The organism is Marinomonas dokdonensis, from assembly GCF_052747885.1.
The window spans coordinates 618,382-667,261 of sequence record NZ_JBRAND010000002.1; the positions used below are offsets into that span (position 1 = coordinate 618,382).

Consider the following 48,880-nt stretch of genomic DNA (forward strand, 5'->3'; position numbering starts at 1 on the left):
GAGGTCTAATATTCGCTTGTTCATAGGCCACAGAGCGGCCTGGTAATTCGACAATGATAGGGACACTTTGTTGCTCGACTTCAATAATACCAACAGAGCGTGATTGCGCGGTTGGTGGGCCACCCGCTGGTGGACCGTCGGCCTGTGCACCATGGGAAGCAAGTAGAGCAATAACCAGAAGACTTTGTTTAAACCAGTGTCGATTGTCGTTTTTCATTAATATTTACCCTTGATGTGACAGCGAAGAAAAAGTCCGATGCTGGCATTTGCTGCATGACGTCGGACGGTAGGGGAATAATAGGGAAGCATCAAAGATTGCACAATGCGCAAACTTTGCTTTCAAGGTAAATTAGTGTAAAGTCAAATAAAGGCAAATTGTTTGCACATTTATTACTAAAAATATTATGTAAATCATGGTCTTAATACATACATAAAAGATGCATAATTGAATAAGAAATAGAGGGTGACTTGCTCTATAGAAACCCAAAAGGATGATCAAAATATGCCAAATCTAAGAGAGCGTAGGCGCCTACAGACTGCGCAAGAAATCCAACAAGCCACATTGGCTTTGATCAATGAGAAGGGGTTTGAAAATGTGACCACTCTTGATATCAGCCAACATCTTGGTATTAGCCCGCGCACTTTTTTTAATTATTATGCCAACAAAGAGTCTGCTTTGATGGGGCCGGAAATGTCCATGCCAGAGCAAGAGATCGAAGCCTTTATGAATAATGAAGCGAGCTTTTATGAAAGTATTCGTCAACTTATGCTGGCCAATACGTTAGCGTTAGAACCCCATCGACATGAGCTGTTAGTGGCTCAAGAAGTGATGCAAGATCATCCGCGACTCAGCCAAATTAGGCTGTTGAGAATGGGCAAGATGCGAGACCAATTGAGTAGTGTCTTGGCAGGGAAATACCCAGAACATTCCCCGTTAACGCTAAATATACTTGCGGATGTTTTACTGTCTAGCGGCTGGTCTGGGGTGGAATTATGGCTGGGTTCCGACATTAGCTTAGAAGACGCGTTTCAACAATCTTGGCAGTCTTTAACCAAGATATCGTCGCTGCTAAGTGAAAACGAGTGATGGTATGTCGCTAAATTTGAGTGCTAGATTGTCTTAAATCTAGCACTCAAATATTAGGTAAAGTGATTTATTTCCCCCAAAACCACCAGATAATCGCCACAATTAACAGCACACCAAAAATATTGATCCACATAATTTACTCCTTAACCCTAGCTTGTGGGTTAGCGGGTTGATAAAGCCGTAAGCGGTTTGCGTTGCTTACTACAGTGATGGAGGAAAGTGACATGGCAACACCTGCAATAATGGGGCTTAATAACCAACCTGTGATTGGAAATAACATCCCTGCCGCAATCGGTATACCGAGGGCATTATAAACAAAGGCGCCCCAGAGATTTTGGCGAATGTTTTTAATCGTCGCATGGCTGATATCAATAATGTCTGACACCCCATGCAAAGAGCTTCTCATCAAAGTAATATCGGCACTCTCAATGGCAACATCTGTTCCGCTGCCAATCGCAAAGCCCACATCGGCTTGAGCTAAAGCCGGAGCATCGTTTATGCCGTCTCCTACCATGGCTACTTTTAGTTGTTGTTGCTGAAAATGGCTGAGCCAGTTGAGTTTGTCGGCAGGCATTAGTTCAGCGTAATACTCTTCTATATTCGCGTTTTTAGCGACAGCGGCGGCCGTTTGAGGGTTATCCCCGGTCAACATGACGACACGAATACCACGGCGTTTAAAGCGGCTGATGGCCTCAAGCGAATCATCGCGAATGGGGTCATTAATAGCGAATATGGCTTGCAGCTTTTGGTCCATGGCGAAATACACCAAAGTATTGGCTTGTGCTTGCCAGCTTTGCGCCTGAGTCTCAATTGCAGAGATGTCGATATCAAATTGACGCATCATTTTGTCGTTACCTAACAGCAGCTTTTGCTGTTGGTAAAAGGCGGATACGCCTAAGCCAGTATGAGATTCAAAACCACTCAGTTCCACGGGGGAACTGTTGCTTGCTGTATCTTGTACATAGGCTATCAAGGCATTGGCAAGGGGGTGATTAGCTCCTTGTTCTAGGCTCTTGACGAGGGGCAAGATGAGTGCTTCATCACCCAGAGCCTGAAAATGGCTGACCTGTGGCTTGCCTTGGGTAATGGTGCCCGTTTTATCGAGCAAGATGACATCAAGCTCGCTGGCCTTTTGCAGGGCTTCACCATTGCGTATTAAGCCGCCAAATTCTGCTGCTTTACCCACGCCTATCATGGTGGAAATAGGGGTTGCTAAACCTAGGGCGCAAGGGCAGGCGATGATCAATACGGAGGTCGCGGCAATCAGCATATACACCAAGGTGGGTTGTGGCCCTAAGTTGTGCCAAGCGAGGGCCGTGATAATGGCTATAATCATCACGCTTGGGACGAAGATTGCTGACACACGATCGGCAAGGTGGCTAATGGGCGGCTTAGAGTTTTGCGCTCTGGATACCATGGCAATGATTTGTGAGAGCAGGGTGTCATTGCCAACTTTTTGCGCTTCAAAGATAAAGCTACCTTGGCCATTAATGCTGCCTGCAGAAACCCTACTGCCCGCTTGTTTCTCCACAGGGATAGGCTCACCACTTAACATGGCTTCATCCACACTGGTATGACCACTCATAATTTCACCATCCAACGGGATTTTTTCACCGGCTTTAACGCGAATCTGGTCACCCAGCATGACCTGCTCTACGGGCAGAATTCGTTCTTTACCCTCACGTATCACTGTGGCTGTTTTTACTTTCAGGTTAAGCAGACGTTTGATGGCGTCTGAGGTACGTCCTCGGGCTTTTAACTCAAAGGCTTGCCCTAAATTAATGAGGCCAAGGATCATCGCGGTCGCTTCAAAATACAGGTGTCTGGCTTCAGCGGGTAAATGGCTAGATGCCAAAACCACGACCATGGAATACAGCCAGGCGGTACCTGTGCCTAGGGCGATTAGGGAGTCCATGTTGGCACTACGGTGGACAAATGCTTTCCAAGCACCACGATAAAAGTGTTGGCCCGATAGCCACAGAATCATAAAGGTAATGATCCCCACTAGGAACCAAATACCTTGCTGCAAACTGGAGTCTACAGACATGGGGCCGCCTAAAAGCCCGTAAAGCATCAGCGGTACACCGACCCCTAAGCCCATCACACTGTGTTTAAGCTTTTGTTGGTAAAGAGCGGCTTCGCGGCTGTCTTTTTGGCTGGCTTCTGCCGCTTCATCGATAATTTCGTGACCATCATAACCCACCGCTTGAATGGCTTGAATGAGTTGGCTGGCTGGTAATTGCGTATCCACCGAGGCGGTGCGAGCGGCAAAATTGATGCTTACCTCATCTACACCGGAAAGCTTTGTTAGGGCTTTTTCTATAGTGTTAACACAGCCTGCACAAGTGACATTCAATAACGCAAGCTTGATGTTTGAGCTGGTGTTGCTAGGCCGTGATTGGTTGCTATCGATTATTTGATCAGCATTGTCCTGTTGCGCTGGCTGCTCTGAGGGCACAACAAGGCTTGCCTGATAGCCGCAGGACTCAACGATGGCAATGGCCTCGTCAATACCTAAGTCGGTAGTGAGTGTAAGCAGGGTTTTCTCTGCATTAATATTGAGCTCAATATTCTCGTCACTGGCTTTCAGGGCTGCGGTGAGCTTATTAACACAGTTTTGACAGCGCACGCCAGCAAGCGCTAGAGAATAGTTAGACTTGCTCATCATCCACCTCCTTTATCATTACCCTTGGGTGTTTATCAGACCATTCTTCAATCAAACAGCAGATGGCTTTTCCGTCAGGAATGGTATCTGGCTGACCTTGCCAGCTTTGGTAAGTTGCTTCCATTAGGGCTAAATGTTGCTGGTATTGGGCAATTTTTTGCTTCGTCTGCTGGATCTGTTCTTGCAACAAGCTTCTGACCTTTGGGCAGGGAGAAGTGCCTTGTTCCGACTGCTCAATAATGTCGGTAATTTGCTTTAGGCTAAAACCAATGCTGCGGGCATGGTTGATAAAGCGTAAGCGCTCAACCGCGCTTTGATCATATTCTTTATAGCCATTAGTGGGATTCTTGCTGGCTTGGAGCAGTTTCTTGCGCGTGTAAAAACGCACCGTCTCCGGGGTGACACCCACTAATCTGGCGATTTCTGTGGTTAACATCTTGTACTCCTCTATAAAGTTGAAATCAGCTTTATGGGTCAGGAAAATTTATCCAAACAGATAGGCAAGGGTCAGAATAACGACCAGCATGACCAGTACCATTTTTATAAAAAGGGAGAGGTTCGTAGTGCCGCCCTTAGGTGGCTTATTACAGCAATTCATTTCACTCTCCTTAAGTGATCATAAGTATTGATGACCAAACTGAGTCTACAACATGTGTGTAGGACATACGTCAAGCTTGGTTGGCTATCTTATAGATTGAGCAGGATGGTTAATTAAGATTTTGTGGTGAAACAAGCGGTAATAGCTTGATTATGAGACTTTCAGGAGGGAGGATTAAATACCTATTATTACCGTACCGTCTTAATATAAGAGGGCACTTAAAATACCACTTACTAATGCACTTTGGCGCTTAAAATTTGTTTTTAAAAAGATGCTTTTCAAATAAGAACGTAGGGTCGATTCTGCTTTGTTTTGTTTGCTGGCGATTTCGGACAAGGATAGGCCAAGGATTAAGTCTGCACAAAGTTCTGCTTCTGAGGTGGTGAGGGAGAAGTATTTTCCGATGCCTAATGCATTTGGAAAGGTACGGCTTCCTGCTTCAAGCAGGGTAATCAAGGCTCCTCCTTTAAGAAGGTCAGCTTCTTTAATTGGCCGAATTAACATCACAATTGGGGATTTGTTGTGACGATGTATGAACAGCGCATCAGAATCGTAGATGCTTTGCCCCATGCTCGCTCGTACAACTTGAATCATACTTTGCAGGAACTGCTCTTGAATCTCCGGTTTTTTAAAGGCTAAGTGTTGATCTTGTATTGAGATCAAAGGTTCTGCGCTTAGGGTTTCTTGAGCCGCCTCGTTTGCGTGAACAATTAACGCCATTTCATTAAGTATCAGTGTGGCTTGCGGGATAGCATTCACCACATTAACCAATGTGTTATTAACAATCTCTTGGTAGTCGACTTGTTGATAGAGATGTACGGCCTGTCTAACGAATGGCACTAAGTAGTTTAACCTCACCAATTCATGAGGTTTAAATTCACCCTGTTGAACTGTACGTTGCATGACTAAGAGAGTGCTGTGAGAGTCTGAAGAGGCTACCACTAGCCATGCGCTATCAAGCATATTTTGGTCTTCTTGCCAGCGTTGATAGTCTTCCGTGATGTCTAGCTTATCCATGATGGAAAGAGCGGAGTGAAAAAGCCCAGGTGTTTGGTAGGTAGCATAACGACTGACTAAATCTTGTTCGATCATGTTGTTTTGCAAATACCACTGCATGAAGTCTTCAGGTAAACCCGCATACCAAAGCTGTTCAATCTGCAATGGATGTTTCTTTATGACGACCAGTTCTGCAGCGCAGGCGTTATTTATCTCGATTAGTCGGCTTAAGAACTGCTGAAAACAGTCCCGATTGACCAGAGCATCAAAGAGTGAATGGATAATATTGATATCGTCTGCGTCAGCAAAAAAAGGCGTTAAATCTTTAGATTGCTCTTTATTGAATAGGGGCTTTTTCATAATCGAGTCTCATTTAAATATCAATATAGAGCTATCCATGTATCTAAATTGAAACGACTGTTGAATCCACCTAATTGATTTTAGTGTAATTAAATCGAAAATAATAGATTGAATGATTGCGACAGTGTCCTAGAGCTAATATTACTTTTTGAGGGATATAAGGTGCGCAAAGGCAGAGCTTTACACAGGTTTACACTGGTAGTTATGTAGAAAACTAGGGTAGCAGGTTATACTTTTTCTTATTGTTTTAAACCTCTTTCTTGGAATTATTCTTAATGAAAAATAAGTTACTTTTTAGTGTGACGGCTCTGTCCGTCGTGGTTGCTGTCTCTGCGGTAGAGTTTAAATCTCTATCTAGCCAGGTGGATACGAGTCAGGCGGTGCAACAAGCAAATTGGGCAGAGAATGTAGAAATCACCATTAATCAAGACGACAACAGTTTTCGTTTTCAGTCGAACGGTATTCCTAGCCACGGGTTTGCTGAGAAGTACCTTATTCCTAATGATGTGATGTCCATGCCATTTTCGGATAATGCTGCCGATGAGTTCACGGTTGTTAAATCAGCGGAATATTTTAAAGAAACCCCGATTGATGCCACGATTACGACCCAACCCTCTTACGTAACCGACACGACAGATACTTCCTTAGGCCGTATTGGTGTTGCGATTACTGGGGCACAAATCTTCAATGACTATGAAGATATGGAAAGGTCGGTTACAGCGCTGGATGATAACGTTGTTCATGACCATGTGCCTTTTGTAGATGAATGTAATGGTCATACCCTAGTTAATGGCACGAATTATCATTACCACGGTATTCCTCTTTGTATAACCGACTCCCTTGATGTGGAAGGTGAGCATTCGGTGATGATTGGGGTACTTGAAGATGGCTTCCCTGTTTACGGTAATCAGGGCATTAATGGCGTGACTATCACTAATGATGATCTAGATGAATGCAGCGGGCACTTTGAAGCAACACCAGAGTTCCCTGACGGTATTTATCATTATCATCTCACCGCCGACGAAGCACCTTATATGATCAACTGTTATCACGGTGAAGTGTCAGACAGCATTAAGCGTGGTAGCCATGGTCCAGGAGGTCAGGGGCCTGATTTTTCAGCCGCCGCCGAACAGCTGAATGTTAGCGAAGTGCAGCTAAGGGAGGCGCTTGGTCAAACCATGCCACCTGATTTTGACAAAGTCGCTAAAGCCCTAGGCATTACAGTTCAAGCATTGCGTGATGCTTTGCCACCACCGCCTCAGTAAGTTTTGAATATGCTAGTAGAAAGAATTGCTTATTTAATCATTGGGGCGGCCACAGCGGTCACCCTGATGACGCTGTGGCCTGTAGAAGACAATGTGAATGTTGGTGCTAAGTTAGAAACTTCTCGCCAGCTAGATGCCATGTCTCTCCACCAGCACCCATTACGAGAAATTGCAGAAAATCTGCCCACGCCTGCGGTGAATCATTTGATGTTTCCTGATGTAATGGGCGGTTATAACGTGCAAATCATGACGCGCAACTTCACCTTCACACCCGCTAAAATTAATCAAGCTGTCGAGCAAAATGCCGGCCATGCACATATCTATGTGAATGGGGTGAAATACGCTCGCATTTACAGCAATTGGTTCCATTTACCCAGCAGTGCACTAACACTAGGGGACAACCTTATAAAAGTTACCCTCAACGGCAATGATCACAGTGAATGGGCCAAGGATGGAGAGGCAATCTCATCGACCGTTACCATGGTGAGAATGCAATAGACCCCATGAGTGCTAAACCATAGCAGCACCTTAATGGGCTAGATTAAGCCTCGTTAAGGTGCTGCTTTAGTGTGCTGCCAAGGTAATCCTCTCTAAACCAGCCATTCTTTACTAATTTTGGTATAACCTCTGTAAAAAACAGCATCATAGAGTCCTTGTTGCCCCCAGGAATAGCAATGAAGCCGTCGATGGCTTGCGCTTGTGCTTGAGCAATAATCGCCTGATAAGCCTCTTCTGGTGTGCCAATCACGAGCCAATGGGACGAACCGATGACTTCAGGGCGTTCTAATAACTCAGCAAGGGTAGGTTTTTCCCTCTCAATATAAGTTAGCAATAATTGACTGTGGGTTAGGCTACGAAGATTTTGTCCTGCTAAATTGATGTCCACTTTTTCTATGACTTGATCCATTGGCCAATCACGCAGATCTAAACCAATCGACTCTTTTATATAGGCAAGGCGTTTTTCCCTACTGGGTTGTCGGTGGCTGGTTTTATAGAGGGCTAGAGCTTGCTCTGTTGTAGATGCCAAATACAAGCTTAAGCCAGGCATGACTTGTAGGCAGCTTTCGTCACGACCATGTTGCTTAGCTCTGTGTTCCAAGTCTGTTTTTAGCTCAATGGCGGATTCAATGTCCGGTGCGGCGCTGAATACACCGTCTGCGATTTTTGCCGCGAAATTTCGACCAGCGTCTGATGCCCCAGCTTGAAAGAGCGCTACTTCACCATAAGGGGATTCGGGTAAATTAAGCGGGCCTTTCACACTTAAATATTTACCTTGATGATCTATGGCGTTTACTAAGTCTTTGCTGGCGAAAATGCCATTAGCTTTGTCTTGCTGAAGGGCCTCATGGGGAAAGCTCTTCCACAAAGCCTGTACGACTTCTAGAAACTCGGCCGATTTTTCATAACGCTCGTTTGAACTGAGTAGGTTTTCTTGACCGTAGTTTTGGTGGCCATCAATGGCGGTAACAATATTCCAACCCGCACGTCCTTTACTCATCCATTGTAGGCTTTGTAACTGTTTTGCCACATAGTATGGCGGCAATAAAGTTGTGGAGGCCGTGGCGATCAAGCCAATGGAATGGGTTTTTTCAGCAATAGCGGCCAGCAATAACATGGGGTCTAGGTTACAAAAGCCCGGTTCTTGGCTAAACAGTTCAGGGTGAAGAAACTGAGTATCAGGGCGGAATACGAAGTCGAGTTTATATTGCTCAGCCAATTGCGACATTTCAATATAAGGCTCTGTACTGAACACAGAATCTACTTGGCTATCTTGTCTTTGCCAGCCCTTACCGCTCAGCCAGCCCATCACTAGAGCTAAACCAATGTGCAGTTTTTTCGGTTCCATTTATCCCCTTATTTATCGATTCATCACTGCAATAAATTGTTAAATGATCAAATTGTAATTGTTAATGAGAAGGGTTACTGTTCTCGTTAAATTGTATTCCAAATGTGGCAAGGACAGTGTTGAAAATATGACAAGCTGTATTGAAAACTTGCCAGCCTGTATAGATAGGAGAGGATTTTGTCTCATACTTCTTCCAAGGAAGTGACATTCTCTAAGCTGAGTGAAGGTCTGGTTGGCGCCCCCTGGCATTACCAATTAAAAAGCGGTGTGCAAATTAGAGGGGCTCACATTCATTATGCCCGGGATGTGGATAGAAGCGCTCATACACCGCCGCAAGTGACCTTTGTGTTTTTGCTGGCGGGGCAAATGACCCTCATTTTACGCCGTAGGAAGTATGTTCTCTCTGCGGGAAAATACGGTCGTTGCATCATGATTAGCTCCCAACATGCTGAGGTAATACGACGCTTAGCAAACTCTGGTGACTGTAATCAACACATTGTGGTGAATGGCATGGAGCGCTGGTTAAGCGACTATGTTGGGTCGGATTTAGAGATAAATGGCTTGTATGACGAGCGCTTGAGAAGCTGGCCGATGAGCTTGGAAATGGAAGAACTTTGCCAAAAATGGCAGCAGCAAAGCAATCACCATGACCCTTTGCAAAGGGAAGTGTTGGGCTTGGCCTTGATGAACTCTGCTTGGCAGTTTTTTATAAAACAACAGCACTGTGTTGTGACGGTGAATGGTCATGACGCAAAAGCGTTAGAGCTTGCCCAGTCATTGCAAAGGCAAATGCGACAAGGGGTGTTTGATGGACAAAGCTTAGCCGATGGGTTGAACCTTAGTCTTAGAACCCTACAGCGCCGTATGGGGCAAGTGTTTGGCTGTACCCTAAAAGAATGGATCACTCAGCAGCGTTTAGAACTGGCTAAACAAGCCTTATTAAAACAGGGGGCGTCGCTAACACAAGCCAGCCAGTTGGCGGGTTACCAGCATAACTCAAGTTTTATTGTTGCCTTTCGCAAGGCATTTAATGTCACACCAAAAGTGTTTTTAACTCAACAAAAGCGACTCAGTTAACATTTACATTATGGTCTGAATTTTATGAAACCTATTCTTATTGGGCTACTCAGCTCCTGCTTATTATTGTCCAACTTCAGTGATGCCAAAACCATTCAAACCTTTCGCGGGGAGGCCAATTTTAGTGAGACTCCGCAAAAGGTAGTGGCCTTTCCTGCAGGCGTGATCGACACCCTTGATTCCCTAGGGGTGAGGGTACAAGGTGTGCCAGAAAACCTTTTCCTAGATTATGTGGATACCAACGCGGCGGATACCGTCGGCACCTTGTTTACCGCAGATGTGGAAAAAATTCATCGCATGTCCCCAGATGTGGTGATTATCGGTGAGCGTTCGGCGCTGCAATATGATGCGCTGGTGGATCTTGCACCTGTCATCGACTTGTCGATTCCCAGAGGCAACACCTTCCAAGAAAGCCTTAGTAGAATGCATACGCTCGCCAATTTGTTTGATAAACAAGAGCAAGCAAAGCAAATTGAAACCAAGCTGATGCAATTAAGAGATGAAGCCAGAAGCCTGATCAAACCAGACGAGTCTGTTATGGTTGTCATGCTCATGGGGCGAGCGTTAAACGTACTTAGTCGTCAGACCCGTATTGACTGGTTCCAAGAAGAGCTTGGTATGAACCTAGAAGCCAGCGATGTGAAAAGCTTGAACGAAGTAGCGCCTATTTCTTATGAATATATTTTGGCGAAAGATCCAGACTGGTTAATCGTTATGGACCGAGACGCCTCTGTTGGGCGCAGTGCGAAAGACTTATCTCGAGAGTACATGGACACACCCCTTATACATGGCACCTCCGCTTGGAAAAATGATCGCGTGATTTACCTAAATGGCGTCGGTACGCTGAACTCTGTGGGTGGTGTACAAGGCATTCAACGTACTCTAGAAGAATTGATTGCTAAGTTTTCACAACGAGTCACCCTTGCTGGCAAGTCTGCGACACAATAAATGAAGGTGCCCTTTAAAACCCTAGTGTTGAGTCAGCCAATTTTGTTGTTGTGCTCCGTTTTTCTGTTGCTAGTACTTATGGTGACTAGCTTGTTTATTGGCACCTATAATTTATCGATTTTCAGTGTATTTGATAATGAACAAGCCAGTAGGGTGTTGCTGTTAAGCCGTTTACCCAGAACACTAGCAATCGTCATTGCAGGTGGTGTGTTAGGGTTAATTGGTGGACTCTCGCAAGTGGTACTCAACAATCGATTTGCTGAGCCGACCACCATAGGCACAGTGCAGGGCGTCTCTATTGGCTTGCTCATTGTTCATGCTTTTTGGCCCTCTATGCCGTTGTTTTTTACCATGCTGATCGCCTCTGGTTGTGGCTTGCTTAGCTTGCTTGGTTTCTTCTCTATTATTCGTCAGCTCAAATTGAATGACCCCATGCTATTGCCATTAATCGGCTTAATCTACTCGGCTATTTTAGGCGCTGTGGCGACCTTCTTTGCCTTCGAATTTGACCTTATGCAATTCCTTATGGTTTGGCTTAACGGGGATTTTTCTACCGTGATTGATGGCCGCTATGAGCTGATATGGGGAGCGGCTTTAGTGGCTGTTATCGTCTACTGGTTGGCCAACCAGCTTAACCTAATTAGTTTAGGAGAAACCCTAGGGCGCTCACTGGGGGTGCCATTTAAAGCGCTTGTGTTTATTTCTATGGTGATGATTGCCTTGTCGACGTCCATGATTGTCGCCACCGTTGGCATGATCAGCTTTTTAGGCTTAGTGGTGCCAAATATCGTGCGCTATTACTTGGGGGATAATCTAAAACGTAGCCTGCCGTGGTCTGCCTTAATAGGTGCCTGTCTGTTATTAGCCTGCGATATCGTAGGGCGCTATCTTGCCAACCCCTTTGAAATTCCTGCGAGCTTAGTTTTTGGTGTGCTAGGAGGGAGTATCTTCGTTTGGTCTTTGTATAAAGGAGAAGCGCGTGTTTAAACGGGCTTTCGCCAGCATGCTGATTCTCTGGCTGCTGGCGTCTTTATTATTTTTATTGCTAGGAAGTGGTGGCGATTTAAACTTCGTGCTTCGCTTTCGTTTTGATAAATGGCTGGCGCTCAACCTAGTTGGCGTATCGGTGGCTTTAGCTACCTTCCTGTTTCAAAGCCTTGCCCAAAGTCGCATACTCACGCCCGCTATCATGGGGCTTGATTCTGTTTTTCTGCTGTTCAATATCTTATTGATTGGTTTGGTGGGAGGAGGAGAGTACGCGAAAATCTCCATGTCGTTTAAGTTTTTCATGCAAGTATTGCTCATGATGTTATTCGCCGTGGCAGTTTTTGGGATATTAGTACGGCGCTTTTCAACAGATATTAATCGGCTGCTCTTAATTGGTATCGCTTTGGGTTTATTAATCCAGTCTTTAGTGGAGTTTTTGGCAAGGCTGATCACACCAGAAGACTTCACCTTGTTTCAGAGTATCGCTTTTGCGCAATTCAATCGGGTGCAAACGGAATTATTGGGGGTCATCGCTTTAGTGCTAGTGGTGGTGATTGCTATTTTGTGGCGCATTCATAGAGCCTTAGATGTTTATCGACTAGGGCGCAACAGCGCGATTAATTTGGGAATTCACTATTCCAAAATGACATCCGCATTATTGCTGCTGGTGGCGATTATGGTCAGTGTCTCCACGGCCTTGGTTGGGCCAATTTTTTTCTTTGGTCTGCTGATAACCGCTATTGTCTTTGCCTTGTATCCTTCAGCAAGATCTGGCCCTTTCATGATAATGGCGAGTTTTGTCGGGGCAATTTCGCTAGTCGGCGGACAAGCTATTTTTGAGCACCTATTAGGGCTCGCATCCACTCTAAGCGTGGTTATTGAGTTTGTTGGTGGTCTGGTGTTCTTCGTACTGCTGTTTAAGAGCCAGAAGCTATGATGCAAGTGGCTAGAAAGCTACTCTGACTCTTCTAAAAACATTTCCCTGACCATATCTATAAGTCTGACAAAGACTACTTCCAGCGATATTATCTGTTTTATTTCTCCCAGATCTAGATGCATTGACTTGTGCTAGGTAAATCAGCCCATTAATTAAGGTGTAGGGTTTCTACTTATCTTGAGAATTTTGATGAATAGATGTCAACCTCAATTTAACAATTGTATCCCACTCATTTGCGAAAACGGTTGCTTTATTTTTTGCACAATGAAAGTGCGGTTTTTAAAAAAGCAGGAATGCCACTGGTTCTCATTTACAAGCATCTTAAATAACAGGTAATGATCCATAAGAGGTTGTCTTAATAGGTATCGAGTAAAATAGCAAATAAAATCATTTATAAACAATGACTTAGGTTTAATTTATGGTGCGCCATTCTAGTGCTGGATTATTGTTGTGGGTATTAGTGGTGCACTTGGTTTGAGGGGGAATTGACACAACCCATTGTGTAATTAATCGGGTTCTATCTGGACCTAACAAAACCTGATACTGGATCTATTGCTTATGAAACAGATGGATAACAATCAAATTGTTGCTGAAAAATGACAAATACATTAATCACTGTTTGAAATGCTTTTAAGGATGTTTATATGAGTTTATTTAAATTAAATGTAGGTAAAGCTCTTTTATTAAGTGCATTTTTATCTATGTCTTCACATGCTGAATCAATTGTTATGAATGTTGGGTGGGAGACACCAGAAGATTCAGAGTACGGGATTTTAGCGAAGAAATTTAAGGATTTAACCGAAGAATATAGTAATGGTGAAATAGAAGTTAAGTTAAGATGTTGTGGTCAAACAGGAACAGAGGATACAGCTTTTAATTCATTAAGGTTAGGCATACTTGATGCTTATTTTATAACAAATAATAATGTTTCCCCTCATTGGCCTCTTATGGATGTCTTTTCCCTTCCATATATATTCCAGAGTCCAGAACATGCGTCTAAAGTATTTTATGGCGAAGTTGGTGCTGAAATAAAAGAAAAACTATATGCGGATACAAAAGTTACTATCTTAACCTATGGAGGACTTTCATACAGAGATATGTATAACTCATCTACACCTATTCATAAAATTTCTGATATGGAAGGTTTAAAAATGAGGGTTCCAAAAAATGAAGTGATGATAGAAACCTTTAAGGCTTTTGGAGCGGAGCCGATTCCACTGGCTTGGTCAGAAACTCCTACAGCATTACAAACAAGAACGATTGATGGAGGTGATAATGGAACGGCTGTTATTAAAGACTATAAATTATATCAATTTGCGAAAAACTTGACTATTTTGGACTACTTTATTTCAGTTACCCCGCTTTTGGCAAGTGACAGGTTTATGAAAAAGCTAAATGAAGAGCAAAAAAGTATTGTTTTTAAGGCCGCAGAAGAAGCTGGAATTTATCAAGCAGAAATAAAATCTAAAAATACAAATGTGATAAGAAGTTGGTTGGTAGAAAATGGTGGTATGAATATAACTTATCCAGATAAAAAAGATTTTATCTTAGCCGCCGAGAAGGTTCAAGATAAAATAATGAGTGAAAAAAATAAAGATTTCAAAGATCTAGTTAATAAAATTAGAGAAGAAGCTAAATAAATTGTTTTAGTGGCTTTTAAATAAGCCACTTTATTTTTGGATTTTATTATATGTTTTTGTTTTTATCTAGAAAATTTGACAAACATTTTGAAGAGTATGTTGCTAGTTTCTGTATTGCGGTAATTTCTATTTGTGTTATTTCACAAGTTGTTCTTAGATATGTTTTCGGAACAGGGCTAACTTGGACTGAGGAAGTCTCAAGTATCTCAATGGTTTGGGCTGTATATATGGGAGCTTCATTAGGTATTAGAGAGCGATATCATGTTCGTATATTGGCATTTGTTATGCTTTTTCCCAAAAAAATAAGTTTGATTTTTATAATTTTAGGAGATGTGGTTTTACTTAGCTTTTGTATTTTCATGATTGTTGCTGGTTATGACTATCTATATTTGTTATGGAGTCAGCCGTCTTACACACCTTCATTGAAAATCGACCTTTTTTGGCCTCATAGTATTGTGGTTTTTGGCTATATTCTGATCATATTTAGACTTTTACAATTGTATTGCAAATGGTTTTTTTCTGATAGAAAAATAGCTCCAGGTATGCCTGAAGAGTACTCAAACTAACAATATATTTTAAGGATTTTTTGTGAGTGATATCGGAATTGTTATAACTGCTTTTGTCATTTTTACTCTAATTGGTATACCAATTTTTGCAACCGTAGGTATAGCCACAGCATTAGCAATTTGGCTAATTGATTTACCATTTACACTTTTATCTCAAGTAGGCTATACAGCGTTAGAGCCTTTTCCACTGTTAACGATTCCTTTGTTTATATTTGCAGGAAGGTTAATGGAAGTTAGTGGAATATCAGAACGGATGATTAATGTGGCTAAAGTAATGGTAGGTAGCTACAGAGGAAGTATGGGGATGGTGTCTGTAATTGGATGTACCTTATTCGCCGCTCTTTCTGGTTCCGGACCTGCAACGACAGCTGCAATTGGTAGTATCACGATACCTGCTATGAAAAAAGAAGGCTACTCACCTCGTTTTGCAGCAGCGGTGGTGGCTTCTGCCGGGGCATTGGGGAGCGTTATTCCCCCCAGCAATTTATTGATCGTCTATGGACTTGTCTCAGCTACCTCAATACCAATGCTATTTATGGCTGGATTAATACCTGGGATAGCTATCATGATATTTTTATTGCTGATTGCATATTTTACAGCTCGAAAAAATAATTGGGGGGAAACGTCTGTTAAGTTTGAATGGAAGTATTTTTTTAAGGTTTTCTGGGAGGGTAAGTGGGCTTTAGGTACACCTATAATAATTTTAGGTGGTATTTATGGTGGTGTTTTTACTCCAACTGAAGCTGCAGGTATTGCGGTTTTATATTCCCTTATTGTAGGTAGATTCATTTATAAAGGTCTCTCATTAAAAAATATTTTCGAAAGCTTAAAGTTTACGGCTTTAATATCCGGTCTTCTGTTGTTGATTGCACCAACAATGGGGTTTGGTCAACTTACTGCCTTTTATGATATACCGGACTTAGTTAGGAGTAGTATTACTTCAATTACAGATAACCCTTTTATGGTTATGGTATTGATAGGAATATTTTATATAATCATTGGAACCTTTATGGAGTCTTTAGCTCAAGTTGTTCTATTTACTGGAGTGTTTCTTCCATTAGTTAGTAGCTTAGGAATTGATCCTATAATGTTTGGTATTTTTACTGTTGTTACATGTGAAATTGGTTTTTTAACTCCTCCACTAGGAGCAAATTTAAATATTGCGGCTCGTATTGCGAAGATATCAATTGAAGATGTCTCTATGGGAGCTATCCCATTTATTTTTGCTTATATTCTATGTCTGTTACTGTTAATAATTTTTCCAGAGATGGCTACTTTTTTACCTAATATATTTTATGGTTAATAAAAGTAGAATAAATTAAACAAATATTGAGGATGCACATGTTTGACGTTATTTTGAAGAATGGAACTATTTACGATGGCTTTGGAGGTACTGCATATATTGGTGATGTGGCGATTGAAGGTGAAAAAATAGCTTCTATAGGTAATTTTGATCAAGATCAAGCAAAAGAAGTCATTGATGTTCAAGGCCTAGCCGTATCTCCAGGGTTTATCGATATGCATACCCACTCTGATTTCACTCTCCTTGCTAATAGTAAGGCTGAAAGCCAGGTTCATCAGGGGGTGACTACTGAAGTCATAGGACAATGTGGCTTCAGTTCTGCTCCTGTGTGCTGCGCCGAAGACGCAAAAATTATGTCGATTGGTTATGTTGATAACGCTGTAGATATCAGCTGGAATTCATTTGGAGAATATCTACAAAAGCTAGAAAGTACTCCCTTAGGTGTGAATGTTGCTGCATTTGTTGGCCATGGAACTATTTTTAAAACAGTAATGAAAGAGAAGTCAGGCTCTTTACCAGATGATTCTCAAGTAATTGCAATGGCTGACTTATTAGATAAATGTTTTCAAGAAGGGGCAATTGGTATGTCCTCTGGATTAGAGTACTATCCAGGAAGAATGACATCACCGGAACATTTAGTCCCTTTATGTGAAGTGGTTGCCAAATATGATGGCTTATACGCGACCCATGTAAGGAATAGGGATCAGCATTATGATCTTGGTTTTATGGAGGCACTTTCTACAGCAAGAGTATCTGGTGTAAGGTTGCAAATCTCACATATTCAACCAAAATTTGGTGCGCCAGATTATGCAATGAAGCATACTCTGGAGATGATCTCTAAAGCTCGAGAGCATGGCGTTGACGTTGGATTTGATATTATTCCTCATGATTGGAATCATACTTCGATAAAACAAATTTTGCCTTCATGGGCTCTTGATGGAGGAACTGAAGCACTACGCGAGCGCCTAAAAGATGAAGAGTGCAGGGAGCGAATTAAAAGCAACCGTACTCCTATGTGGAAGATTGTCCTAGCTGACAAGTGGGATAAAATAGCTTTATTATATTCCAAAGACAACCCTGATTTAGTTGGCTTAAACTTTATCGAAATTAGTAAAATTCGAGGAGTACCACCATACGATTGTGCATTAGATCTATTACTCGAAGAAAAGGACATGGACTCATTATTATGGACTTCACAAAGCTTTTCTGAAGAAGATCTGGTGCTGTGCCTTAAGCAACAAGAGTGTGGAGTAATATCAGATACACTTGCGTTAGCACCATATGGTATTTTGAAAAACCATATTGGATCGCTGAGTGGTTATGGTTGGGCTGCTCGCTTCATTCAGATCTATGTTCATCAATTAAAAGTTTTGACCTTAAATGAGGCTGTTAGGCGCTTAACTTACCTCCCTGCACAGCAATTGCATTTGCAAGGTCGAGGGATAATTCGCCCTGGAGCATTTGCAGATATCGTTGTTTTTGATCCCCAAGATATTAGAAGTAACTGTTCTATTGAAGAGCCTCGTAAGTACGCATCAGGGATTGCTCACGTTATGGTGAATGGTCACTTATCTTTCAAAAATGGTCAAAGAATAGATGTAAATAAAGGTAAGGTTCTAAGAAGAGCAACTTTATAAGCATTCAGTATAGGGGCGTCCAAGAATATTAGGTTCGTCCCTATATATGTACTAGTAGCATTCCCCCACATTTTGAAAACTTTTCCTTGTATCGATTTGTTGATAGTTGTTTGGCTAGTTCTGTAAAGGCTTCTTTTCTGAAGCATTTAGTATTACCATATTAATAATTACAAAAAATAACTAAAGAAGATCGCACTATGAAAAGTACCCCTTTTAAGCCCTCATCCAGAGACATTCTGCTCTCTACCTTTTGCAACCCTTAGTACCTTCAAAAATATTTAATGGAGTAAATTATGTGGATTATCTACGCGTTGCTGGCTGCGCTGTTTTTTGGTGCCCGTGGCATCATGTATCAATGGACATCTCAAAAAAATCTAGACCGAAACCTGATGTTGTTTGGGGTGTTTTTTGTGGGCTTTGTGATCAGTACGATCGCTATGATAGTGCTCAATCAGCAATGGTACGCTTGGTCTGATGTGCTGGTAGGGGTTGCCATGGGAGTAGGGTCTTTTTCTTCCAATGCGGCGCTGCACAAAGGTTTTTCTCAAGGTAAAGCTTCACTGATCAGTATTTTGGCAGGCTTACCGCCTTTGTTTGTGGTGTTGCTAGCCTACATTATCTGGAATGAAACCCTGACCACCCAGCAATTGATTGGTTTTGTGATTATCTTCGTGGGTTTGTATACCATTCGTTATTCCAATGATATTTCTTTTAGTAATTTACAAGGGGCGCAATGGGGGTTGTTAGCGGCATTATTCTTTGCCATTAATGACCTGCTTGGTAAGCAATCTACACGTCTTGAGGCGGATATGTTTGCCACGCTGACGCTAATGTTTGGGGTCGGTGGATTATTATTTGCGTTGAGCTGGTGGCAGGGAGCCAGTCGCCGGTCTAAGTCCCAAGCAGAGGACTATCAGTGGTCCAATAGCAAAACCTTTGCTTGTGGTCTAGTGGTTGGTTTAACGAATGTGGCTGGCATGATGGCGATACTGACAGCCTTTGCCATTGGCGCGGCGGGCTTGGTATCGGCAGTAGCGGCGATGAATATCTTATTTATTTTGCTGTACTCTCGAGTGTTTCTAAAAGAGGCGTTCAGTAGACAAGAAGTGATCGGATTAACCGCTGCATTAGTGGGTATTGTGATCTTACGTCTAAGCCAATAGCTTATCTTTATGATATCGATTTAAACTATCACTTTCCTGTTTTAGATTGTTCTTAATAATATAAAAACATCAGCAAGCAGGAGAGATTTATGAAAGTTTTAATCGCAGTGGTCAGTAAATGTTTAGGGGTTCTTGCCAAAGAGTCGCAGAAAGGTAGTCAGATAAATTGCAATTATTGTGATGATTATTATGGCGATCGAACCTGCCATATACACAGAACCTACGAATAAATCGTTGTTTATTGACCTGCCAGTGTTTAACGATGACGCCACTGGTAGGTCAATTTCACACAACAAATTTAAGCAAAGCGTTTTTCAAGATAGCGAATAATATCGCTTGATTCATACATCCATTCTACTTTTCCTTGTTGCTCAATTCGCAGGCAAGGAACCGTCACTTTACCACCATTTTCTAATAGCTCTGCACGATAGTGCGACCCTTGCGACGCATCACGCATTTCAATTGGTAAGTTAAGCTTGTGCATAGCACGGCGGGTTTTAATGCAAAACGGGCAGGCAAAAAACTGATACAAAGACAGTTCACTAACTTGTTCATTGACGAGTTCTTGCTCGCTAGGCGTACGTTGTAACTTACGGCCACGGGTTAGCAAGTCAAGCGCCACCATGATAAGGCCGAGGGTGTTGCGAATAAGACGAATAAATAATTCCATAGTTGAGCCCGATGATGATAAGTGGGGCTGAATTCTAGCGCTTTACGATTTGAAACAAAACCGTCAATTCGATGAATCATCAATGTGAATCGCCATTTAACTATCTTTTCGGTCCTTATTCCATCGGCCTAAATACCAGGCAGGTGATCAGCTAAGTTGAGTCTTGATAGTGTTTAGCCCTTGCTGAATGTTTTGAAAAATAGCATCAATGTTTTTGGTCGCTTCTTGGAAGAAGATGTCTGGATTTCGGTCACTTAATGTTTGTTGATCAACGCTCAATCGCACTTCATCGACGAAGGCTTGAATCGCATGGCAGGTCTGGCTGCCGACTGTGTCCTGTATCTGGCTAATTTCTTTTTCTATCTTGGCAAGGGTAAAAAGCAAATGAAGTTTTTTATCTGGTGTACAGCGGTCGCTGTTAGAAACTTGCATGGTTAAGGCCCTTACTTGGCCGATCGATTCTGCCAGTTCGGGTAGGGTGCGCACTAGCTTATTGGACAGCGCTTTCACATCAAGGCTACGGCTGGTGGTGAGGCCAAAGTCGTCGGCCATGTCCCAAAGGCTATCGAGCAAACGCTTGATCAAACTAGAGTGCAATTGAAAGCTGATATTGGCATTAAGATCGTTACGCTGAATAAGCTTTTGCCATTGTCTCTGTTCCGCCTGCAAGCTTTGAAAGGTGCGCGGGTCAAAATGTTTATGAGCATCCGAAAGGGTTTTAAAGTGACCAGCAAGCTCGCTTTCTAAAGCCTTCAGCTTTGTTTCTAAGGCGTGCTGCCCATTCAGGTAGCCAGAATGCATGCCCCTATGTTGTTGGGTAAGTTTTATGATGCTCATTAAAGTATTAATAAGCTCAAGGCCGATAATGCTCTTTTGGTGTGCTTGTTTTTTGGTTTGCACTAAACGGATTAGACTTAACGCCAGTAGGCCAAAGCAGACCGCAGCGAGCAGTAAAATTTGATTCGTCATAACTTAAACCTCCTCTGGATTTTGTTGTTCTAAACGTGATGATAGCCAGTAAAGGTATTTCACCATGTCTTTGGTATCTTTACTTGATAAGCTGTTTTTTTCGCTCACCTGAGCAATTTCTTGCAGTCGCTGACACATTTCTTCATTGGCGTGGCCAAATTCACTGATCAAGCCCAAAGAGGTATTCACTTCATGGCAAGTGGTTTGGGCGGCTTTCTCTATCTCATCGAGTAGAGTTTCAGTGCTGGAAATTGATTGCACACTCTGTTTGCTGATGGTTTCCATGGCTTGACTGTTGTCTTTTGAGGTCGCGACTTGAGATTGGATGTTGGCCACAAGTGTCGCAATATCCTGTGCAGCACTGCCTGTATTAGAAGCCAGTGATCGAACTTCATCTGCGACAACAGCAAAGCCTCGTCCTGCTTCACCGGCTCGCGCGGCTTCAATGGCCGCGTTCAATGCCAGTAGATTAATCTGTTCGGTTATCTGCGCAATGGTGCCAATAAAGCTGTTAATTTCCTCTGCATTTTGCGTCAGGGTCGCAATGTTTTCTTGGTTGTTTTTAACACTGATATCCAGTTGTTGTTGTGTGCTTTGTAGGGCATGTAGTGACTGTTTACCATCTTTTACTAGGGAGGAGGTGGTTTGTGCCATATCTTGGGTAAGCGTCATACGACTGCCAATATCGCCGACAGTGGCAGTCATTTCTTCAGCGGTAGAAGCAATGGAGTTAAGGGCTTCATGTTCTTTCTCGGCGTCGTCAGAAAGCTGAACAGAAGAACTGTTCAGTTCTGTGGCTGTGTATTGAGTTTCCTGAGCGCAGCTCATAAGCAAGTGGTCTTTCCGTTGCAGCTCTCGAATCAGGTGGTTAAGTTGCCCAGCTAGTGCATTAAAGTCAGTATCGTTGGTTGTTAGGGAAAGGGCAGAAATATTGTCTGAGTCATCCAGTTGTTGGCGAAGCGAATTTAAGCGCTGTTGTGTCAGAAAGATTAGGCAAAGGGCAAAATACCAAGATAAAGCGCATAAGGTGATGAGCAAATAGCTTAGAGTCGAGTCATAAGCCACAAGCAGGATGCTGGCGATTGCTAGGCTACAGATGAGTAAAATTCTAAGGGGTTTGGAAACCGATGAAAGCAGTAAAATTCCGGGGGTAAACAGCATCACGACAAATCACCTCATTAAACTTGATGAATAAAAGAATCCATTCCACATCTAAGCGAATGTTTACGACGTCGTTGCCATAATGTTTTTGATGTATCTGTTTGAGTTATATTCTTCACTACGCCATTGCAGTTAAGACTCAACCAAATACCTTTGTTTATTTGCTGAGCAAGAAAAGTGCCAAAAGTTACAAAACTTTACTTAAGTTTATAAAGCGTTACAGATGCGTGTTTATAAGGCTTTCAGGAGGTTTGTAAAGAGGTGAATAAAGTTAGCAGCTGTATGCTCTAAGTCGTTTGAGTGCTTTATTGGTGCAGAAACAAAGACGGTAACTTTACCGCCTTGTTTTGGGGCGAGTTTAATTCGTTAAGGTTATTAATCAAAATTGTCAGTCTAATTAATGAATCAAATTTAAGAGAGAGCCGCTTAGGCCGTATCACGGTTCCATGGCATTTTCATGAGTAGCTTTGCCATACCACACCAACCGGTGACACCAGCAAAAAAGAGTGCACCACCAAATATTCCGGCTAGGGCAAAACCCACAGACGAAGTGCTAAAACCCAGCATTACGCACAATGCAATCAGTAATCCCACCACGATTTGTACTTGTCGAATGATAGGTAAGGTTTTCTGAGTCTCGCCACCCACTAAAGGCAAACCTGCGGCCTGCCAAGCTGAGATTCCCCCTTCAACATTCATAATCGTATTCGCAGTTTTGCCCATTTTATGGAGGGTTTCACAGGCCATAGCGCCACGAGAACCTTTTAAGCATTGCACCAGAGTGACCGTGTTCTCAGGTAAGGCTAATTGCTTGAAGTCTTTTTCAAGGGAGCTTAGTGGTAGGGAGATGGCATAGGGAATGTGCTGCTCTGCAAATTCATTCGCTTCGCGCACATCGATTAAGATAGCTTGGCCTGCCATTAATAACTCATGGGCGTCTTTTACATTAATTGTCTGGGTCATCGTTTGTTTTCTCTTGGCAAAATTCATTGTACAAAACCGCCATGATTTTCAAGGTGGCTTCATTTTCGATTTGGTAGTAAAGCGTTCTATGCTCCCGTCTAAAGCCGATAATTCCTTCGTCTTTAAGCTTGTTGAGGTGCTGTGACATGGACGATTGCGCAATGTCTGTGGCGGCAATTAATTCGCTGACACTCTTTTCGCCACTGGCCAATTCACACAAAATCAGTAAGCGGTTCGGGCTAGCAAGGCCTTTTAAAAAACTTGCGGCCAAGCCAGAGTTAGATTTCATATTCTTCATGGTTATATTCTTATATCAATTTATGTTTTTATAATATCACAAAAATATAAATTGAAAAGGGCTTTTTAGGAAGAGTAAAAAAATACGCTATTTCGTCTTTAAAATTGCAATGAAAAGGTGAACCAGATTGTGGTGTTTGGCGGCGTGTTGTTAAGAGAGAATAAGCAGAGAGCAGGTAAAGAAAGAGCAGGGCCTAGACTGGAGAATCGTCTTTGGCCCTGCGTTAGGGTTAGTAACCCAATAGCTTTGGTAAGGTTAAGGAAATCGCTGGTACGTAGGCGACAACAATTACCGCAATGGTCGAAACTAGCGCGAATGGTAACGCCTTAGCTGTGACTTCTTCCAAAGGTGTTTTTGAAATACCCGAGGCTACGAACAGGTTCTCACCCAAAGGTGGTGTAGAAAAGCCGATAGATAAGCTACAGACCATGACAATACCAAAGTGTACTGGGTCGATACCTAGGGAGTAGGTGACTGGCAGCAGCACAGGCGTCAAAATCATGATGGCGGCTAAGGTTTCCATAAACATGCCAACAAACAGCAAGAAGGCAATGAGCAATAGCCAAATCAAGTAAAGGTTATCTGTCACGCCCAGCATGGCATCCGCAATAATGGCTGGAATTTGATTTTCCAACAAAATACGACCAAAAGCCGTGGCAGTAAATAGGATCAAGAGTACACGGCCAGAAATCCAAGTAGTGGTTTCTAGGGAGTGAGCGAGATGTTTCCATTTAAGCTCTTTATGTACAAAGACACCAATCACCAAGGTATAGAAGATGGCAACAATGGCGGACTCAGTTGGGGTAAATAAACCAGAGTAGATTCCCCCAAGAATGACCAGCGGTGCCAGAATTGACCAAATACCTGAACGTGCGGCTTTACGAATCTGTCCTGCCGACCAACCTTCACCACTGCCTTTGTAGCCAAAGCGACGACATTGGATGTAGTTCAAGGTCATCAAACTAATGGCCATCACCACGCCGGGTAAAAAGCCAGCGATGAAGAGTTTCGGAATGGAGATACTTTGAAACTCTCCGTGCTTAGCAATTGCATCCAGAGGGACTGTCATGCCTAGAGCGGAAATACCAAAAATCACCATAGGGATAGAAGGCGGAATAACAATACCCAGTCCACCAGAAGAGGCTGTCACGGCGGATGCATAGCCTTTATCGTAACCACGTTTAACCATGGCTGGAATCATCAACATACCAACGGCAGCGGTAGTGGCAGGGCCAGAGCCTGAAATCGCACCAAAGAACATACAGGCTAAAATAGCGGCTGCAGAGATGCCTCCTGTCACTGGGCCTGCAAAACTTTCTGCCAGTGTGACCAGTCGTTTTGATATGCCTGATGCTTCCATTAAGGCACCAGCGAGAATAAACGCAGGCAAGGCCATTAATGGGAAAGAGCCAACAGAGTTGAAGGCGATTTGTACCAGTTTAATAGGGTTGTCACCCAAGAACAAAAACGACGCCAGTGCGGCCACACCTAGTGAGGCCATAACTGGGGCACCTAGTACCAATAGCAGTAAAAAGGAGCCAAATAGGGTTAAAACGATTGAAGACTCATTCATGATCCTTTCTCCGCGCTGGTTTCAGGGGCTGTTTCTGCACTGGCTTTCATCAGCTCGTTCACTTCTTGAGCTTCTGGGTCAACAATGTCTTGCCCTTTGACAAATTTTAAATAGTTCACTTGGAGAATGCGGATGGTCATCAGAGTAAAAGCAATTGGTAAAATTAGGTAGATGTACTTCATTGGCACACCAAGGGTTTGTGATTTCCAAAATAGGTTCATGCGGTTAAAGACAAAGTCGTAGCTGATGTAAATGAAGTAGCTATTAAAACCGACCCATGCAAGATCTGAAGTGATCTCAAACGTGGTTTTGAGTTTTTTAGGCAACCATTTGTATTGGAACGTGACGCGGTTATGGGCAGACAGCTTAGCGGCATAGCTGGAGCCAAGAAAGACGAACCAGACAAACATGTAAACGGATAATTCTTCACTCCAAGTTATTGAGTAGCCAAACACCTCACGAGAGATAATTTGCGCAAACAATAGAGTGACGAAGGCGGATAACAAGGCTCTACATAAGTAGCTTTCCAAGTTATTGAATATTTTTAACAATAATCTCATGATGCTTTTGTTGTTTCCTTGGTAGAGAACAATTTGGCCATGGTGGAGCAAAACTGGGCGATTGCTCGCCCAGTTTTTATTTTTTAGATTTCGTCACGACCTAGGGTACGTAGTAGGTCATTGATTTTGTCTTTACCACCTACTTGTTCGTAGAATTCAGGCCATACACCTTCTTGTGCACGTTTCACCCACTCTTTTTCATCTTCCAACTGGTCGATTTGCAAACCGTATTTTGCAACCAATTCTTTTTTGATGCCTTCTTCTTTCTCTTGAATCCATTGTAGGCTGAATTCAGTCGCTTCTTGGCCAGCTGCTAAGATGGCTTCTTGAACGTCTTTAGACTGATCTTGGAACAAGTACTCAGACATAATCAGTGGCTCCAATTGGAACATGTAGTGTGTCTCTGTTAGGTACTTTTGGATTTCCGCAAATTTCATTGAGTAGATAGCGGCATAAGGTGTTTCTTGACCGTGTACAACTTTTTGCTGAAGCGCGGTGAAGGTTTCTGACCAAGCGACAGGCGTTGGGTTAATGCCAAGTGCTTGGTAAGTTTTAATGATCAAGTCACTCTTTGGAACACGAACAAACAAGCCCTGAAGGTCATCTATCGTTGTAACAGGGTGCTTAGAGTTCGTCAGCATACGAAAGCCAGAGTAGCTCCAAGCAACAATACGAACATTTGCTTGATTTAGTGCGTCTTGTTCTAGGCGCTTGGTCACATCACTGTTAATGATGGTTTCAGCCTGATCGATATTTTCGAAAATGTAAGGAAGAGAGAAAATACCTAAAGATGGGCTAAATGGCGCTAGGTTGTTACTACCTAGAATGGATAAGTCTAGTGTGCCTAAGGCAACGTCATTAACTGTCGCTTGTTCGGAGCCAAGTTGACCGTTTACAAAAAGATCAGCACTGTATTTGCCGCCCGTTTTTTCAGATAAAAGCTCAGAAAACTTTAAACCAACAGCTTCTTGTGCACTGTTACCGCCGTCACCTACTGCCATTTTCCATGTGGCAGAAAGAGCATTTGCTGAAAGTACAAGCCCTGCTGTTAATGAAAGCGTTTTAATGAACATATTCTTACTCATGGTTCTTTCCTCTTATATAGTTTGATTGTGTCTAGATTTAAATTCCGTAAATTCTATATTGTCCTTTGTATTTGGTTAGCATTTATTGTGCCAAATTTGTTTATTTTTATATTTTGTATATTTGTTGCTTTTTTATAGGCTATTTACTGTGTATTCCTTATATTTCGATAATTTTTTGGGTTTATTATCTTTTAAATAAGAAATCGTTATTTCTGTGCTTTTAAAATTATTTATTGGTGCTTTATTTTGGTTCTTTTTTGGGTTGTTATGCACCAAGATGATCCAAAGTTATTTTTTGTGTTGTTTTTAAAGGGTTTTTTTGTGTGTTTTTTTAGGGCGAAAGGGGGCCTATGAGGTTGTTTTTAAAAAAACAACCTCATTTTAACTTTTTATTGAAAGTTATTTTTTTATTTAAATGTTTTCTTTTTGAAACTTAATCATAAACTCAGACAGTTTCTCTGTGTCTTTAATTGAAATGCCGTTATATAAACTTGCTCTTAAATAATCACCTACACCAAAAGGTGTTAATGTTCTTAGGCCGATTATGCCAAGCTCCCAGCTTTCAATTAAGAATTTATTAGTAAGTTCTTCGTTTCCTGATTTAATATTGAATGGAACGTTCATTCTGCTTCGTAAATCTTTATTGGTGACTGGTGTGCCATAGAAACCATTTGAATTATCAATAACATCGTAAAGTAATTGAGACTTTTCAATGGAACGGCGTTCGTTTTCCATTACGCCGCCTTCTTGCTCTAGCCAATTCATCACATGACCGACAACTTCAATATTGAAGGTGGCAGGGGTGTTCCATAAATTGCCAGCGTCACTATTGGTTGTGTAATTGAACACACCCGGACAAAGTGGTGAGGCTTTGTCTTCACCTAATAAGTCTTTGCGAATGACGGTCATTGTTAGGCCTGGGTGACCAATGTTTTTTGAGGCACAAGCGAAAAGAACACCAACACCGGCTTCTAGCCATTCGATAGGTTTCGTTGTGAAATCTGAGCTTGCATCCACAATTAATGGAATGTGCTGACGGGAGGCAGGCAACTTAGGCAGCCTGTGCAGTTCAATACCATTAACGGTTTCGTTGGAACACAAATATACGAACTTACTATCAGGGTGAATGGCCTCTTCGGTCAGTTCAGGAAAGTGGGTATACAAGCCCGTTACAGGGTCTTTGCCATCAATGGTTTGCGCAGAACAATATTTGTCGCCTTCGTTGCGAGCTCGTTCCGACCAAGTGCCATTAACCACATAGGAAGCGATATCCGTTAGGTTTTTGCACAGATTTAACGGCAGAGCGGCAAATTGTCCGTGGCCACCACCATGGGTGAAGAGGATTTCATAGTTATCAGGGATCGCCATGACCTGACGTGCGGTGTTAACAGCGTGATCAAGAATGGCTTGGAATTCTGGTGTACGGTGTGACATGGCTAAAGAAGTAAGGCCTGGCTTTTGAAAGCCTTCGGCGATCTTTTTCTCAACTGCTTTAGGTAGAGAGGTTGGGCCAGGGCTAAAGTTAACGACTTCTTCGCTAGGGGCCGTTGAACTTAATGAACCTACCAGAGCAGGGTGAGAATTTGTATTCATTAGCTTGATCCTTTCAAATTAACATTTAACGGGTTAAAGAGTTGCCTTTATCGAAAGCCTGTAGCGGCCTTTAAAAATTCATTTCACCGATGGAGGCGCTAATGCCGAGCAAGGCCACCATGATCAGAATAGGGATAGCAAAGTGCTTTAGAGACTTTGGCGGCTGCTTGTTAAATAGCCACTGACCTAGGCGTACAGAAATTAAGGTCGGGATGAGCAGAATGCCCGTCAGCTTGAGGACTTCCAGTCCCACTAGCCCACTGAAAAATAACGCCCCTAGTGCGAGAGATTCACTGATGACAAAAAACATAATCATGGTGGCTCGTTGGCTGCTTGCGCTCAGTGCGCTGGAAAGCATGTAACACACCACCATAGGGCCACCGACTGAAGCGCCAGATGTCCCAGTACCGGCAAGCATGCCAAAACCGAACTTGGCAATGGTCTTGTCGGTGCCGCGCACTCGAAAATCCATGAGCAGTAAAAACGAGAACACCAAGATGGCAAGACATATCGCCAGCTTAAGCGTAACGCTTGGCACTAAGAACAATAGGCTCAGGCCAACAGGAATACCTGCCATTGAGCCTAGTGTGAGAAATTTGAAGGTGTGCATATCCCCTTGGCGTACCGCTTGGCGTAGTAGCGGAGCGCTACAGATAATGTCGAGAGCCAAAACTACGGGGATACTTTGTTGTGGGACCAAGAAAATATTCATGCCGACAACAGCGATTGCAGCAAAGCCGAACCCAGTAAAACCACGTACCAGACCTGCTAAAGCGACCACTGGGGCTAAAATCCAAATACTTTCTAATGACACTCACACACCTCATTACATAGCCAAATGTTGACCAATTCAGTATGCCTTCAATGTCTTGACGGTAATTAGTGCCAATTTCCAGTTTCTATAGAGCCAAGCAAAGTGATTGGGCACTCTTTGGGGGCAGGGGTGTGAATTGGTACTCTGCGGTGAGGTGGGTAATGGTACTGGTTTCTTGTCTTAAACTATTCATTTGAAACCTTTTTGCCGCTGCCTTAGAGTGTTGGTCATTTATTATTTATTGAGCGGCGTATTATGTTTTCTATCTTTAAAACCTTCTTTCTATTAGGGTGCTACAGCTTTGGTGGACCCGCAGCACACATAGGGTATTTTAGAGAGCACTTTGTGACCAAAAAATCTTGGCTAAGTGATCAAGAGTTTGCCCAATATGTGGCTCTAAGTCAGTTTTTGCCGGGGCCGGGCTCCAGCCAAGTAGGCTTTGCTATTGGTTATAAACGTGGGGGATTAGCGGGTGCTTGCGCGGCATTTTTAGGCTTCACCTTGCCTTCTGTTTTAGCCTTATTAGTGTTTGCCAGCTTAGGTGCTCAATTCGTCGGGACAGATAGCTATCAAGCCATTATTCACGGCTTAAAATTACTGGCTGTAGTGGTAGTGGCGGATGCAGCTTTGGGAATGTATCGCAACTTTTGCCAATCCAAATTAACGGCTGGGCTGTGTGTGTTAACCGCTTTGGTCTTATTATGCGTGCCCAGTGTGACCAGCCAAATACTGGTACTAGTCTTCGCGGCCCTTATTGGTGCATTCACTCTTAGTGAACCTCAAAAAATTGTTGAGGGACGTTTTAAAGCAAGTACTTTTCCCCTAGTACTATTTCTCGTGTTGTTACTAGCATTGCCGATTTTGCCAGTGCAATGGCCTTTATTGCACATATTTAATGACTTCTTTCAGGCCGGCAGTTTGGTTTTTGGTGGCGGGCATGTGGTGTTACCACTTTTACAAAGCCTAGTGGGTGAGCAATTAGGGCAAGATGCTTTCCTCGCAGGTTATGCAGCTGCTCAGGCGGTTCCGGGGCCAATGTTTACCCTTGCCACCTATTTTGGCTATGTGATCTCGGATACACCTGTGTTGGGCGCTTTGGTTGCTACTTTGGCAGTTTTTTTACCGGGCTTCTTATTGCTTTTAGGGGTGTTGAAAAACTGGCAGTCACTTGCAAATAAACCCAAAGTGGCTGGGGCTTTGCGAGGAGTGAATGCGGCGGTGGTCGGGTTGCTGATTGCGGCGCTTTACCAACCTGTGTTTAGCAGTGCTGTGATCAGTGCCATGGATATGGCGTTAGTATTAGTTGGCTTGTTCCTACTGAAGCAAATGAAGCTGTCTGTCCTCTGGGTCATTCTATTCTTTGTACTTTTCTCGTTATTTCTCTAAATCATCGAATGTTTGGAAGCCGTGCTGTACTGGCGCAGCTTCCAGTACCTTTCTTTCAGCTTATGTTGCTGTGTAAGTACCACGTTGCTTGCTTACAAAAAACTTACTAATGAAGGGATACCTTTTAAGCCAGATGTTATAGCATCATGTTTTTCGACTTTAGTGTGCTTTGCTTAGGTTTATGTTCCTAAATTAGGACTTTTTAACCTTTTATTACCATTTTTATCATTATTGTATTGAACTGGAAATACTTATTGGTAATATCACCTTATGGTCTTTTATGATTGAAATGCATAATAGAACTGATTAAAGTAAAGATATTGCTAATAAAAATAACAATGGAGCTAAACATGACTACTTCTTCTCAATCACGCCAAGTATTCTTCAAAGCCAGCTTGGTCGCTGTATCGGTTGCAACCGCATCGATAGCACACTCAGCTGGTTTTTCCCTAAATGATCACAGTGCGACTGCTTCAGGTACTGCCCTTGCAGGCGCCGCTTCCTCTGGTGCGGACATCTCATTCAGTTATTGGAACCCTGCGCTCTTCACAAATGCCACAGAAACTAGTTTTTATGGTTCGGCGGCTTATGTGTCTCCAAGTATGGAAACAACCGTGAACTCCGCCAGCGGAGCGAGAGGTGGCTCACTGGGGACAACTAGCACAGACGACTCAGTAAGCAGTGCTGTTATTCCATCTTTATACTTTGCCAAACCAATTAACGACAAAACGGTAGCAGGTATTTCTTTAAATGCACCTTATGGTTTGTCAGGTGATTATGGGGAAGATTGGGCGGGGCGTTTTCATGCCACAGAAACCTCAATCGAAGACATAGCGTTAAGTTTTTCTTTAGCCCATAAAGTTAATAATAAAGTATCGTTAGGTGCCAGTGTTCAGTATCACCAAGCGGAAGTAGTATTAGCCTCAGCTGTTGGTTCAAGTGCTGCGGAAGGTGATGGTCGTATCGAGGCTGATGCAGACGCAATTGGTTACAGCCTAGGGGTTTTGTTTGAACCAGTGAAAGGCACTCGTATTGGTTTAGGTTACCGCAGTGAAGTAGATTTCGATTTTGAAGGTGATGTTACCTATACTGATGTCGGAACTGTAAACTTTGGTTTAACCAGCTTAAATCTTCCTAACCTCGTTAATACAACTGTTTCTGATTCACTGACTTTCCCTGACATCATTACCCTAAGTTTGGATCAAGAGCTAACTAAAAAACTAACCTTGGGTTTAACCGCGATGCGCACAGGTTGGAGTTCGCTGGATGAGTTGCGTATTGATTTTGATAGTACCCAATCGGACTCTGTGCTTACCTTTAATTTTGAAGATCAATGGTTCTACTCAGCGGGTTTAACCTATGAGCATTCCGATAAGCTAACTTTGCGTACCGGTATCGCTATGGATAATTCGCCAGTTACGGATGAATATCGTTCGGCGCGTACGCCAGATGGCGACCGCAAGTGGTTGTCTTTCGGTGGTACTTACAGCTTTAACGACATGACTTCGGCAACCTTCGCTTACACTCGCGTTTCTATAGATGATGTAACCGTGAATCGTTCAGGTAACTCGGACGATACTTCGCGCGGTAATTTAAACGCGGATTACAAAACCTCTGCAGATGTATTCTCTCTTGCAGTGAATACAACCTTCTAAGCGTTTGTAGGGACAAGCAAGAAAGCCCAAGCATGAGTGCTTGGGCTTTCTTTTGCTACCAATATATTGGTTAGTAGAGCCCAGATTTTTTAAGGTAAGCCTGTATTTCATCTTCTGGCACCATACCGCCCCCTGTGGCCCAAACTATGTGTGTTGCGTTCTTCATGGTGCCTTCATCAAACTGCATCCGCTGACGATAACCAGTGTCTTGAGTCAATAAAATTGGCCCTAACATGCCAGCCAACGCGGAAGGCTCCAGTTGTATGTTCTCGGTTAAGCTTAACTGTCCTAAAAGCTGGTACATGCGATCATCCGAAAGGGTGTAATAACCATCCAGCAAGCGTTCCATCGCTCGTCCCACAAAGCCAGACGCTCGACCAACGGCTAGTCCATCGGCAGCGGTAATGTTATCAATGCCCAAATCTTGAACACAAATCTCGTCGTGTAATCCCGTATGGACTCCTAACAACATGCAAGGGGAGTGAGTGGGTTCTGCAAATAGGCAATGAACATGGTCACCAAAGGCCATTTTTAGGCCAAATGCTACCCCACCGGGTCCACCGCCCACGCCACAGGGTAAATAGACAAACAGAGGGTGATGAGCATCGACGAGTATATTTTGTGCATCCAGTTGTGCTTTGAGGCGCTCTCCCGCAACCGCATAACCCAGAAACAAAGCTTGAGAGTTTTCATCATCAATAAAAAAGCAGTTAGGATCACTTTGAGCTTCTTGGCGCCCCTGTGCCACGGCCACCCCATAATCCTGCTGGTACTCCACTACATTGACACCAGAGGCGCGCAGCTTGGCTTTTTTCCATTCTCTCGCGTCCGCCGACATATGCACAGACACGGAAAAGCCAAGTTTGGCACTGATGATCCCAATGGATAATCCAAGGTTACCTGTTGAGCCAACGGCAATGCTAAATTGCTTAAAGAAGTCTTGGTATTGCTGATTGAACAATTGGCTGTAATCGTCCGTTTCAGTGAGCAGCCCTGCGTTGATCGCGAGCTTTTCGGCATGAGCCAGTACTTCATATATGCCGCCGCGGGCTTTGATAGAGCCTGAGATAGGTAAGTGACTGTCTTTTTTCAGTAGCAGTCGCCCTGATATAGATGTGCCGTATTCCTTTTCAAGCTGTGCTTGCATGTGAGGAATAGAAACGAGTTCGGATTCTATGATGCCTGAATGGGCTGCCGTTTCTGGAAAGGCTTTGGCGAGATAGGGGGCAAACCTTGAGAGCCGTTCGCTGGCATCTGCAATATCGCTTTGGTCGAGGCCCACATAGGGCAATGCGTCGTTAAGCGATGTGATGTGGGGGTTAAACCAAGAGACTTCCTCAAGAGCTATCAGCTGCTTAACAAGAGGGTACTGTGCAATCAATTGTTCTACTGTGCTTGTCATAGGCTTCCTACTGTCAAGACGGTCTGCTAAATGGATTTTGTCCATAGTAAAGCATTTGGCCGCTTTGAGCTTGGTTTTAGCCAGTGAGAGTAGAGACGATGAGTTTAGCTGGACGTTTAATAAACCATTCTATGAGCTTTGGCTTTTTTGTTATCTTCCTCTGTCCATTCCACGATAGGAGAGGGCTTGCCAAAATAGTAGCCTTGTAGCGTATGACAACCTAGGGAAATAAGCATGTCGGCCTGCTCTCGTGTCTCAATACCTTCTGCAATCACCTTCATGTTCAAGGAGTTTGCTAACTGAATGGTCGATTTAACAATATCAGTATGGCGTTGGTCTTCCGGTAATGGAGACACGAAGCGACGGTCAATTTTCAAGATGTTCGCAGGAATGTCTATCAGCTGGCCAAGGGATGCCTGACCCGTACCAAAGTCATCAATGGCAATGGAGAAACCGTATTGAGACAGCGCTCTAAGGCGCTTGTGTATGAGTGGATGGGTCATTACCGCACTGGTTTCGGTAATCTCCAGTTCCAGCATTTTATGCAGCCATGGGTGCTCGGTGATTAAGGACATAAGTAGGGCAAAGAACATATCGTTCATAAGCTCCTGCCCTGCCAAGTTAAAGGCAATGGGGGTATTGATATGATCTTTGTGCCAGCTTTCTAATACCACTACTAACTCTTTTATGAGGTTTTCTGCTAGCTGTGGCAATAAGCCAAGTTCTTCCGCGATGCGGATAAAAACAAAAGGCGACACAAAGCTGCCGTCTTTTTGAGGCCATCGTGCCAAGGCTTCGAATGAGCAAATGTCGCCATTAGGGGAAACCTGAGGCTGTAGCCAAAGAGTGATCTCTTTACGCTTAATGGCGGCGCTAAGTTTCAATCCTAAGCGGTGTTCTTCAACTAATTGAGTTTCTAGCTTATCGTTAAAGTAAGAGAATCTGTCTGCACTGGTGGAGTATTCCAGCGCCATTTCACATTGCTCGATCATTTCCTCTGCTGAATTCCCTTCACCTTGATGATAGGCAATGCCAACCTGATAGTTCATGTTCAATGTGTTGCCATTAATGGTGATGTGGTTAGGCAATAAAGATTGAATCAGGGTTGAGAGGTTTTTTTGGATCAAATACGTCTGGTTCAGAGGAATGAAACAGGCGAATTTTACACCACGTAGGCGTCCAATCACTGCTTGCTGGCTGAGTTTCTTCTGGAGGATTTTAGCAAAACTCAAGATGATCTTATTCGAATTATCTTTGCCATACTGCTTATTCAATAACTTAAACTGGCTGATGCGAATGATGAACATGGCGCCCGTTAGGTGCTCATTGCGGGAGCGAATAAGCTGATTCGTCTGTCGGCAGAAGTATTGATGATTCGGCAGTTTAGTCAGTGGATCAAAGTAGGTTAGGCGGTTGTTGGTCAGCTGAGTACTTTGTAACTCTTGCTGCATGGCTTTCAAGTGCGTAATGACCTGTAAATGCAAGACATAGTAGCCATGATTGGTCAGAGTTGCTCGGTGAACTTCGATCTCAATGTTTTCATCGAGTTTTAACGTGCACTCCGTGGTGTTGACTTGCCAGAAGTACTTTTCCGAGGTGTTTTTATTCTTAATGGGCACCAGCCAATCGAGGATCTTGGTATTTTCAATTTTTTTGCTTTTGCCATTGGTTAGTAACTTTTGTGCCAGTTTGTTGGCTTTTAATACCTTGCCACGGTGGTCACAAAGAATAGAAGGGGAGCCTGTGTGCTCAAAAAACTCTTGGTAAAGGGCGTGATTTTTATAGAGCTTTTTATAGAGTAAATTAATGTGAGACGTGTTGTCTTCTAGGGTCAGAATAATTCTTGAAACGGCAATGGGTAGACCAATGTTCAAGGTGAAAAAGGTTAATAACTGAAAGTAAAAAGGCGACATGGAATCAGGCATTGCTGAATAAGCGCTGTCAGCCACTAAATAAAAAGGCAAGATATTGACGATGATGGCGACCAGTGAGGCCTTAAAGCTAAACAGTAAGCGGGTCACCAAAGGAATCGAATAAAGAGCAATCAGAGCGTATTTCTGTGCGTAGAAGCTATCGCTGCTGAGCAGTAGAAACATGCCGGTAAAGGCGAGGAAAGCTAAAAAGACTTTTGCAATCAGCTTGGTATATTGCTGGCTAAAGTAGAGTAATCCGCATAATACGAAAATGAATGCAGTGTTAACCGCTAAATTGGCAAAATCACCTGTTTGTATGGCAAACGTCGTGTGGTAGATCTCGATGCCGATAAAGATGGCCAAAGAGAGCGCGATAAAAATTCTTAGAGCACTCTGCTGGAAGGCCTGCTCGTTCTGTTTACTCAAATGATCTTGTCTAATAAAGAAGAACTTTTTGAGAAGGTCAATAAACATCGATTAACGTTCTTTCATAAAAGGTAAAATAAGCTGTTATGTTTCAGCGTCTTAACACTACATTACATAAAAATAAGACAAATAACTACTTTTGTTTTAAAAAATAAATATGGTCATATTCGCTGTTTGGCAATGAGATTTAAGTGATTATCCCAATGATAGCCAGCATGCTTTTTCACCAAGGATGCAGTGTTAACCACAGGGTTACAAAGTAACTGTTTGCCACTACCACTTGTTAAGAAAAATTCATGGTTGTTTTCAGTGGCAGCGATACCGCATACGTCTGTGCAGTTATCTATCCCCAAAAACTTTTTACTGGCCACATGCCAATAGGCCACTAAACCGCCTCTTGGAGTACTGATCGCCAAGACTTCACCGCTCTTATCAAATCGCACGCTGCCACAATACTGCTTAAAACGCATGCGCACGTTTTCTGGCAGTGCCAGTGGTTCAATCGTTGAGCTATTGATATTGGATAAGCCAACCAGTGGTACGTTCTCCCACGGTTCACCTTGGTATTGGAAACCTAACGCAACTATGCCCTTAGGGTTTACATCAAGGTGGCGGATGCTTAATTGATGCAGATCTTGTGTGAAATTGGCTTGCTGCAAAACAGCGCCATCCTCTAAAGATACATAGGTTGCATTGGGCGCCATGGTATCGAGATTCAGTATGTCTCTGTCATGGTCTGGGTGGGTTTTAAGACCACCGTTAGCGATCACCAGTGTTTGCTCGTTGAGTAAAACGGATTCATGGGGGCCTATGCCGTTACTACTAAAGCTTTGTAATACTTCGCCACTGGGCCAAGCTCTAATGAACACCTTACCTTGTCCTGTCGGGTAATGGTTTTCTTGGGTGATCAGCTTTTGGCCATCGCGTGTGAAAATCGCATGCCCATAGAAATGGTGCTCTGGGCTTGGTTCAATGCGCTTCACTAGGGCTTGCTGGTGGATGTCATAAAAGTCTATGTAGAAGCCTGGACGGCGAGCCACGATGCCGACAATGGCCTCATTGGGATGCAACACGGGGCCGTGTGCTCGTGCAGGTAGGTCTGCAGACCATAATATGTTGCCTTGTTCATCAAATAGACCAAAACTATGTCGGCTGTCTTTGGTGAACGCGGATGCATATAAGCTAGAGGCGGAATGCCCTGTCAAAGCCGCCCACGAAGGAGCGGTCTGGATAAGCCCCGTACCCGCAAGGCTGGCTGTTAAAAAATCTCTTCTGTTCATCATGATTAGTCACCATCTCGGCTGTTAAAACCGATTTGGAAGCCTAATTGTGTCATCAGGCTAACTAGGGCACTCTGACTTTGTGAGATAGAAGAAACCAGCGGACGGGCTAATTCAATGCGTTGCTCTTTTGTCAGCCCTTCCCCAAAGAAGTTATCTGGCAATTGTAGAGCAATGGTAACGTTCTCTTTGAGTTGCTCTTCAAGCTGTTCAGCAATTTCTGGTTGGCTTTCTAGGGCAATATCATACAAGGATGGGGAACCGGTGTGATAAATTTCACGATAGGTCTGTAGGTTCTTTTGTATGGTCTTTAGAGACATATCGCTGCGGTAGAATTCAGCGAGCTTAAGATTACCGTGGCTGTTATAGCCAATCGGGGTTTCCAGTTTAGAGTCTTTGACGGCAGACATGTGCTCGACCCATTGCTGTAGGTATTGCTCGAAAGCAACCTGATTAGCATCGAAGCTTTCGCCTTCTTCACTATACACCCAGCTTTGTGGTTGTGTATTAGACCATTCGGTGCTCACCGCTTTGGCGCTTTCGTAATGATGCAAGGAGACTTTTTCGAGCAAGTGGCAATGTTCTTGCGAGGTCATTGGTGAGAAATCAGGGTGGAAGAGTAGGGATTCAATGGCGGTTAAACCACGCACAGCGATACTGGCGGAGTTCCAAAACTTAGGGGCTTCCATGGTTTCTGGATTTTGCGATAAAACTCTTAGTTGTCTTTGCGTTACGCCTTTTTTATCTGGCCAATACTGGAACGCGTAATAGCGCATAAAGTAGGTTACTGGGCCAAAGTTAAGCCACTGTACTTCTTGCCAGTCTAATACGTTGGCTTTGAAGTCTTGCTGAGCAAGCTCAAGTGCGGCTTCAGATGGTTGGCCACATAAGGCCGTTACATCTTGGCGAAGTTTGTCGGCAGAGCTTGCGTAGGCCTGATAACCCTGCACAATCACTTTGTCGGTAATGCTGTTAAGCGGTTGTTGCCAATCCGCAGCGGTAACAAAAAGAGGTAAATAAGCGCCGAGTGTTAAGGCGAGTTTTTTCATAGAGAGATTCATTTATAGAGACTCCAAAAAACGTTGTAAAAGTAAGCGTTGTTGCGCATTAAGTTGTGTGTATTTCTCTTTACTAGGAAGGGCCTCTCCGCCATGCCATAAAATGGCTTCTTCGAGGCTTTGTGCTCTACCATCGTGTAAAAAACCGATGCGACCTGAAATCTTTTCAGACAAACCTAGCCCCCATAAAGGAGCCGTCCGCCATTCTCTGGGTTCAGCTGAGGCTTCAGGAAACTCGCTGGCCAGTTCATCACCCATATCATGTAATAACATGTCGGTGAAAGGGAAGAAGGTACGGTTGTGCAACACGCTAAATTCAGAGCTGTCGTCGGTGACCATTTTCGGAGTATGACAAGCGCCGCAGTTAAGGTCATCAAAGATAGCTTTGCCATCCAAAAACCATGGTTGTTTTAGGTTTCTCATGGCTGGAGGTGCAGACAAGGCAACAAAACTATTTACCAGATGAATCTGGCTGCTGTCGACTTCTAAATTTTCTAGATGTGGGCTATTGCCGTTTGGCGCGTTGCGGCAGTTAGATTGTGCTTCAGTGCAGTCGCCAAATGCAGCGGGAAAGTCTGGTGTAGATAAGCCCAAATCGGTATTAAACGCATTTTGGTTCTGGGCTGAAACACTTGGCATGCTGGCTTTAAAACCAAAACGGCCAAGTTGAGTTTGGCCCTTATATTTGACCCAGCTTGCTTTACCACTAATGCCGTCTCTATCTATGTCATTAGGGTCCGCTTTGCTGAGAATGTTTTGTTGGGGGATATTATCTAATAATCCCATGCCCACCAAGGGTGGGGAGACTCGCATGGATAAGCCAGTGTTGCTGTTCATTGGCCCGTAATGCAGTGTGTCCCAAGTTAAGATGGGTTTTCTCAAGGTGACTTTTGTACCATCCGCTAACACTTCCGTTTTGTATTGGTAGTCAAGATGGTAGTCCCCCTCCGACAGTACGCCCGCAGTATGGGCAATTTGAAATTGTTGGCCGTATACGGGGTCGCCTGTGTGCTGGTAAATATCCGTATCCGCAAACTGCGTGGTAAGTTTAGGGCCGAGTCTTACGAGAAAAGAGGGTATCTGACCGCCTGCAATGCCATCTTCTGGGGCATGGCCTCGGCCATTATTGATATGACAATTATTACAGGAGCGAGCGTTAAAAATCGGGCCGAGTCCGTCGCTTGCGGTCGTCGAAGAAGGTGCCGGTATCCAAAACTTTTGGAAAATGGCTTCCCCTAAATAAAAGTCTAACTTTTGCTCAGCACTGATGCCGGGTAGGGGATCTGCATAGCTGGCATCGCCATAGGCGTGATTGGTTGTGAAAAAACCGACGCATAGGCTGGCCGTTGCAAAGAGTTGGATAGGTTTTATGGGGCTCATGAGGGCGATATTATCATGTACAAGAAGCCGTAATATAGGCTTAAACAAACAAAAACGCGGTACTTTACGAAAGTAAAGTACCGCGTTGGCAAGCGAGTTGCGTATTATTCGAATACAGCGCTTGGGTTATCTAAGCTGTCTGAACCTTCAAGAGTGATGTCTTGTAGGCCTAGCTGACGGATAATGTCTTCTGTAACACGAGTCTCATCAACCAAAGAGTCAACGAAAGTTTGTACTAGCTTGTTGCCAGCCGTGTTGTTCATTGCAATTAGCACGTCAAAAGTTTGACCTTCTGCGGCAGCGTCAACCATGGCTTGACCAGCGGCTTCAGTTAGTTGCAATTGGAACTTCATTTTTGCATCAAGCTCAGGAGCATCGCTTGCTACTAATGCGGATAAAGAAGCACCTTTCACCCAGCTACCGTCTACACGTTGGTATTCACCAAGGTAAACGTTTTTGATGCCTTTCGCATCGTAGTAGTGTGACCAGTGAGTGTTATCAGAGAAACAATCGTGCTCTTCTTCTGGATCGTGAAGCATAAGGCCTAGCTTAGTACGTTCACCACCAAGTTCACCGTAAGCAAGGCTACCCATACCCGTCAAGATAGTAGATAGACCACCTTCTGTGCCTTTCGCCATTAGCTCGCTGCGTGCTTCGCCGCCTTCTTGCCAGCTAGCAGCCATCTCTTCTAGGTCAGAGATTAATAAGTCTGTTACCGCACTTAGGTACTCACGACGACGCTCACAGTTGTCGTTTGTACAATCTGTTAGGCTGTAGTCGCTTGCAGGACGCTCACCCGCACCAGGGTTAGTGCCGTGTAAATCTTGGCCCCATAGTAGGAATTCGATCGCGTGGTAGCCACTTGCAACGTTTGCTTCTACGCCGTCAGCTTCTTGAAGCTGTTCAGCAATGAATTCTGGTGTGATAGTTGTTGCGTCTACAGTTTCGCCACCAATGGTAAGCGTTTTGTTTGCAATAACATTTGCTGTGTAAAGCGGGTTGATATCAGACTCAGAGCCGTAGCTATCAGTCGCAACATAGTCGATTAGACCTTCATCTAGTGGCCATGCGTTTACTTTACCTTCCCAATCATCAACAGCAGCGTTACCGAAACGGTAAACTTCACTTTGCTGATATGGAACACGAGCCGCAATCCAAGCTTCTTTTGCTAGTGCTAGGTTTGCTTCTGTAGGAGCGGCCAAGAAAGCATCGATCGCTACTTTAAGATCTTGTGCAGTGGTTAGGGAATCTGCATAAATGGCCTGTGCAATATTCGCGTAGTTCACAACTACGGCACTTGAGGTAACGCTTGTTGATGTGTCGTTTACAGATTGACTACCACAAGCAGTTAGTAATGCGCCAGCTACGCAAGCAGCAACAGGTGTTAGAAACTTTTTCATTTTTTGCAGCTCCAAAATTTAGTTTGTGCAAGCATAGTATTAGAAATGAAAACGGTTATCAATAGTGTTTTTTGTGACAAATTTACTCTTTCCATAAAAAAAGCCTAACGCGAAATGGTTAGGCTTAATTAAACAGAAACAGGATTGTTAAAGGGGGGAGGTTTTTAACCCTTGCACTGGTAATTAAAGTAGCTTTGTGAAGACACTTTAAGGTTGTAGTCACATGCGTGCTCACGCATTAGGTCTTCTCCTTCCCAAGACACACTCATGCTGACAGGCGCTTCGTTATGGTAGCTCGGAATAAAGCGATAAGCTGCAATCACATCGACGCTGCTATCGGCACCTAGCTGAACTGTTTGTCCAATTAAACGCTGGTTCGTTTTTGGGTCATATAAAGTGTAATCCGTTGTGTATTCTTCTGCGCCATTTTTGTGGTCAAAACTCAACCAAATTTTACGGTAGGCTTGTGGCTTATTGGTTGGGTTCGTGAGCTTTAGTCGGGTATAGATAACCTGTGGGTGAGAAAGGCTACCTTGAGCATTCTGGCTTACTTTGACAAAGGAGTAGCCTGTGGTTTTTTGCCAAGGGGTTTTACCACCAAAGGATGCATCTACGATCTCAATGGTTTGCTTGGCAAAAAACTTGTTCCCATAGTCTATTACATCTTTCGCAGGTGCATATAGAGCAAGGGATAGAAAGCCAAAAAGGAAAAGTTTATTGATATTGCGAATAGGGTTTTTAATTTTCATGGTTAAAACGTCCTTACAATCAAATATACTGTTTGTTTATACAGTACTGTATATATAATCAGTACTGTTGTAAAGCTTGTGTCAGTAATTAATTTCACTTTTAGCTTGCATTTAGTTGAGAATTCTCGCCTGAAAATTATTTTAAAAAGCTCTGAATAAATGTTTGATTTTATGTAAGTTGCTGATAATAAAGGGTTAAAATGTGATGCCCACAGCCTTCTTCACGGTTTCTGTGGACAACATTGGTCGCGATGAAAAGCCTATGAAAATCAATAATTTTTCGTATGTTTTGCGTAGGCGTAGCAATAAAAAGCGTAAGCCTTATAATGCGGCTATTAATAATTTATGAGGTTTTTCGTGCAAAAAGTTGATGTGGTAGTGGTGGGTGCTGGAGCATCGGGTTTGATGTGTGCTGCAACGGCTGCTTACCGAGGGCGACGGGTTTTAGTCATAGATCATGCTAGAAAAGCAGGTAAGAAGATTCTAATGTCTGGAGGCGGGCGCTGTAATTTTACCAACCTAGATGCGGAACCTAAGCATTACATATCGGATAACCCACACTTCTGTATTTCCGCGTTACGTCGTTTTTCCCCTTATAACTTTGTCGAGCTGGTTGATCGCCATGGCCTAGAGTATGTTGAAAAAGCGCCAGGGCAATTTTTTTGTGAGCACAGCGCGAAAGATCTATTAGACATTCTATTAACCGAATTAGAATGGTCTGGTGCTGAGCTACAGCTGGAGACCAAGATAGACGACATTGTTTATCAAGACGCTGGCGGCATTCTTATCCAAACCAATAAAGGTGAGGTGAAGTGCGACTCGTTAGTTATTGCCACGGGGGGATTATCCATTCCGACCATGGGCGCGACTGGGTTTGGTTATGAAGTGGCCAAGGCAGTAGGACATCATGTGTTTGATACCCGAGCCAGCTTGGTGCCGATCACCTTACAGCCGAGTCGTAAGGCGGAGCTAGCTGAATTGTCCGGTGTTGCGTGTGACATTAAAGCCACTGCCAAAGGCATGAGTTTTCAAGAGCCTATGTTGTTCACGCACCGCGGTGTCAGTGGCCCCGCTATTTTGCAAATTACTAACTTTTGGCAACCGGGTGAGCCGCTATCCATTAACATTGCGCCATCGCTAACGCTGGAAGAGCTGACGAGTATTCGCCAGAAGCAACCGAAGAAAACCTTTGAGAATGTACTAAACAGCTTATTGCCAAAACGTTTGGTGGAGCTGATGGCGCTTAGCTTGCCTTGGCTGACAGAAAAAACCGCTCAGGTGTCGAATGAGCAGCTCCAAGCTCTACACGAATATCTTAGTAACTTTGATATTGCCCCCAATGGCACGGAAGGGTATCGCACGGCTGAAGTCACTCTTGGTGGTGTGGATACTAAAGAAGTCTCTTCTAAAACCTTCGAATCACAAAAGCAGGCGGGGCTATATTTTATCGGTGAGGTGCTGGATGTAACAGGCTTCCTTGGGGGCTATAACTTTCAATTCGCCTGGAGCAGCGGCTATTGTGCTGGGCAATATGTGTAGTTTATTAGTTCTATTCCGTTCCTATTAATAGCACTGTTAAATGAAGCGTTAAAGCCAGCTCTGATTCAGGGCTGGCTTTTTTGTGACGCTGTTTTATCGGGCTAAATTTCGAGGATTGGTTGCGAATACAGTGGAAATCTAATTATACTGTATGAATATACAGTATTGGTTGGATTTATCATGAAAGTCACATATATGGGCTCTGTCGAGTCCGCTGCATACTGGGCGATGAGCCCACTAAAAATCCCGCTTTATGTGGAATCTGTGTCGGCTGGATTCCCTTCACCCGCTCAAGATTTTGTGGAAAAAACGTTAGATCTAAATGAGTTTTGTGTGGCGCACCCTGCGGCAACTTTTTATGTTCGGGCGCAAGGGGACTCCATGGTCGATGTGGGCATATACACGGGAGATGTGCTGGTGGTTGACCGGTCTTTAAGTGCTCGCCATGGGGATATTGTGATTGCCTGCATTCATGGGGAGATGACGGTAAAAACACTAGAGCTTAAACCTAATGTTTTGCTGCGTCCCAAAAATAAAGCTTATAAGGCCATTACGATTACAGAGGAATCTGAATTGGAAATCTTTGGGGTGGTGACAGGTGTTGTGCGCAAGTACGGTCGTGCTTGATGGAAAAAGTCTTCGCCTTGGTTGACTGCAATAACTTCTACGCAAGTTGTGAAAAGCTGTTTCGCCCTGATCTTAAGCAAGTGCCTATTGTGGTGTTATCGAATAATGACGGCTGTATTATCGCGCGCTCCAAAGAAGCGAAAGCCCTAGGTGTGAAAATGGGTGTGCCTATGTATCAAGTGCAAGGAGACCTGCAAAAACACGGGATTGTGTGTTTTTCGTCGAATTATGCCTTGTACGCTGATTTATCCAGTCGAGTGATGAGTATTTTGGAGGAAGAAGCGCCTCAGGTTGAAATATACTCCATTGATGAAGCCTTTATGGATTTGACTGGCATAGCGCCTTTGGAGTCCTTGTTGGCTTTTGGGCAAAGGGTTAAGGCTAAGGTCGATAAATGGACGGGGATTAGTGTGGGAGTGGGGATTGCTCCGACAAAAACCTTGGCGAAATTGGCTAATCACGGAGCTAAAAAGTACCCCGCAACCGGGTCAGTGGTGGATCTCATGGATCCCGAGCGTCAACGACGATTATTGGCTTTGGTGGATGTTGATCAGATTTGGGGTGTTGGTCGTCGTACAGCCAAGAAACTTCATGAAAGAGGTATTCATACGGGCTTGCAGCTTGCTGACGCTGACCCTAAAAGTATCCGCAGTGAGTTTTCTGTGGTGCTAGAGCGAACTGTGCGCGAACTCAATGGTGTGTCTTGCTTGAACCTTGAGCTCATGCGACCGGTAAAGCAGCAGATTATTTGCAGTCGGTCTTTTGGCTATAAAGTCACAGAGGCTCAACAGCTTCGAGAAGCCATTGCCAAATACACGAGCCGAGCAGCTGAAAAGCTGAGGGAAGAGCAGCGCTTTTGCCGTTTGGTTTGTGTCTTTATTCGCACCAGTCCTTATATTCCTAATGAGCCTCAGTATGCACAAACCTTATCCACAGAGTTGCCTTTTCCAACGAACGACACGCGGGAGTTGCTCGATGCAACAGAGAAATTGTTTAACCGTATTTGGCGGGCAGGCTTTCGTTATGCGAAAGCAGGGGTGATGTTGACGGATTTCTATGAGTCTAGAAACTTACAGCAAGACTTATTTCGTGAAGATAAGGGCAAACGAAACTCAGCAAGCCTAATGCAGGTCGTCGATAAAATTAACCTTAGTGGTCTTGGCTATGTGTATTTTGCTTCTCAAGGTGTGTCTCCTCAATGGTCGATGAAGCGTGAATTTTTATCGCCAGCGTATACGACCAGATGGCAAGAGTTGCCCGTTGTGTTTTAAGTTAATGGCTTTGTAAAGCTAGAGAAAAAGCGTAAATGAGACTGTAAATACGCGTGCACTAATAAAAAATGTCATGAAAAGGTACTTCTTCTCCCTGAGGTTTGGTTACAAATTATTAACATTTGGTTACTGAAATGGTGAGTAAGCGGAGAGTTTTCTCTTAATTACCACCAAAAAATAGCTGTTTTATCCTTGTGATCTTCTCGTTGTGGGGCAAATCAGCAAGACAGGCTAAGGGTTGGCCTATTCCATTCTTTAATCCTATAACAAAACACAGTATCCCTTGAGAATAGAGGCTTGTATTGGCATGCCTGCTTTAGGAAAGGCTAGTGCCTAATCGCTAAATTCACCTGATTCTAAGTGTGATTGCCTAAAAAACAGTAAGTCAGAGATCATTCTCTTTTCCAAAAATTACTAAATTTATAAAAAATCGACTCACAAAAACGGATGTACATTTTTATATTTCTGTGTGTGTCTAAATGTTAAGAATTGTCATGGATGTACCAAGGTACAATGGAGCAGCAACTATTCTTTCTGTAAGGTTAATTACTATATAAAACATTTACTTACAGATTATGAGGGTGTGCCCTATGAGTGATAATCAAGCATTGACCGTTGATATTTTAGTTAAGCCAATAGGTTACCTAGCGATAAACCAAGGGACGGTTGATCTTCACTCGGGTGATGGTGAAGTACACACCCTAGCTGATGACATCATGGTGTTTTATGAAGACACAGTCGTGGTGAATAATGCCGCCAGTGGCAAAATCGTTTTCTTTAATGGTTTGTCGGAAGATATCGTTTTCGGCCCAGGAGATGTTGTTCGTATCAAAGACGAGGTTTTCGTTTCCAGTGAGCAAGATGATTTAGCAGCATTAGCACAGAATGCCGAAGCAGAAATTGCAGCATTACAAAATGCCATTCTAGCTGGCGAAGACCCCAGTGAAATACAGGAAGCACCTGCCGCTGGAGAGCAGTTTTTTCAATACAGCTTGGGGCAAAGCTACTCCGTTAATATCGACCGAAATGCAATCTACTCATTAGCAAATTATGGTTTCGATACGCAAGGAAACCCTTTAGATCACTTGTCTCTGCCAAACTTTGGTTACCTAACACAAGGTGTGCTACGTAACATCAATCCAGTAGATGAAACCCAGAATGAAGGTAGCATTAACAATGCTGTTGAAGAAACGCTAACCTACTCAATAGAAGGTGCTGCGCCAACGGGCTTTATCCTAGATACCGTGACGGGCGCATGGACATTTGACACGGATAATGCTGCTTACCGCTACTTAGCTGCAGGCGAGGTGGAGAATCTAGAGGTAATCATTAGCATATCGGATGCGAGTGGTAACATCGTTGAACAGATCATTAATATTGCAGTAACTGGAACGAATGATGTACCGACTGCAACGGCAAATATCACAACTCAAGCGGCTGCAGGGGATGGCCTTGTTACGGGTAGCGTAGATGCCATTGATGTGGATGGTGACACGCTTTCTTATTCGTTAGTTGAAGACGTCGCGGGTTTTGTCCTTGATGCTGAAACCGGTGAGTGGAGTTTTGATCCAACCGATGAAGCTTATGTAGAGCTTGCCCTAGGCGAAGAAGCTGAAGTTGTCGTGTCGGTTGTCGTATCAGACGGCAACGGCGGCACCACGCAACAAGACATTACCCTAAACCTTGTGGGTACGAACGATGCCCCAGTGGTAGATGCAACGAATACAGTAGATGCCAGCGATATTGCTGAGGTTGTAACTGGTAGTGTCGATGCAACCGATGTAGATGGCGACACGCTTTCATACGAGTTGGTTGAAGAAGTTGCAGGTTTTACCCTTGATGCTGAGACTGGCGAATGGAGCTTCGACCCAAGCGATGAAGCCTATGCAGAGCTTGCCTTAGCTGAAACCGCAGAAGTCGTTGCTTCAGTTGTCGTATCAGACGGCAACGGCGGCACCACACAACAAGACATTACCCTAAATCTAGTAGGCACAAACGATGCACCTGTAGCCGATGCCACCAATAATGTGGATGCATCCGGTCATGTATCAACAAGAAGCATTCCTCGATTGGTTGTCGGCAGTGTGGGGGCTACCGATGCAGATGGTGACACCCTTTCTTATGCAGTTGTTGAGGATGTAGATGGCTTCGACATTAATCCAGATACAGGCGTTTGGACGTTTGACCCAAGCGATGAAGCTTATGCAGAGCTTGCAGAAGGTGAAACCGCTGAAGTTGTGGTTTCTGTTGTGGTATCTGACGGCAACGGTGGTACGACGCAACAAGACATTACCCTAAACCTTGTTGGTACAAACGATGCCCCAGTGGCCGATGCAACGAATACAATAGATGCCAGCAATATCGCTGAAGTGGTAACTGGCAGCGTAGATGCCACCGATGTAGATGGCGATACGCTAGCTTATGCCTTGGTTGAAGCCGTTGCAGGCTTCACTCTAAACCCAGAAACGGGCGAGTGGAGCTTCGACCCAAGCGATGACGCTTATGCTGAACTTGCGGTCGGTGAAGAAGCAGAAGTTGTCGTATCGGTTGTGGTATCTGACGGCAACGGTGGTACGACGCAACAAGACATTACCCTAAACCTTGTGGGTACAAACGATGCCCCAGTAGCTGATGCGACGAAAACTGTTGATGCCAGCGATATTGCTGAGATTGTTTCCGGCAGTGTGGATGCGACCGATGTGGATGGCGATACCCTTGCATACGAGTTGGTTGAAGCCGTTGCAGGCTTTACCCTTGATTCTGAAACAGGTGAGTGGAGCTTCGATCCAAGCAATGAGGCTTATGCTGAACTTGCGGTCGGCGAAGAGGCTGAAGTTGTCGTGTCGGTTGTGGTATCAGACGGCAACGGCACCACCACGCAACAAGACATCACCCTAAACCTTGTCGGTACAAACGATGCCCCAGTGGCGGATGCAACCAATACGGTAGATGCCAGTGATATTGCTGAAGTGGTAACTGGCAGTGTGGATGCCACCGATGTAGACGGTGACACATTAACTTATGCTTTGGTTGAAGAAATCGACGGTTTCACTCTAAACACAGAAACGGGAGAGTGGAGCTTCGACCCAAGCGATGAAGCCTATGCAGAGCTTGCCTTAGCTGAAACCGCAGAAGTCGTTGCTTCAGTTGTCGTATCAGACGGCAACGGCGGCACCACACAACAAGACATTACCCTAAATCTAGTAGGCACAAACGATGCACCTGTAGCCGATGCCACCAATAATGTGGATGCATCCGGTCATGTATCAACAAGAAGCATTCCTCGATTGGTTGTCGGCAGTGTGGGGGCTACCGATGCAGATGGTGACACCCTTTCTTATGCAGTTGTTGAGGATGTAGATGGCTTCGACATTAATCCAGATACAGGCGTTTGGACGTTTGACCCAAGCGATGAAGCTTATGCAGAGCTTGCAGAAGGTGAAACCGCTGAAGTTGTCGTATCGGTTGTGGTATCTGACGGCAACGGTGGTACGACGCAACAAGACATTACCCTAAACCTTGTGGGTACGAACGACGCGCCAGTGGCCGATGCGACGAATACAGTAGATGCCAGCGATATTGCTGAAGTGGTAACTGGCAGCGTAGATGCCACCGATGTAGACGGTGACACATTAACTTATGCCTTGGTTGAAGAGGTTGCAGGTTTTACCCTTGATGCTGAAACGGGCGAGTGGAGCTTTGATCCAAGCGATGAGGCTTACGCTGAACTTGCGGTCGGCGAAGAAGCAGAAGTTGTCGTGTCGGTTGTGGTATCAGACGGCAACGGTGGCACCACGCAACAAGACATTACCCTAAACCTAGTAGGCACAAACGATGCTCCAGTGGCGGATGCAACGAATACAGTAGATGCCAGTGATATTGCTACAGTGGTAACCGGCAGTGTGGATGTCACCGATGTAGATGGAGACACGCTTTCATACGAATTGGTTGAAGAAATCGATGGTTTCACTCTAAACCCTGAAACAGGCGAATGGAGCTTCGATCCAAGCGATGAGGCTTACGCTGAACTTGC

At 43.9% G+C, this 48,880-nt stretch carries 40 protein-coding genes (1 of these 40 cut by a window edge); 18 read left to right on the forward strand and 22 right to left on the reverse strand.

The window, feature by feature from the left end; translation table 11 throughout:
- Positions 1-217, reverse strand: the 5' end (the start) of a protein-coding gene (locus tag ACUM5Y_RS07395) for an efflux RND transporter periplasmic adaptor subunit (protein ID WP_445976219.1). Its footprint begins 1,007 nt before the window's first position; only the first 217 of its 1,224 coding nucleotides appear in the window; it begins with the start codon at positions 215-217; the stop codon falls past the left edge of the window.
- 285 nt (positions 218-502) lie between these two features.
- On the opposite strand from ACUM5Y_RS07395, the gene ACUM5Y_RS07400 reads away from it, so the two are divergent.
- The gene (locus ACUM5Y_RS07400) at positions 503-1,087 is read left to right on the forward strand and encodes a TetR/AcrR family transcriptional regulator (protein ID WP_445976220.1); all 585 of its coding nucleotides are present in this window, start codon (positions 503-505) and stop codon (positions 1,085-1,087) included.
- A 136-nt stretch (positions 1,088-1,223) separates the two neighbouring features.
- Here ACUM5Y_RS07400 and ACUM5Y_RS07405 read toward each other — a convergent pair whose 3' ends face one another.
- The 3 genes from ACUM5Y_RS07405 to ACUM5Y_RS07415 form a co-directional block, all read right to left on the reverse strand.
- Positions 1,224-3,755, reverse strand: coding sequence for a heavy metal translocating P-type ATPase (locus ACUM5Y_RS07405; RefSeq protein WP_445976221.1), 2,532 nt, complete (start codon positions 3,753-3,755; stop codon positions 1,224-1,226).
- Positions 3,739-4,188: a MerR family transcriptional regulator gene (locus ACUM5Y_RS07410; RefSeq protein ID WP_445976222.1), complete on the reverse strand. Its 450-nt coding sequence runs from the start codon at positions 4,186-4,188 to the stop codon at positions 3,739-3,741. The genes ACUM5Y_RS07405 and ACUM5Y_RS07410 overlap by 17 nt, the downstream gene beginning before the upstream one ends.
- 363 nt (positions 4,189-4,551) lie before the next feature.
- The gene (locus tag ACUM5Y_RS07415; RefSeq protein WP_445976223.1) at positions 4,552-5,706 is read right to left on the reverse strand and encodes a helix-turn-helix transcriptional regulator; all 1,155 of its coding nucleotides are present in this window, start codon (positions 5,704-5,706) and stop codon (positions 4,552-4,554) included.
- 275 nt (positions 5,707-5,981) lie between these two features.
- Here ACUM5Y_RS07415 and ACUM5Y_RS07420 point away from each other — a divergent pair, with 275 nt between their 5' ends.
- The gene (locus ACUM5Y_RS07420; RefSeq protein ID WP_445976224.1) at positions 5,982-6,971 is read left to right on the forward strand and encodes a YHYH protein; all 990 of its coding nucleotides are present in this window, start codon (positions 5,982-5,984) and stop codon (positions 6,969-6,971) included.
- 9 nt (positions 6,972-6,980) lie between these two features.
- Positions 6,981-7,469, forward strand: a complete 489-nt coding sequence (locus tag ACUM5Y_RS07425; protein WP_445976225.1) for a hypothetical protein — start codon at positions 6,981-6,983, stop codon at positions 7,467-7,469.
- Between the two features lie 43 nt (positions 7,470-7,512).
- On the opposite strand, the gene ACUM5Y_RS07430 is transcribed toward ACUM5Y_RS07425, so the two are convergent.
- Complete coding sequence (locus tag ACUM5Y_RS07430; RefSeq protein WP_445976226.1) at positions 7,513-8,817, reverse strand: NtaA/DmoA family FMN-dependent monooxygenase; 1,305 nt, start codon at positions 8,815-8,817, stop codon at positions 7,513-7,515.
- Positions 8,818-8,994: 177 nt separating this feature from the next.
- Here ACUM5Y_RS07430 and ACUM5Y_RS07435 point away from each other — a divergent pair, with 177 nt between their 5' ends.
- The 9 genes from ACUM5Y_RS07435 (at position 8,995) to ACUM5Y_RS07475 (ending at position 19,075) form a co-directional block, all read left to right on the forward strand.
- Entirely contained in the window at positions 8,995-9,894 is a 900-nt protein-coding gene (locus tag ACUM5Y_RS07435; RefSeq protein WP_445976227.1) for an AraC family transcriptional regulator, read from the forward strand.
- Between the two features lie 24 nt (positions 9,895-9,918).
- Positions 9,919-10,842, forward strand: coding sequence for an ABC transporter substrate-binding protein (locus tag ACUM5Y_RS07440; protein ID WP_445976228.1), 924 nt, complete (start codon positions 9,919-9,921; stop codon positions 10,840-10,842).
- Positions 10,843-11,829 (forward strand): iron chelate uptake ABC transporter family permease subunit, encoded by a 987-nt coding sequence (locus tag ACUM5Y_RS07445; RefSeq protein ID WP_445976229.1) that lies wholly within the window; start codon positions 10,843-10,845, stop codon positions 11,827-11,829. It begins immediately after the preceding gene.
- Positions 11,822-12,766 carry an iron chelate uptake ABC transporter family permease subunit gene (locus ACUM5Y_RS07450; protein WP_445976230.1) on the forward strand — a complete coding sequence of 315 codons (945 nt, stop codon included), beginning with the start codon at positions 11,822-11,824 and terminating at the stop codon, positions 12,764-12,766. The genes ACUM5Y_RS07445 and ACUM5Y_RS07450 overlap by 8 nt, the downstream gene beginning before the upstream one ends.
- 644 nt (positions 12,767-13,410) lie before the next feature.
- On the forward strand, positions 13,411-14,406 hold the full coding sequence (locus ACUM5Y_RS07455) for a TRAP transporter substrate-binding protein (protein ID WP_445976231.1): 996 nt from the start codon (positions 13,411-13,413) through the stop codon (positions 14,404-14,406).
- A gap of 50 nt (positions 14,407-14,456) precedes the next feature.
- Complete coding sequence (locus tag ACUM5Y_RS07460) at positions 14,457-14,972, forward strand: TRAP transporter small permease (protein ID WP_445976232.1); 516 nt, start codon at positions 14,457-14,459, stop codon at positions 14,970-14,972.
- Between the two features lie 22 nt (positions 14,973-14,994).
- Positions 14,995-16,275, forward strand: coding sequence for a TRAP transporter large permease (locus tag ACUM5Y_RS07465; RefSeq protein WP_445976233.1), 1,281 nt, complete (start codon positions 14,995-14,997; stop codon positions 16,273-16,275).
- A 38-nt stretch (positions 16,276-16,313) separates the two neighbouring features.
- Complete coding sequence (locus tag ACUM5Y_RS07470; RefSeq protein WP_445976234.1) at positions 16,314-17,912, forward strand: N-acyl-D-amino-acid deacylase family protein; 1,599 nt, start codon at positions 16,314-16,316, stop codon at positions 17,910-17,912.
- 293 nt (positions 17,913-18,205) lie between these two features.
- Entirely contained in the window at positions 18,206-19,075 is an 870-nt protein-coding gene (locus ACUM5Y_RS07475) for a DMT family transporter (protein WP_445976235.1), read from the forward strand.
- Positions 19,076-19,373: 298 nt separating this feature from the next.
- On the opposite strand, the gene ACUM5Y_RS07480 is transcribed toward ACUM5Y_RS07475, so the two are convergent.
- The 10 genes from ACUM5Y_RS07480 to ACUM5Y_RS07525 form a co-directional block, all read right to left on the reverse strand.
- On the reverse strand, positions 19,374-19,745 hold the full coding sequence (locus ACUM5Y_RS07480) for a glutathione S-transferase N-terminal domain-containing protein (RefSeq protein ID WP_445976236.1): 372 nt from the start codon (positions 19,743-19,745) through the stop codon (positions 19,374-19,376).
- A 147-nt stretch (positions 19,746-19,892) separates the two neighbouring features.
- Positions 19,893-20,714 carry a hypothetical protein gene (locus ACUM5Y_RS07485; RefSeq protein ID WP_445976237.1) on the reverse strand — a complete coding sequence of 274 codons (822 nt, stop codon included), beginning with the start codon at positions 20,712-20,714 and terminating at the stop codon, positions 19,893-19,895.
- A gap of 3 nt (positions 20,715-20,717) precedes the next feature.
- Positions 20,718-21,875 (reverse strand): methyl-accepting chemotaxis protein, encoded by a 1,158-nt coding sequence (locus ACUM5Y_RS07490; RefSeq protein ID WP_445976308.1) that lies wholly within the window; start codon positions 21,873-21,875, stop codon positions 20,718-20,720.
- Positions 21,876-22,301: 426 nt separating this feature from the next.
- Complete coding sequence (locus tag ACUM5Y_RS07495) at positions 22,302-22,838, reverse strand: rhodanese-like domain-containing protein (RefSeq protein ID WP_445976238.1); 537 nt, start codon at positions 22,836-22,838, stop codon at positions 22,302-22,304.
- Positions 22,822-23,136 carry an ArsR/SmtB family transcription factor gene (locus ACUM5Y_RS07500; protein WP_445976239.1) on the reverse strand — a complete coding sequence of 105 codons (315 nt, stop codon included), beginning with the start codon at positions 23,134-23,136 and terminating at the stop codon, positions 22,822-22,824. The genes ACUM5Y_RS07495 and ACUM5Y_RS07500 overlap by 17 nt, the downstream gene beginning before the upstream one ends.
- A 229-nt stretch (positions 23,137-23,365) precedes the next feature.
- Positions 23,366-24,709, reverse strand: coding sequence for a TRAP transporter large permease (locus ACUM5Y_RS07505; protein ID WP_445976240.1), 1,344 nt, complete (start codon positions 24,707-24,709; stop codon positions 23,366-23,368).
- Positions 24,706-25,269 (reverse strand): TRAP transporter small permease, encoded by a 564-nt coding sequence (locus ACUM5Y_RS07510; protein ID WP_445976241.1) that lies wholly within the window; start codon positions 25,267-25,269, stop codon positions 24,706-24,708. Before ACUM5Y_RS07510 ends, ACUM5Y_RS07505 begins: the two co-directional genes overlap by 4 nt.
- 83 nt (positions 25,270-25,352) lie before the next feature.
- Positions 25,353-26,354, reverse strand: a complete 1,002-nt coding sequence (locus ACUM5Y_RS07515; RefSeq protein ID WP_445976242.1) for a TRAP transporter substrate-binding protein — start codon at positions 26,352-26,354, stop codon at positions 25,353-25,355.
- A gap of 411 nt (positions 26,355-26,765) precedes the next feature.
- A complete protein-coding gene (gene serC, locus ACUM5Y_RS07520) occupies positions 26,766-27,947 on the reverse strand; it encodes a 3-phosphoserine/phosphohydroxythreonine transaminase (protein WP_445976243.1) in 1,182 nt (393 codons plus the stop codon).
- Between the two features lie 70 nt (positions 27,948-28,017).
- Positions 28,018-28,761: a sulfite exporter TauE/SafE family protein gene (locus ACUM5Y_RS07525; protein WP_445976244.1), complete on the reverse strand. Its 744-nt coding sequence runs from the start codon at positions 28,759-28,761 to the stop codon at positions 28,018-28,020.
- A gap of 255 nt (positions 28,762-29,016) precedes the next feature.
- Between ACUM5Y_RS07525 and chrA the strand changes: the two genes are divergently transcribed.
- Complete coding sequence (gene chrA, locus ACUM5Y_RS07530; protein WP_445976245.1) at positions 29,017-30,147, forward strand: chromate efflux transporter; 1,131 nt, start codon at positions 29,017-29,019, stop codon at positions 30,145-30,147.
- A 350-nt stretch (positions 30,148-30,497) separates the two neighbouring features.
- Positions 30,498-31,802 (forward strand): OmpP1/FadL family transporter, encoded by a 1,305-nt coding sequence (locus tag ACUM5Y_RS07535; RefSeq protein ID WP_445976246.1) that lies wholly within the window; start codon positions 30,498-30,500, stop codon positions 31,800-31,802.
- Between the two features lie 70 nt (positions 31,803-31,872).
- Here the strand turns inward: ACUM5Y_RS07535 and dsdA are convergent, their stop codons facing one another.
- From dsdA to ACUM5Y_RS07570, 7 genes are all read right to left on the reverse strand, one after another.
- The gene (gene dsdA / locus ACUM5Y_RS07540) at positions 31,873-33,204 is read right to left on the reverse strand and encodes a D-serine ammonia-lyase (protein ID WP_445976247.1); all 1,332 of its coding nucleotides are present in this window, start codon (positions 33,202-33,204) and stop codon (positions 31,873-31,875) included.
- A 116-nt stretch (positions 33,205-33,320) separates the two neighbouring features.
- Entirely contained in the window at positions 33,321-35,591 is a 2,271-nt protein-coding gene (locus ACUM5Y_RS07545) for a putative bifunctional diguanylate cyclase/phosphodiesterase (protein WP_445976248.1), read from the reverse strand.
- A gap of 113 nt (positions 35,592-35,704) precedes the next feature.
- Positions 35,705-36,826, reverse strand: a complete 1,122-nt coding sequence (locus ACUM5Y_RS07550; RefSeq protein ID WP_445976249.1) for a DUF1513 domain-containing protein — start codon at positions 36,824-36,826, stop codon at positions 35,705-35,707.
- 2 nt (positions 36,827-36,828) lie between these two features.
- Complete coding sequence (locus ACUM5Y_RS07555; RefSeq protein WP_445976250.1) at positions 36,829-37,872, reverse strand: imelysin family protein; 1,044 nt, start codon at positions 37,870-37,872, stop codon at positions 36,829-36,831.
- Positions 37,873-37,884: 12 nt separating this feature from the next.
- Positions 37,885-39,261, reverse strand: coding sequence for a di-heme oxidoreductase family protein (locus tag ACUM5Y_RS07560; RefSeq protein WP_445976251.1), 1,377 nt, complete (start codon positions 39,259-39,261; stop codon positions 37,885-37,887).
- A gap of 104 nt (positions 39,262-39,365) precedes the next feature.
- Positions 39,366-40,661: an imelysin family protein gene (locus ACUM5Y_RS07565; protein WP_445976252.1), complete on the reverse strand. Its 1,296-nt coding sequence runs from the start codon at positions 40,659-40,661 to the stop codon at positions 39,366-39,368.
- 164 nt (positions 40,662-40,825) lie between these two features.
- Complete coding sequence (locus tag ACUM5Y_RS07570) at positions 40,826-41,410, reverse strand: hypothetical protein (RefSeq protein ID WP_445976253.1); 585 nt, start codon at positions 41,408-41,410, stop codon at positions 40,826-40,828.
- A 345-nt stretch (positions 41,411-41,755) separates the two neighbouring features.
- Here ACUM5Y_RS07570 and ACUM5Y_RS07575 point away from each other — a divergent pair, with 345 nt between their 5' ends.
- From ACUM5Y_RS07575 to ACUM5Y_RS07590, 4 genes are all read left to right on the forward strand, one after another.
- The gene (locus tag ACUM5Y_RS07575; RefSeq protein WP_445976254.1) at positions 41,756-42,949 is read left to right on the forward strand and encodes a BaiN/RdsA family NAD(P)/FAD-dependent oxidoreductase; all 1,194 of its coding nucleotides are present in this window, start codon (positions 41,756-41,758) and stop codon (positions 42,947-42,949) included.
- A 180-nt stretch (positions 42,950-43,129) separates the two neighbouring features.
- Positions 43,130-43,576: a translesion error-prone DNA polymerase V autoproteolytic subunit gene (umuD, locus tag ACUM5Y_RS07580; RefSeq protein WP_445976255.1), complete on the forward strand. Its 447-nt coding sequence runs from the start codon at positions 43,130-43,132 to the stop codon at positions 43,574-43,576.
- On the forward strand, positions 43,576-44,847 hold the full coding sequence (gene umuC / locus ACUM5Y_RS07585) for a translesion error-prone DNA polymerase V subunit UmuC (protein ID WP_445976256.1): 1,272 nt from the start codon (positions 43,576-43,578) through the stop codon (positions 44,845-44,847). The genes umuD and umuC overlap by 1 nt, the downstream gene beginning before the upstream one ends.
- Positions 44,848-45,437: 590 nt before the next feature.
- Positions 45,438-48,880, forward strand: a 3,443-nt coding sequence (locus tag ACUM5Y_RS07590) for a retention module-containing protein (protein WP_445976257.1), incomplete at its 3' end; no start/stop codon positions are given.

Bases quoted from the DNA above. Each gene is read 5' to 3' on its own strand.
- ACUM5Y_RS07475 (WP_445976235.1), top strand. From the start codon at position 18,206: ATGTGGATTATCTACGCGTTGCTGGCTGCGCTGTTTTTTGGTGCCCGT.
- dsdA (WP_445976247.1), bottom strand. From the start codon at position 33,204: ATGACAAGCACAGTAGAACAATTGATTGCACAGTACCCTCTTGTTAAG.
- serC (WP_445976243.1), bottom strand. From the start codon at position 27,947: ATGAATACAAATTCTCACCCTGCTCTGGTAGGTTCATTAAGTTCAACG.
- ACUM5Y_RS07500 (WP_445976239.1), bottom strand. From the start codon at position 23,136: ATGAAGAATATGAAATCTAACTCTGGCTTGGCCGCAAGTTTTTTAAAA.
- ACUM5Y_RS07575 (WP_445976254.1), top strand. From the start codon at position 41,756: ATGAGGTTTTTCGTGCAAAAAGTTGATGTGGTAGTGGTGGGTGCTGGA.
- ACUM5Y_RS07485 (WP_445976237.1), bottom strand. From the start codon at position 20,714: ATGACGAATCAAATTTTACTGCTCGCTGCGGTCTGCTTTGGCCTACTG.
- ACUM5Y_RS07495 (WP_445976238.1), bottom strand. From the start codon at position 22,838: ATGACCCAGACAATTAATGTAAAAGACGCCCATGAGTTATTAATGGCA.
- ACUM5Y_RS07505 (WP_445976240.1), bottom strand. From the start codon at position 24,709: ATGAATGAGTCTTCAATCGTTTTAACCCTATTTGGCTCCTTTTTACTG.
- ACUM5Y_RS07460 (WP_445976232.1), top strand. From the start codon at position 14,457: ATGTTTTTGTTTTTATCTAGAAAATTTGACAAACATTTTGAAGAGTAT.
- chrA (WP_445976245.1), top strand. From the start codon at position 29,017: ATGTTTTCTATCTTTAAAACCTTCTTTCTATTAGGGTGCTACAGCTTT.
- ACUM5Y_RS07455 (WP_445976231.1), top strand. From the start codon at position 13,411: ATGAGTTTATTTAAATTAAATGTAGGTAAAGCTCTTTTATTAAGTGCA.
- ACUM5Y_RS07510 (WP_445976241.1), bottom strand. From the start codon at position 25,269: ATGAGATTATTGTTAAAAATATTCAATAACTTGGAAAGCTACTTATGT.
- ACUM5Y_RS07565 (WP_445976252.1), bottom strand. From the start codon at position 40,661: ATGAAAAAGTTTCTAACACCTGTTGCTGCTTGCGTAGCTGGCGCATTA.
- ACUM5Y_RS07415 (WP_445976223.1), bottom strand. From the start codon at position 5,706: ATGAAAAAGCCCCTATTCAATAAAGAGCAATCTAAAGATTTAACGCCT.
- ACUM5Y_RS07425 (WP_445976225.1), top strand. From the start codon at position 6,981: ATGCTAGTAGAAAGAATTGCTTATTTAATCATTGGGGCGGCCACAGCG.
- umuC (WP_445976256.1), top strand. From the start codon at position 43,576: ATGGAAAAAGTCTTCGCCTTGGTTGACTGCAATAACTTCTACGCAAGT.
- ACUM5Y_RS07545 (WP_445976248.1), bottom strand. From the start codon at position 35,591: ATGTTTATTGACCTTCTCAAAAAGTTCTTCTTTATTAGACAAGATCAT.
- ACUM5Y_RS07535 (WP_445976246.1), top strand. From the start codon at position 30,498: ATGACTACTTCTTCTCAATCACGCCAAGTATTCTTCAAAGCCAGCTTG.
- ACUM5Y_RS07470 (WP_445976234.1), top strand. From the start codon at position 16,314: ATGTTTGACGTTATTTTGAAGAATGGAACTATTTACGATGGCTTTGGA.
- ACUM5Y_RS07560 (WP_445976251.1), bottom strand. From the start codon at position 39,261: ATGAGCCCCATAAAACCTATCCAACTCTTTGCAACGGCCAGCCTATGC.
- umuD (WP_445976255.1), top strand. From the start codon at position 43,130: ATGAAAGTCACATATATGGGCTCTGTCGAGTCCGCTGCATACTGGGCG.
- ACUM5Y_RS07440 (WP_445976228.1), top strand. From the start codon at position 9,919: ATGAAACCTATTCTTATTGGGCTACTCAGCTCCTGCTTATTATTGTCC.
- ACUM5Y_RS07410 (WP_445976222.1), bottom strand. From the start codon at position 4,188: ATGTTAACCACAGAAATCGCCAGATTAGTGGGTGTCACCCCGGAGACG.
- ACUM5Y_RS07515 (WP_445976242.1), bottom strand. From the start codon at position 26,354: ATGAGTAAGAATATGTTCATTAAAACGCTTTCATTAACAGCAGGGCTT.
- ACUM5Y_RS07480 (WP_445976236.1), bottom strand. From the start codon at position 19,745: ATGGAATTATTTATTCGTCTTATTCGCAACACCCTCGGCCTTATCATG.
- ACUM5Y_RS07405 (WP_445976221.1), bottom strand. From the start codon at position 3,755: ATGATGAGCAAGTCTAACTATTCTCTAGCGCTTGCTGGCGTGCGCTGT.
- ACUM5Y_RS07550 (WP_445976249.1), bottom strand. From the start codon at position 36,826: ATGATGAACAGAAGAGATTTTTTAACAGCCAGCCTTGCGGGTACGGGG.
- ACUM5Y_RS07570 (WP_445976253.1), bottom strand. From the start codon at position 41,410: ATGAAAATTAAAAACCCTATTCGCAATATCAATAAACTTTTCCTTTTT.
- ACUM5Y_RS07420 (WP_445976224.1), top strand. From the start codon at position 5,982: ATGAAAAATAAGTTACTTTTTAGTGTGACGGCTCTGTCCGTCGTGGTT.
- ACUM5Y_RS07445 (WP_445976229.1), top strand. From the start codon at position 10,843: ATGAAGGTGCCCTTTAAAACCCTAGTGTTGAGTCAGCCAATTTTGTTG.
- ACUM5Y_RS07490 (WP_445976308.1), bottom strand. From the start codon at position 21,875: ATGCTGTTTACCCCCGGAATTTTACTGCTTTCATCGGTTTCCAAACCC.
- ACUM5Y_RS07400 (WP_445976220.1), top strand. From the start codon at position 503: ATGCCAAATCTAAGAGAGCGTAGGCGCCTACAGACTGCGCAAGAAATC.
- ACUM5Y_RS07430 (WP_445976226.1), bottom strand. From the start codon at position 8,817: ATGGAACCGAAAAAACTGCACATTGGTTTAGCTCTAGTGATGGGCTGG.
- ACUM5Y_RS07555 (WP_445976250.1), bottom strand. From the start codon at position 37,872: ATGAAAAAACTCGCCTTAACACTCGGCGCTTATTTACCTCTTTTTGTT.